This window comes from Caulobacter sp. LARHSG274 (genome assembly GCF_052871235.1).
Map to the genome: position 1 here is coordinate 170,229 of NZ_JBIXJO010000006.1, position 57,671 is coordinate 227,899.

General features: G+C 67.4%; 42 protein-coding genes (2 of these 42 cut by a window edge). 23 read left to right on the forward strand and 19 right to left on the reverse strand.

The window, feature by feature from the left end; genetic code table 11:
* The 8 genes from ACIPQB_RS13330 to ACIPQB_RS13365 all read left to right on the forward strand — a co-directional run.
* A protein-coding gene (locus ACIPQB_RS13330; RefSeq protein ID WP_446485724.1) for a spinster family MFS transporter crosses the window boundary here: on the forward strand, positions 1–858 show its 3' portion. 489 nt of this gene lie to the left of the window's left edge; 858 of the gene's 1,347 nt are visible here — the last part of the coding sequence; its start codon lies off the left edge, out of view; its stop codon occupies positions 856–858.
* Between the two features lie 14 nt (positions 859–872).
* Positions 873–1,175 carry a DUF1330 domain-containing protein gene (locus tag ACIPQB_RS13335; RefSeq protein ID WP_446485725.1) on the forward strand — a complete coding sequence of 101 codons (303 nt, stop codon included), beginning with the start codon at positions 873–875 and terminating at the stop codon, positions 1,173–1,175.
* 54 nt (positions 1,176–1,229) lie between these two features.
* Positions 1,230–1,883: a carboxymuconolactone decarboxylase family protein gene (locus tag ACIPQB_RS13340; protein WP_446485726.1), complete on the forward strand. Its 654-nt coding sequence runs from the start codon at positions 1,230–1,232 to the stop codon at positions 1,881–1,883.
* Positions 1,884–1,995: 112 nt separating this feature from the next.
* On the forward strand, positions 1,996–2,226 hold the full coding sequence (locus tag ACIPQB_RS13345; protein ID WP_446485727.1) for a biotin/lipoyl-containing protein: 231 nt from the start codon (positions 1,996–1,998) through the stop codon (positions 2,224–2,226).
* A gap of 54 nt (positions 2,227–2,280) precedes the next feature.
* Entirely contained in the window at positions 2,281–3,966 is a 1,686-nt protein-coding gene (locus ACIPQB_RS13350) for an FAD-dependent oxidoreductase (RefSeq protein WP_446485728.1), read from the forward strand.
* Positions 3,963–4,415 (forward strand): PaaI family thioesterase, encoded by a 453-nt coding sequence (locus tag ACIPQB_RS13355; RefSeq protein ID WP_446485729.1) that lies wholly within the window; start codon positions 3,963–3,965, stop codon positions 4,413–4,415. The genes ACIPQB_RS13350 and ACIPQB_RS13355 overlap by 4 nt, the downstream gene beginning before the upstream one ends.
* Positions 4,416–4,551: 136 nt before the next feature.
* Positions 4,552–5,547, forward strand: coding sequence for a thiamine pyrophosphate-dependent dehydrogenase E1 component subunit alpha (locus ACIPQB_RS13360; RefSeq protein WP_446485730.1), 996 nt, complete (start codon positions 4,552–4,554; stop codon positions 5,545–5,547).
* A complete protein-coding gene (locus ACIPQB_RS13365; RefSeq protein WP_446485731.1) occupies positions 5,544–6,536 on the forward strand; it encodes an alpha-ketoacid dehydrogenase subunit beta in 993 nt (330 codons plus the stop codon). Before ACIPQB_RS13360 ends, ACIPQB_RS13365 begins: the two co-directional genes overlap by 4 nt.
* Before the next feature lie 58 nt (positions 6,537–6,594).
* Here ACIPQB_RS13365 and ACIPQB_RS13370 read toward each other — a convergent pair whose 3' ends face one another.
* From ACIPQB_RS13370 to ACIPQB_RS13380, 3 genes are all read right to left on the reverse strand, one after another.
* The gene (locus ACIPQB_RS13370) at positions 6,595–7,575 is read right to left on the reverse strand and encodes an acyl-CoA dehydrogenase family protein (RefSeq protein WP_446485732.1); all 981 of its coding nucleotides are present in this window, start codon (positions 7,573–7,575) and stop codon (positions 6,595–6,597) included.
* Positions 7,572–8,765, reverse strand: coding sequence for an acyl-CoA dehydrogenase family protein (locus ACIPQB_RS13375; RefSeq protein WP_446485733.1), 1,194 nt, complete (start codon positions 8,763–8,765; stop codon positions 7,572–7,574). Before ACIPQB_RS13375 ends, ACIPQB_RS13370 begins: the two co-directional genes overlap by 4 nt.
* Positions 8,766–8,851: 86 nt before the next feature.
* Positions 8,852–9,166: a Rieske (2Fe-2S) protein gene (locus tag ACIPQB_RS13380; RefSeq protein ID WP_446485734.1), complete on the reverse strand. Its 315-nt coding sequence runs from the start codon at positions 9,164–9,166 to the stop codon at positions 8,852–8,854.
* Between the two features lie 175 nt (positions 9,167–9,341).
* On the opposite strand from ACIPQB_RS13380, the gene ACIPQB_RS13385 reads away from it, so the two are divergent.
* Both ACIPQB_RS13385 and ACIPQB_RS13390 read left to right on the forward strand, forming a co-directional pair.
* Complete coding sequence (locus ACIPQB_RS13385) at positions 9,342–10,487, forward strand: acyl-CoA dehydrogenase family protein (protein ID WP_446485735.1); 1,146 nt, start codon at positions 9,342–9,344, stop codon at positions 10,485–10,487.
* Positions 10,487–11,401: an acyl-CoA dehydrogenase family protein gene (locus ACIPQB_RS13390; RefSeq protein ID WP_446485736.1), complete on the forward strand. Its 915-nt coding sequence runs from the start codon at positions 10,487–10,489 to the stop codon at positions 11,399–11,401. The genes ACIPQB_RS13385 and ACIPQB_RS13390 overlap by 1 nt, the downstream gene beginning before the upstream one ends.
* A gap of 171 nt (positions 11,402–11,572) precedes the next feature.
* Here the strand turns inward: ACIPQB_RS13390 and ACIPQB_RS13395 are convergent, their stop codons facing one another.
* The 3 genes from ACIPQB_RS13395 to ACIPQB_RS13405 are packed head-to-tail and all read right to left on the reverse strand — an operon-like array spanning position 11,573 to position 14,193.
* Positions 11,573–12,418 (reverse strand): TauD/TfdA dioxygenase family protein, encoded by an 846-nt coding sequence (locus ACIPQB_RS13395; RefSeq protein ID WP_446485737.1) that lies wholly within the window; start codon positions 12,416–12,418, stop codon positions 11,573–11,575.
* Between the two features lie 47 nt (positions 12,419–12,465).
* The gene (locus ACIPQB_RS13400) at positions 12,466–12,819 is read right to left on the reverse strand and encodes an EthD domain-containing protein (protein WP_446485738.1); all 354 of its coding nucleotides are present in this window, start codon (positions 12,817–12,819) and stop codon (positions 12,466–12,468) included.
* A 3-nt stretch (positions 12,820–12,822) separates the two neighbouring features.
* The gene (locus ACIPQB_RS13405) at positions 12,823–14,193 is read right to left on the reverse strand and encodes an aromatic ring-hydroxylating oxygenase subunit alpha (protein ID WP_446485739.1); all 1,371 of its coding nucleotides are present in this window, start codon (positions 14,191–14,193) and stop codon (positions 12,823–12,825) included.
* 210 nt (positions 14,194–14,403) lie between these two features.
* Here ACIPQB_RS13405 and ACIPQB_RS13410 point away from each other — a divergent pair, with 210 nt between their 5' ends.
* Together ACIPQB_RS13410 and ACIPQB_RS13415 are read left to right on the forward strand one after the other, a co-directional pair.
* Positions 14,404–14,931 (forward strand): nuclear transport factor 2 family protein, encoded by a 528-nt coding sequence (locus tag ACIPQB_RS13410; protein ID WP_446485740.1) that lies wholly within the window; start codon positions 14,404–14,406, stop codon positions 14,929–14,931.
* Between the two features lie 276 nt (positions 14,932–15,207).
* Positions 15,208–16,455 (forward strand): MFS transporter, encoded by a 1,248-nt coding sequence (locus ACIPQB_RS13415; protein ID WP_446485741.1) that lies wholly within the window; start codon positions 15,208–15,210, stop codon positions 16,453–16,455.
* Between the two features lie 203 nt (positions 16,456–16,658).
* Here the strand turns inward: ACIPQB_RS13415 and ACIPQB_RS13420 are convergent, their stop codons facing one another.
* The 6 genes from ACIPQB_RS13420 to ACIPQB_RS13445 all read right to left on the reverse strand — a co-directional run bounded on the left by ACIPQB_RS13420 (position 16,659) and on the right by ACIPQB_RS13445 (position 29,889).
* Complete coding sequence (locus ACIPQB_RS13420; protein ID WP_446485742.1) at positions 16,659–19,685, reverse strand: TonB-dependent receptor plug domain-containing protein; 3,027 nt, start codon at positions 19,683–19,685, stop codon at positions 16,659–16,661.
* A 405-nt stretch (positions 19,686–20,090) separates the two neighbouring features.
* Positions 20,091–21,083 (reverse strand): LacI family DNA-binding transcriptional regulator, encoded by a 993-nt coding sequence (locus ACIPQB_RS13425; protein ID WP_446485776.1) that lies wholly within the window; start codon positions 21,081–21,083, stop codon positions 20,091–20,093.
* A 419-nt stretch (positions 21,084–21,502) separates the two neighbouring features.
* Positions 21,503–22,462 (reverse strand): alpha/beta hydrolase, encoded by a 960-nt coding sequence (locus ACIPQB_RS13430; RefSeq protein WP_446485743.1) that lies wholly within the window; start codon positions 22,460–22,462, stop codon positions 21,503–21,505.
* 73 nt (positions 22,463–22,535) lie between these two features.
* The gene (locus ACIPQB_RS13435; RefSeq protein WP_446485744.1) at positions 22,536–25,166 is read right to left on the reverse strand and encodes a glycoside hydrolase family 3 C-terminal domain-containing protein; all 2,631 of its coding nucleotides are present in this window, start codon (positions 25,164–25,166) and stop codon (positions 22,536–22,538) included.
* Between the two features lie 154 nt (positions 25,167–25,320).
* Complete coding sequence (locus ACIPQB_RS13440; protein ID WP_446485745.1) at positions 25,321–26,865, reverse strand: tryptophan halogenase family protein; 1,545 nt, start codon at positions 26,863–26,865, stop codon at positions 25,321–25,323.
* Between the two features lie 63 nt (positions 26,866–26,928).
* On the reverse strand, positions 26,929–29,889 hold the full coding sequence (locus ACIPQB_RS13445; RefSeq protein WP_446485746.1) for a TonB-dependent receptor: 2,961 nt from the start codon (positions 29,887–29,889) through the stop codon (positions 26,929–26,931).
* A 313-nt stretch (positions 29,890–30,202) separates the two neighbouring features.
* Between ACIPQB_RS13445 and ACIPQB_RS13450 the strand changes: the two genes are divergently transcribed.
* Together ACIPQB_RS13450 and ACIPQB_RS13455 are read left to right on the forward strand one after the other, a co-directional pair.
* Entirely contained in the window at positions 30,203–30,883 is a 681-nt protein-coding gene (locus ACIPQB_RS13450) for a SapC family protein (protein ID WP_446485747.1), read from the forward strand.
* Positions 30,880–31,908, forward strand: a complete 1,029-nt coding sequence (locus ACIPQB_RS13455; protein ID WP_446485748.1) for a cupin-like domain-containing protein — start codon at positions 30,880–30,882, stop codon at positions 31,906–31,908. Before ACIPQB_RS13450 ends, ACIPQB_RS13455 begins: the two co-directional genes overlap by 4 nt.
* 31 nt (positions 31,909–31,939) lie before the next feature.
* Here the strand turns inward: ACIPQB_RS13455 and ACIPQB_RS13460 are convergent, their stop codons facing one another.
* Positions 31,940–34,015: an alpha-N-arabinofuranosidase gene (locus ACIPQB_RS13460; protein ID WP_446485749.1), complete on the reverse strand. Its 2,076-nt coding sequence runs from the start codon at positions 34,013–34,015 to the stop codon at positions 31,940–31,942.
* 260 nt (positions 34,016–34,275) lie between these two features.
* Between ACIPQB_RS13460 and ACIPQB_RS13465 the strand changes: the two genes are divergently transcribed.
* The gene (locus ACIPQB_RS13465; protein WP_446485750.1) at positions 34,276–35,382 is read left to right on the forward strand and encodes an alpha/beta hydrolase; all 1,107 of its coding nucleotides are present in this window, start codon (positions 34,276–34,278) and stop codon (positions 35,380–35,382) included.
* A gap of 69 nt (positions 35,383–35,451) precedes the next feature.
* On the opposite strand, the gene ACIPQB_RS13470 is transcribed toward ACIPQB_RS13465, so the two are convergent.
* The 4 genes from ACIPQB_RS13470 to ACIPQB_RS13485 all read right to left on the reverse strand — a co-directional run bounded on the left by ACIPQB_RS13470 (position 35,452) and on the right by ACIPQB_RS13485 (position 40,185).
* Complete coding sequence (locus ACIPQB_RS13470) at positions 35,452–36,216, reverse strand: FadR/GntR family transcriptional regulator (protein WP_446485751.1); 765 nt, start codon at positions 36,214–36,216, stop codon at positions 35,452–35,454.
* Between the two features lie 186 nt (positions 36,217–36,402).
* Complete coding sequence (locus tag ACIPQB_RS13475) at positions 36,403–37,140, reverse strand: FadR/GntR family transcriptional regulator (protein ID WP_446485752.1); 738 nt, start codon at positions 37,138–37,140, stop codon at positions 36,403–36,405.
* A 253-nt stretch (positions 37,141–37,393) separates the two neighbouring features.
* A complete protein-coding gene (locus tag ACIPQB_RS13480; RefSeq protein WP_446485753.1) occupies positions 37,394–39,142 on the reverse strand; it encodes a glycoside hydrolase family 43 protein in 1,749 nt (582 codons plus the stop codon).
* A gap of 290 nt (positions 39,143–39,432) precedes the next feature.
* Entirely contained in the window at positions 39,433–40,185 is a 753-nt protein-coding gene (locus tag ACIPQB_RS13485; RefSeq protein WP_446485754.1) for an IclR family transcriptional regulator, read from the reverse strand.
* Between the two features lie 809 nt (positions 40,186–40,994).
* On the opposite strand from ACIPQB_RS13485, the gene ACIPQB_RS13490 reads away from it, so the two are divergent.
* The 8 genes from ACIPQB_RS13490 to ACIPQB_RS13525 all read left to right on the forward strand — a co-directional run bounded on the left by ACIPQB_RS13490 (position 40,995) and on the right by ACIPQB_RS13525 (position 55,167).
* On the forward strand, positions 40,995–41,861 hold the full coding sequence (locus ACIPQB_RS13490) for a FadR/GntR family transcriptional regulator (RefSeq protein ID WP_446485755.1): 867 nt from the start codon (positions 40,995–40,997) through the stop codon (positions 41,859–41,861).
* Positions 41,862–41,894: 33 nt separating this feature from the next.
* Entirely contained in the window at positions 41,895–44,804 is a 2,910-nt protein-coding gene (galA, locus tag ACIPQB_RS13495; protein WP_446485756.1) for a beta-galactosidase GalA, read from the forward strand.
* 87 nt (positions 44,805–44,891) lie between these two features.
* Complete coding sequence (locus tag ACIPQB_RS13500; protein WP_446485757.1) at positions 44,892–46,568, forward strand: DUF5597 domain-containing protein; 1,677 nt, start codon at positions 44,892–44,894, stop codon at positions 46,566–46,568.
* Positions 46,569–46,658: 90 nt separating this feature from the next.
* Positions 46,659–47,708, forward strand: a complete 1,050-nt coding sequence (locus tag ACIPQB_RS13505) for an alpha/beta hydrolase (RefSeq protein WP_446485758.1) — start codon at positions 46,659–46,661, stop codon at positions 47,706–47,708.
* 130 nt (positions 47,709–47,838) lie between these two features.
* Positions 47,839–49,425: a GH39 family glycosyl hydrolase gene (locus ACIPQB_RS13510; RefSeq protein WP_446485759.1), complete on the forward strand. Its 1,587-nt coding sequence runs from the start codon at positions 47,839–47,841 to the stop codon at positions 49,423–49,425.
* A gap of 113 nt (positions 49,426–49,538) precedes the next feature.
* Positions 49,539–51,110 carry an alpha-L-fucosidase gene (locus tag ACIPQB_RS13515; RefSeq protein ID WP_446485760.1) on the forward strand — a complete coding sequence of 524 codons (1,572 nt, stop codon included), beginning with the start codon at positions 49,539–49,541 and terminating at the stop codon, positions 51,108–51,110.
* A gap of 54 nt (positions 51,111–51,164) precedes the next feature.
* Positions 51,165–53,243 carry a beta-galactosidase gene (locus ACIPQB_RS13520; RefSeq protein ID WP_446485761.1) on the forward strand — a complete coding sequence of 693 codons (2,079 nt, stop codon included), beginning with the start codon at positions 51,165–51,167 and terminating at the stop codon, positions 53,241–53,243.
* 46 nt (positions 53,244–53,289) lie between these two features.
* Positions 53,290–55,167: a glycoside hydrolase family 97 protein gene (locus ACIPQB_RS13525; RefSeq protein WP_446485762.1), complete on the forward strand. Its 1,878-nt coding sequence runs from the start codon at positions 53,290–53,292 to the stop codon at positions 55,165–55,167.
* Between the two features lie 39 nt (positions 55,168–55,206).
* Here ACIPQB_RS13525 and ACIPQB_RS13530 read toward each other — a convergent pair whose 3' ends face one another.
* Both ACIPQB_RS13530 and ACIPQB_RS13535 read right to left on the reverse strand, forming a co-directional pair.
* On the reverse strand, positions 55,207–56,484 hold the full coding sequence (locus ACIPQB_RS13530; protein ID WP_446485763.1) for a DUF1501 domain-containing protein: 1,278 nt from the start codon (positions 56,482–56,484) through the stop codon (positions 55,207–55,209).
* On the reverse strand, positions 56,481–57,671 hold the 3' portion of the coding sequence (locus ACIPQB_RS13535; RefSeq protein ID WP_446485764.1) for a DUF1800 domain-containing protein. The gene runs 261 nt beyond the window's last position; only the last 1,191 of its 1,452 coding nucleotides appear in the window; the start codon falls outside the window, past its right edge — the gene reads right to left on this strand; it ends in the stop codon at positions 56,481–56,483. The genes ACIPQB_RS13530 and ACIPQB_RS13535 overlap by 4 nt, the downstream gene beginning before the upstream one ends.

Here is a 57,671-nt window from a genome sequence, read left to right on the forward strand (position 1 = left end):
GCCTTCGCCGGCCCGGCTCTGGGCGGCTGGGCGGCGCACGAATACGGCTGGCGCAAGGCCTTGCTGCTGGCGAGCCTTCCTGGGCTGATCCTGGCGCCGATCGTCTGGTTCACCCTGCGCGACGTCCGGGCCGGGCTCGCCGATGGAAACACCACCGCGCCGCAGGAACGAAAGCCGTTCCTTGAGGTGGCGCGGGAGCTGATGGCGATCCGGACCTTCCCGCTGCTCGTCGTGGCTTCGGCGCTCAACACCCTGATGACCATGGGGCTGATCAGCTGGGCGCCGGCCTTCATCGAACGGACCCACGGCATGCCCGCCCGCGAAGCCGGCATGCAGATGGGCGGCGCGCTGTTCCTCGGGTCGCTGATCGGCCATCTGCTCGGCGGCCCTCTGGCCGACCTGCTGGGGCGCCGGAACCTGCGCTGGTACCTGTGGCTGCCGATGACCAGCGGCGCCATCGCGATGGTGGTCGGCCTGCTGATCCTGACCGGGCCGGCCGAGCGGGTGTTCCCGCTGTTCGGCCTGCAGTTGCTGGTGGGCGGTCTGGCCGCGGCGCCGCTGATGGCGGTGGTGACCGGCCTGGCCCCGGTGTCGTCCCGCGCCACGGCCGTGGCCATCCTGATGGTGACCATCAATGTGATCGGCCTGGGCGGCGGCCCCGTGCTCGTCGGCTGGCTGAGCGACCTGCTGCACCCGGCCTATGGCGAAGCCTCGCTGGGGATCGCGATGCGCTGGTCGCTGCTGGCCGGCGTTCCGAGCACGATCCTCGCCTATCTGGCCAGCCGTTCCTACAAGGCCGACGCCGGGGCGGCCCGGGCGCGGCTGGACACCGAGGCCGCGCCGTCGTTCGTCCACTGACAGGATCGCCGCCGATGCCCGCCTACATGATCTTCATCCGCGAAGGCGCCGTCACCGACCCGGCGGCGCTGCAGACCTACAGCGCCATGAACCGGCGGAACGCCGGCGCCTTCGTCCAGGCCTATGGGATCAAGCCCCTGTCGGTCTACGGCGCGACCGAGGCGTTCGAGGGCGCGGCGCCCGACGGGATCGTCCTGCTGGAGTTCCCCAGCACCCAGGACGCCCGCGCCTGGTACGACAGCCCCGAATACCAGGCCGCCTTGGCCCATCGGAAGCGGGGCGCGCAATACCGCGCGCTGCTGATCGAAGGCCTCTAGGGCGCGATCGTCCCGCGCCCAAACCTTAGAACCGCACCAGACACCGGAGACATCATGAGCGACATCAAGCCTCGCATCCTGCCGCTGCCGCGCGCGGAATGGACCGACGATGCGCGCGAGGTCTTCGCCTTCTGGGGCGAGCCCAACGCCTGGGAAGAGGGCTCCAAGACCAACGTCATGATGGTGATGGGCAACCATCCGAACCTCGGCAAGGCCTACAACGTCTGGGGCAAGCATCTGCTGATGTCGAACACGCTGCCGGTGCGTTTCCTGGAGCTGATCATCCTGCGCGTCGCCTGGCGGGTGAAGTCGGCCTACGAGTGGCACAACCACGTCGGCTACGGGCTCAACGCCGGCCTGACGCTGGAGGACATCGCGGCCATCCGCGACTATCCCGAGGGCGGCGCCTGGTCGAAGCAGGACGCGATCGTCCTGCACGCGGTCGACGAACTGATCGACAGCGGCACCTTGAGCGACGCGACCTGGGAAACCCTGACCACCTTCTTCGACAAGCGCCAGATGATGGACCTGGTGTTTTCGATCGGCCATTACGTGATGACCAGCTGGGTCCTGTCGGCCATGGGAGTCGAGATCGAGGGCGGCGCCGACCCGATCGGCTTCGATCTCAAGACCGCTTCGGGCAAGACCCCAGGCAAGACCTACAAGCCCGGCGAGGCCGAGGATTGGGTCGATACGCGCGGCTACTAACGGCCGTATCGCCGAGTCGATATCGGCCCGCGGCCGCCGGTTTTGCCATGGTCGGGCTTGGTCCGCGCGCTAGGTAGAAGTCGAAGATCTTCTCCAAAGAAAGACCGCGACCATGGCCACCGATATCCTGCTTCCCAAGCTCGGCTTTTCGATGACCGAGGCCCAGATCGCCGAATGGCTCGTCCAGGACGGCGCGCAGGTCACCGAGGGCCAGCCGCTCTATTCGCTGGAGGCCGACAAGTCGACCAACGAGGTCGAGGCCCCGGCCAGCGGCACGCTGCGGATCCTCGCCCAGGTCGGCGAGATCTACGAAGTCGGCACGGTGCTGGGCACGATCGAATAGGGTCGCCGGATGCCGTCTGACGCTCGCGCCGTTGCACAACAATCCGAGTCGCGCATGGCCGCATTTGACGAGACGTTCGACTGGGTGGTCGTGGGCAACGGCGCCGGGTCGATGAGTTCGGCGCTGGTCATGCGCAAGGCGGGCAAGTCGGTCGTCATCCTCGAAAAGTCGCCCTGGGCCGGCGGCACCACCGCCAAGTCCGGCGGGGTCATGTGGATCCCCAACAACCGCTTCATGCGCGCGGCCGGCGACCCGGACAGCGCCGAGGCGGCGATCGCCTATCTCGACGCCGTCGCGGCCACCGATCCCGGCGAGGCGCCCGGCACGTCGCGCGAGCGCCGCCTGGCCTATGTGCGCGAGGCGCCCAGGATGATCGATTTCCTGGTCGATCAGGGGCTCAAGCTGGAACGCACCACGGACTTCTGGCCGGACTACTACGACGAACTGCCGGGCGGCTGCAAAACCACCCGCTGCGTGTCGGCCCAGCTGTTCGACACCAACGAACTGGGCGCGTGGAAGTCCAAGCTGCGCCCGGGCTTCCTGCCGGTCCCCGTCCGGCTCGACGAGGGCATGAAGCTTCCCTACTACAAGAAGAGCTGGACCGGACGTAAGGCCTTCCTGAAGGTCATTCTGCGCACGATCTGGACCCGGCTGACCGGCAAGGCGGTGGTCTCGGCCGGCGCGGCCCTGCAGGGCCGGATGCTGCTGGCCGGACTGAAGGCCGGCGTCGACCTGCGCCTGGAATCCCCGGTCTCCGAGCTGGTGGTCAAGGACGGCGTCGTGACGGGCGTCGTGACGGTGAAGGACGGCAAGCCCTGGCGCGTCGGCGCACGGCTGGGCGTGCTGGTCAACGCCGGCGGCTTCGCCCGCAACCAGGCCATGCGCGACAAGTACATGCCGGGGACCCGGGCCGAATGGTCCCAGACCAACGAGAGCGACATGGGCGAGATGCATGTCGAGATGGAGCGTATCGGCGGCGTCCTAGCCCAGATGGACCAGATGGTCGGCTACCAGACCTCGCTGGCCCCCGGCTGGGAGACGATGTTCCCGACGCCGCCGATCCAGAGCCTGACGGGCAAGCCGCACGCCATCCTCGTCGACCAGACGGGCGTGCGCTACATGAACGAAGGCGGGTCCTACGAGCTCTATTGCGAGACCATGCTGAAGCGGAACCAGACGGCGCCGGCCATTCCCAGCTGGGCCATCTTCGACGCCACGTGCATCGACCAGTACATGGTCGCCGGCACCATGCCGGGCGCCAACAAGCCCGCCGCCTGGACCGAGCAGGGCTATCTGAAGAAGGCCGACAGCATCGAGGAGCTGGCCCGCCTGATCCGGGTCGATCCGGCGACCCTGAAGGCCACCGTCGAGCGCTGGAACAGCTTCGTCGAGATGGGCGTCGACGAGGACTTCCACCGCGGCGAGCGCGCCTACGACGCCTGGCTCGGCGATCCCTATCACGGTCCCAATAAGGCGCTGGGCGCCATCGAGACGGGGCCGTTCTACGCGATCGACGTGGTGCCGGGCGACGTCAGCACCTATGGCGGGGCGGTGACCGACGCGCATGGCCGGGTGGTCCGGGCGGACGGCTCGCCGATCGAGGGCCTGTACGCCACCGGCGTGTCGACCGCCTCGGTGATGGGCAATGTCTATCCCGGCGCCGGGGCCAGCATCGGTCCGTCCCTGACCTTCGGCTATGTCGCCGCCAAGCACGCGGCGGGCCTGGACAACCAGTTGTGAGCCCTGCCGTCGACGCCGCGCAGCTGGAGGCGGACGGCTGGACCTGCCTGTCCGGCGCCCAGTTCCACGCGGCCGCCGGACCCTATTGGGTTCGCGGCGACGGGGCGGGCCGGATCGTCGGCCTGCTCGGCCAGGACCAGCACGGCAACGGCCATGTCGGCACGATCCATGGCGGGGTGCTGATGACCTTCGCCGACATCGCCCTGGGCCTGGGCGTCGTCGACGCGGCCCAGACCCGGGACTGCGTGACGCTACAGCTGCAGCTGCAGTTCGCGGCCGCCGCGCCGATCGGCAGCTTCCTCACCTGCCGGCCGGAACTGGTTCGCCGGACCTCGCAGATCGTGTTCATGCGCGGACTGATCATGGCCGGCGAGCGGACGATCGCCTCGGCCGACGGCCTGTGGAAACTGCTCGACGCCGACAAGCTGGCGGCGCTCCGGACCGGCTGACACCGCGGCTTGCCTCGGCCCTCGTCGGCGGCGAACGGCCGCCAGGGCAGATATCGCCGGGGCGGGTCGGGGCGCGATTGACCTGGGCGCCCCGAGCGCTGATCGATTGACCCGATCCACATCCCTTGAGGACGTCATGGCAGAGCAGAGCAACAGTCCGGCCCCCAGCACGGAGACGCTGGTCGACATCTACCGGCGGATGATCCGGATCGAGCGCAATGACGACACGATCCGCCGGGCGATGCGGGCGGGCAAGCTGGTCATGCCCTATTATTCGGCGCGGGGTCAGGAGGTCATTCCCTCGGCGATCTCCACGCTGCTCAGCAACGAAGACACGATCTGCACGATCTATCGCGGCATCCACGACATGGTCGCCAAGGACATGCCGCTGCGGCCGCTGTGGGCCGAGATCGCCGGCCGCATCGACGGCACCTGCAAGGGCAAGGGCGGCCCGATGCACCTGACCCACCCGGAGACGGGGGTGATGGTGACCACCGGGATCGTCGGCTCCTCGATGCCGATCGCCAACGGCCTGGGCTGGGCGGCCCAGCTGGACGGCAGCAAGCGCGTCAGCATCGCCTATTTCGGCGACGGCGCGTCGAACATCGGCGCGTTCCACGAGTCGCTGAACCTGGCCTCGCTGTGGAAGCTGCCGGTCATCTTCGTCTGCCAGAACAACGGCTTCGCCGAGCATACCCGCTACGAGAACGGCACCTCGGTCGACTTCATCTCCAAGCGCGCCGTCGGCTACGGCATGCCGGGCTACACGGTGGACGGCAACGACCCCTGGGCCATGTACGCGGCCGCCCACGAGGCGATCAACCGCGCGCGGGACGGGGAGGGGCCGACCCTGTTGGAATGCAAGACCTTCCGCTTCCTCGGCCACGTGCTGGGCGACGACGACAAGTACATGACCAAGGAAGAAAAGGCCGCCGCGATCGCCAAGGATCCGCTGCCCGCCTTCCGCGCCCGCCTGATCGCCGAGGGCCACGCGACCGAAGACCAGCTGACCAAGATGCAGGCCGACATCCAGGCCGAAGTGGACGACGCGATGGCGTTCGGGCTGGCCAGCGCCTTCCCGTCCGTCGACGAAATGCGCCGCGATGTGTTTGCCACGGAGATCCCCGCGTGACCGAGACTGTCAAGATGCACGCCTTCCAGGCGGTCAATTCGGCGCTGCACCAGGCCATGGCGGAGGACCCCAAGGTCCTGGTGTTCGGCGAGGACATCGCCGACCGCGAAGGCGGCGGCGTCACCGGCGCCACCATCGGCCTGTCGACCAAGTTCGGCGACCAGCGGGTCAAGTCGACGCCGATTTCCGAACAGGCGATCATCGGCGCCGCCATCGGCGCGGCGCTGGCCGGCTACAAGCCGGTCGCCGAGATCATGCTGATGAACTTCACCGCCGTCTGCATGGACATGATCTTCAACCATGCGGCCAAGCTTCGCTTCATGTCCGGCGGCCAGAGCACGGTGCCGATCACCATCCGCACCCTGACCGGGGCCGGTTGGCAGACCGCCGGCCAGCACGCCGACCATCTCGAAGGCTGGTTCGCCCACAGCGCCGGGATCAAGGTCGTCGCCCCGTCCAATCCAGCCGACTACAAGGGCTTGCTGCTGTCCTGCATCCAGGACCCCGATCCGTGCATCATCATCGAGTCGGCCGGCACCCTGTTCATCCCCGGCGACGTTCCCGTCGACCAGGGGCCTATCCCGCTGGGCAAGGCCAGTATCGCCGCCGAAGGCAGCGACGTGACCATCGTCTCCTGGTCGTCGATGGTGGTGCGCAGCCTGCAGGCCCTGGCTCCGCTGGCCGAGGCCGGCATCTCGGTCGAGATCGTCGACCTGCGGACGGTGTCGCCGTGGGACAAGGAGGCGGTGCTCAAGTCGGTCGCCAAGACCGGCCGCTGCGTAGTCGTGCACGAGGCGGTTCGCAGCTTCGGCCCCGGCGCCGAGATCGCCGCGACCGTCAATGAAGAGCTGTTCGGACAGTTGAAGGCCCCGGTCCGCCGGCTCGGCGCGCCCTATTCGCCGGTGCCGTTCTCCAAGCCGCTGGAAGACGCCTATCTGGTGTCGGTCGACTCGATCGTCGCGGCGGTCAAGGACGTGATGGGCAAATAGCCGACGGGCCCCATGCCGCCCTCCACGGCGGCATGGGGTCGGGTCTGAGAGCGGACGATCAGGTCGCGGCCTTGGCGAGCGCCTGCTGGCCCGCGTGGGCTTCCCAGCGGTCGACGCCGCCGCCCAGCACGCCATTGAGCGTGGCGCGCTTCAGGAACAGGTGACAGTGGTGCTCCATGGTCAGGCCGATGCCGCCATGCAGCTGGACCGCGTCCTCGGCGATGGCGCGATAGACGCCGGTTGCGTGGGCCTTCAGGGCACCCAGTTCGGCCAGGCCGGCGACGGGATCGGCCGCGCGGCTCCAGAACAGCGCCTGCGCCGCCGAGAGCCAGGTCTTCATGTCGGCGACCCTGTGCTTGAGAGCCTGGAACAGGGCCAGGGGGCGGTCGAACTGGCGGCGCGTGCCGAGATAGTCGATCGTCAGCCCGAGGATCGCGTCCGCGCCCCCCAGGGAGTCGGCGGCGAGGGCGAAGAGCATTTGCGCCTCAAGCCGCTGGCCGAGCGCCGTCGCCGCCTCGCCCTCGGCCAGGACCAGGCCGCCTGCGGTCGGACTCACGTCGAACAACCGGCGGGTCCTGTCCCAGGTCTCGTGGGGCCTGATCTCAGCGCCGTCCAGGGAAACCAGCGCCACGCGCCGGTCCTCGACGACGAGGACATGGCTGGCGCGATCGGCGTCCGGGACGCAGGTCAGGGCTCCCAAGGCGCCGGGGCCCGCCAGCGAGGCGGTCATCACCTCGCCGGCCATAGCGCGGTCGAGCAGGTCCTGGCGTTCGGCCAGGCCGTCGGCGGCGCACAGCGCCTCGATTACCAGCATCTGGGCGATGGCCGGACCGGGCGCCAGGGTGCGGCCCAGTTCGGTGTGGATCACGCCGGTCGCCTCGCGACCCAGGCCCAGGCCGCCCAGGTCCTCGGGCACGGTCATCATCAGCGCGCCCATTTCGGTCACGAGGCCCCAGCTCGCCTCGGGATCGGGGGCGAGGCCGCCGGCGCCAAAGGCCTTGCGGGCGGCGTCCTGCAGTTCGGCTCGGGCCAGGGTCATGTGGCGTCTCCAGCCAGGGTCCAGCTCTTGGGCTCGCGCGGCATGCCCAGCAGGCGCTCGGCGATGATGTTGCGCTGGATCTCGTCGCTGCCGCCGGCGATCGTCCAGGCGTAGCTGTTCATGAAATCGGCCATCCAGTTGCCCGTCTCCATCCCGCCGCCGAAGATGATCGGCGCGTGGTATTGCGCGTCCAGGCCCCCGAGCCGCAGGCCCAGGGCCGTGAACTCGCGCAGGGTCCGCGAATAGGTGAGCTTGACCAGCGAGGCGTCGCCCGCGCGTTCCTGGCCGGCGATGCGGTTGGCCAGGAACTGGTCGGCCAGGGCGCAGGCGGCGTCGACCTTGATCGACAGCCGACCGAAGTCGCGCAGGACGCCCGCATCGTCCTCGCGGCCGGCCTGGCGGATCAGGTCGGCGATGCGCCAGAGGGCGCCGCGCATGCGGGCGCTCAGCTCCAGCAGGGTCAGGCCGCGCTCGGACGACAACGTCGACTGGGCCACGGCCCAGCCCTGGCCCTCCGCGCCCAGCCGGTCCTCCACGGGAATTTCGACGTCGTCGAGGAACAGTTCGGCGAACTCCTCGTCGCCGTGGATCTGATGGATCGGCCGGGCGGTGACGCCCTTGGCCTTAAGGTCGAGCAGCAGGTAGGTCAGGCCGGCCTGCTTGGCGCCCTCGGTGCTGGTGCGCACCAGCAGCAGGCACTTGTCGGCGAACTGGCCCATGGTCGACCAAAGCTTCTGGCCGTTGACGACATAGACGTCGCCGCGCCGCTCGGCCCGGGTGCGCACCGCGGCCAGATCGGAGCCGGCGTTGGGCTCCGAAAAACCCTGGCACCAGATCTCGCCGTCGAGGATGCGGGGAATGTAGCGGGCCTGCTGCTCGGCGCTCCCCCATTCGAACAGGGTGCTGGCGGCGTGATAGGTCGACATGAACGACAGCAGCAGCCGCGGCGTGTCGGCCCGGGCCAGCTCCTCATAGATCACCTTCTGTTCGGCCAGGCCCCGGCCGCCGCCTGGCCATTGGGCCGGCCAGTGCGGCACCGCATAGCCGCCCTCGGCCAGCTTGGCGAACCAGCTGCGCTGGGTGTCGAGGAAGGCCTCGTGGATGGTGCAGGCCGCGCGCCAGTCCTTGGGGGCGTTGGCCGCCAGCCAGGCGCGCACGTCGTGGCGCAAAGTTGCAAGGGCGTCGGTCAAGAACGGGCCTCCGGTCTGCCCACACGCTAGCGCCTATTTGGGGCCAGGACCGCAAGGGGCCGGGGCAGATATCGGGGCGGCGATGGTCAGGCGGCGACCTCGATGACCTCGCCGACCAGCCGCACGGCGAAGGTGGCGATCGGCTCGGTCGCCGGCGGATTCAGCGGCTCGCCCGTCTCCAGATCGAACCGCGCTCCGTGCGCTGGGCAGGATAGCCAGCCGCGTTTCAGCCGCCCGCAGGCCAGCGGCTCCTGGGCGTGCGAGCACTGGTTCTCGACGGCGAAGAAACGGCCGTCGCTATGGCAGACCAGGATCGAGCGGCCGTTGACCTCGACCGCCTTGGCGGTCTCGGGCGCGATCTCGCCGATCGTGGCCACGGCGGTGAAGATGGGTTCGGTCATCCGCGTGACTTGGGCGGCTTTGCCGGCTCTGCGCAAGAGCGGGCCATATCACCCCGGCGGTCTTTGGGGCGGGACCCCGCGCCCCGCACGGCGCGGCCTGCCGGCCTGGTGTATGGGTTGGCTGCGCCCCGTCCCAAGGTCTTGGGCGAAGCTTCCTTGCGAAACGAAGAGTCCCATGAATTTCGAATGGACCGCCGAGGAGTCCGCTTTCCGTAAGCGCCTGCAGGATTTCCTGGCCGCCACCCTGCCCGAGGACTGGGAGCGGTTCTCTCAGCATGGCCCGGCCTCGCCGGCCCTGACCGAATATGCCCGCAGCTTCTGCGGCAAGCTGGCCGAGGAGGGCCTACTGATCCCGCATTGGCCGACGGAGATCGGGGGCGCGGGGGCCGACCCGTGGCGCCAGGCGATCCTCGCCGAGGAGATGTGGATCGCCGGCGAGCCGCGCGGCGGCCAGTACATGAATGTCAACTGGGTCGGGCCAACCCTGATCCGCTACGGCTCGCCCGAACAGCGGGCGCGCTACCTGCCGCCGATCGCGCAGGGCGCAGCGCTGTGGTGCCAGGGCTTTTCCGAGCCCGGAGCCGGTTCGGACCTGGCGTCGCTGCGCACCCGGGCGGTGCTGGAGGGCGACCATTACCGGGTGTCGGGCCAGAAGATCTGGACCAGCTATGCGGGGCTGGCCGACACCTGTTTCCTGGTCTGCCGCACCAGCGAGGACCGCAAGAAGGGCATCTCGATCCTGCTGGTGCCGATGGACACGCCGGGCGTCACGGTTCGGCAGATCCCGTCGCTGATCGGCGAGGGCGACATCCACGAGGTGTTCTTCGACGACTGCCTCGTGCCCATCGGGGCGCGGCTGGGCGAGGAGGGCCAAGCCTGGGAGATCATCGCCTATTCGCTGACCAACGAGCGGCTGGGCATTCCGCGCTATGCCCTGGCCCGCGCAGCCCTCGATCGCGCCGTCCAGGTGCTTCAGGCCCAGGACGAATTCGCCGCCGAGGCCGTCAGGCTTGAGGCCGCCCATTGCGCCGCCCTGTGCGAGGCGGCCCGGATGGCCAGCTATGCGATCATCGACCGGCGCTGCCGGGGCGAGGCGATCGGGGCGGAATCCAGTTCCGCCCGCTTCGCCACCATCATGGCCGAGCGCCGGGTCGCCGAGTTCGCGGTCGAATATCTGCCCGAGGCGTTGGCCGACGCCCACCCCTATCTGAAGATGCACCACCAGCGCGGGATCGTGGCCGGCATCGCCGCCGGCGCGGCCGAGATCCAGCTCAACATCATCGCCACCGACGTGCTCAAGCTGCCCCGGGAGCCGCGCTGATGGACCTCGCCCTGACGACCGACCAGACGGCCATCCTCGACGCCGTGGAGTCCCTGGCCCGGCCCTTCGTCGGCCCGTCGGTCCACGACGCCGGCTTCGCCCTGGTCAGCGACAAGCTCGACCGCGCGCTGGAAGAGGGCGGGTTCCTCGACGTCGCCTTCGATCCCGACCTCGGCGCCGGCTCGGCCGCGCTGGTCGTGGAGCGCCTGGCCAGGCTGCCCTATGCCGTGGAGGCGGCGGCCAGCGCCCTGGTCCGCCCGCTGTTCCCGGATCTGCCGCGCCCGTTCTGCCTGGTGATGGAGGGACGATGGAGGCGCCCGATCCGCTTCCTGAAGGCTGGGGCGACCGTGCTCGTCGTCGGCCAGGACAGCGTTTCCAGCTTCATCGCGACCGAGGACCAGGTCCGGGCTGAGGACACCCTGTTCGGCTATCCCATGGGCGGCCTGCGGGTCGATCCGGCGACGATCGCGACCCCGGCGCAGGACGTGTCGCCGCAGGACGTGACCACCCGCTGGCGGGTCGCCATCGCCGCCGAGGCGGCCGGCCTGCTGGCCGCGGCGCTGGACAGCACCACCACCCATGTCACCGACCGCCAGCAGTTCGGCCGGCCGCTGGCCACCTTCCAGGCGCTGCGCCATCGGCTGGCCGAGGCCCAGGTGCGCGCCAACGGCGTCTACTGGCTGGCGATGAAGGCGGCCGGCACGCTCGACCCCGGCGACGCCGCCCTGGCCGCCCTGCACGCCCAGGAGAGCGCTCGGGCGAGCGTCTACGACTTCCACCAGTTCCTCGGCGCCATGGGCATGACGCTGGAGCACCCGCTGCACCTGTGGACCTACCGCCTCAAGGCGCTGATCGGCGAACTCGGCGGCCGGGGCGGGCAGGGGCTGGCGGCGGCGGAAGCGCTCTGGGGCTGAAGCGTTCGCCGTGCGTCCTTCGAGGCTCGCCTATCGGCTCGCACCTCAGGATGAGGAAAGCCGTGCTGAATTCCTCATCCTGAGGCGCCCGCGCAGCGAGCCTCGAAGGACGCACGGCGGCTTAGCTGGCCAGGATCCGGGGAGTTAGAGGCGTTCTCCGATGGCGCCCTTTCAGACGACCCTCTCGTGCCCCGCCAGGGTCGTGCGGTGCATGGTGCGGCCCGAGTTCTCGTCATAGGGAACGACGCGGTGCATCAGCCCGCAATTGTCCCAGATCACGAAGTCGCCCGGCTGCCATTGGTGAGTGTAGCGGAACTCGGGCTGGCCGGCCCATTCGATCATTCGGGTGATCAGCGCCCGGCCGTGCGGATAGGGCATGTCGACCACATGGTCGGCGTGGCTGCCGACCAGCAGGGACTTGCGCCCGGATTCGTGCGTCCAGACGAAGGGATGCACCACGTCGACCGCCTTGTTGAGCAGGACGACCGTCTCCTCGTTCACCTCGTCCATGAACACCTTCATGCTGGCGGCGATGGTGTGGACGACGCGGAGTTCCTTCAGTTCGGCCTTCTCCGCCGCCGGCAGATGCTCGAACGCCGCGTAGAGATTGGCGAATTCGGTCTGGCCGCCCTTGGCCGACAGCTTGCGGGCCGAGAGCAGGGTCGCCTTGGGCAGGGGCTGGTCGATGGTGACCCCGTCGATGTGCCAGAAGAAGGTGCCCAGGACGTATTCCGGATGGGCGTTGACTGTCTTGTCGAGCGTGACCTTGTAGACGTCCTGCGCCGCCGCATCGCCGCCCGGCGCGTTGCGCGAGAAGTTGACGCGCTCGCCCAGCTTGTCGGTCAGGGCCAGCTGTTCGGCGTCCGTGAGATTGACCTGCGGAAAGACCAGGACGCCGCGGTCCTCCAGCGCCGCCAGGCAGGCCTGGGCGACGTCGTCGTCGAACAGGCAGGCGCGGTCGACCAGCACCCGGGCGCCGATCTGCGGCTTGATCGGTTCGAATTCGACCTTGGCCATCGGATCTCTCCTTCTTCCCTGTCGCGCACCCGGCGCGGGCATTGCATTCAGCCGGCCATGTCCGTCTCGCACTCGATCACGGCGCAGAAGCGGGATTTCGAGCGGTCGAACAGCTTTTCCTCGTCGGCGAGAACGTCAGGCGGGAGCCTGTCCCGGGCGGCGTTGGCCAGCACATAGTCGAGCGCCGCCCGGTCCTTCATCCAGACCTCGGTCACGACGTCGGCTTCCATTTCCGGCATGCCCGGCGCGGGCTCCAGATAGCGCCGGACATAGCGACTGACGCCGGCCATGTATTTCAGGCACAGCGGCGCGTGGACGCCTTCGTAGTAGCGGCGGAAGTCCTCGCGGCTCAGGCCCGGCCGCCGCTTGAGGAAGATCAGCAGCTTGGGCGCGTCGCTCACGGCTCAGAAACCGAGATCGAGGATCTTGCCGTCGAAATTGCCGCCCAGCAGGTTGGTCGCCGCGGCCAGCTTGTCGGGCGCGACGCCCTTCAGGTGGCCGTCGATGATCCGGTTGTAGTTGCTGATCAGGCCCTCGATGTCCTTGGACAGGCGCATGAAGTCGAAGCCCTCGGCGTGCATGCCCTTCTGCTGGATCGGGATGTTGGAATAGTCCTGCCGCGGGATCGGCGGGAAGGCGTCGCTGTCATAGGGCAGGACCGTGGGCTCCATCGGCGTCTGGTGCGCCTGGCCCTCGGCGACATGGGTCAGCGACCACAGCTCGAACAGGCAGCTCTCCGGTCCGAGCGGCCGGATCCGATACGACGACATGCTCGAGAACATCGGCAGCAGGAAATAGTTCGGGAACAGGAATTCGACCGCGTTGATCGGATCGGAGACCGCGACGCCGTTGAGGTCCGGCACCTTCTCGCCCTTGGCCTGCAGTTGGGCGGTGATCTGGGCGTTGAGGATGCCGTACCACATCATCACCGCCTGGGCGGGGTCTTCCGGCAGCTCGACATCGGCGAGTTGCTTGGCGATCTCGACTTCCTTGGCGTGGACCATGCCGGCCATGCCTTCGCTGAGCAGGCCCAGGTGCTTGATCTGCGCCTTGATGTTGTCGCGCACGCTCATGTTCGGGTCGATCGGCACGCCGATGCCGCCGGTGTCCATGCCGTACATCATGTTGTAGAGCATCGGCGCGGCCTGCTGCAGCTGCGGATGGGTGCGCATGACGTGATAGCCTTCCATGAAGGCTTCCATCGCCACCTTCCAGTTGGCCGGCAGGACGGTGGCGTACCACCATTCCGAGCGCAGGTTGCTCATGCCGTGCGCCTCGATCCGGTCGGCCACCGGGCCGATCGTGTCGCGGAACGACGGGGCGTTGTCGTCGAAATTGATGAAGGCGCAGCCGCCCCACAGTTCGACCCGGCAGGGCCGCAGCGCCAGGTCGGCCTGGTCGAGCTGGGCCTGGCTGAACATGTGCTTGCCGTAGACGAAGGTGTTCTCGCCCTCGATGTTCCAGCGCCAGCCGTGGAACGGGCAGATGAAACCGGGGGTCTTGCAGTTCCCGTGGCCGCCTTCCTGGGCGAGCGGCACGCCGCGGTGGCGGCAGGCGTTGTGGAAGGCCTTCACGCCCGCCTTGCCGCGAACGATGATCACCGACTTGCCGAGGATGGAATATTCCACCCAGTCGCCGACATTGGGAATCTGCTCCAGTCGGCAGGCCATCTGCCAGACATGCGGCCACAGGTGCTCGCCCTCAAGGCGGTAGAATTCCTCGTCGTAATAGCGCCGCGACGGGATGCGCTCGGGGTTCTCCACCGAAAACGGCACGGGCCGTTCCGCAGCCATTGCACCGTCCGCCATGGGGGTAACCTCGCCTGTCGTTTTGCCGATAGTGGTAATCGGTGGGGGAGGGCGCGCAAGCGAACCCGGGCCGTCCGCAACCGATATCGCCGCCCCGATACCGGCGCCGGCCGGGGATTGATCTGGCCCGTCCTGACCCTAGGCTTTGGCTCGACAGAGCGAGCGAGGGACCAGGCCGTGGACGACAGCGATGAACTGAACGAACTCCTCGCCCGCGAAAAGATCCGCGATTGCCTGGCCCGGCTGGCCCGTGGCGAGGACCGGCGCGACGCGGCCCTGATTTCCGGATGCTTCTGGCCCGATGCAGCGGTCGAGTTCGGCGTCTTCGCCGGTTCGTTCGCCGACTATCTGGCCTGGGTCACGCCGGGCGCGCCGAGCATCCCGGTAACCCTGCACACCCTGGGCCAAAGCCTGATCCACCTGCGGGGCGACGCCGCAGCGGTCGAGACCCATGTCAGCGCCTACCACCGGATCGACTTCGGCGAGGCCGAGCACGACGTCTTCCTCGGCGGCCGCTATCTGGACCGCATGGAGCGGCGCGACGGCCAATGGCGGATCGCCCGCCGGACCATGCTCTATGACTGGATGCGGGACCTGGGCGTGTCGGTCGACTGGTCGCAGGGCCTGATGGGCATGCCGTTCCTGGGCGGGCAGGCTCAGTCGGTTGGCGCGGCGAAGGGCGATCCTAGCGAGGGGTTCTTCTGATTGCGAAAGGTGGGGCCGACGCCGAGAGCGACGAGCTTATGCAGGCGCGGCGAAGCTCCACAGATTGCAATCTCTGAGCGTGGGCTTGAGCGGCGCTGCTGAGTCGGCGAGCGTCCGGACCGCCATCCAGAAATGCTGCGCGCGCCTTGCGGAAATTTGCGCCGCACAACCCCGGCGATACACCCAGCCCGCTCCTATGTCTGCGGCAGACGGGCGTGATCCTCGCCCGCCGCGCCCCACTTTCGCCCGGCCCACGAGGGCCCGCCGGAGACCGCCATGGATGGCTCAACCATTGTCAAATCGGTGCAAGATGTCGCGACGCCTGATCCGGTTCCCGAAGCACCGGCGGCCTGGGCGGCGATCGGCGCCCTGGCCTTGGGCGTCTTCGCCCTGGTGACCTCGGAATTCCTGCCGGCCAGCGTCCTGACGCCGCTGGCGGCCGACCTGGGCGTCAGCGTCGGCGCGGCCGGCCAGGCGGTCACCGCCACAGCCGTTATCGGCGCCATCGCCGCGCCCCTGACGCCGGTGCTGACCGGACGCTTCGATCGCCGGATCGTGATGTGGACCCTGATGGCGCTGCTCTGCGCCTCGAACCTGCTGACGGTGTTCGCCGTCAACCTGCCGATGCTGCTGGTCGCCCGGATCCTGCTGGGCGCGAGCCTGGGCGGATTCTGGTCGATGGCCGCGGCCCTGGCCATGCGGCTGGTGCCGGCCCACGCCTTGCCGAGGGCGATGTCGATCGTCTTTACCGGGGTTTCGGTGGCGACGGTCTCGGCCGCTCCGGTCGGGGCCTATGTCAGCGACACCCTGGGCTGGCGGGCGGCTTTCATGATCGCGGGCGCGGTCGGCGCCCTGGCCTTGCTGGCCCAGGTGTTGACCTTGCCCAGGTTGGCGCCGACCGCGTCGCCGAAGTTGCGCGGCCTGCTGCAGGTGGCGCGCCGGCCCAGCGTGGCCGTGGCCCTGATCGGCGTGCTGCTCGTGATCTCCGGTCACTTCGCCGGCTTCACCTATGTTCGCCCCGTACTGGAGCAGGTCACCCGGCTCGACGTGGGCGCGATCTCGCTGGTTCTGCTGGCCTTCGGCGTCGCCGGGTTCTTCGGCAACTTCGCCGGCGCCTTCCTGGCCGAACGCGATCCGCGCCTGGCGGTGCTGGGCGGCGCGGGACTGCTGGCCGTGTCGGCCCTGGCGATCGTGACCCTAGGCGCCTCGCCCTGGGTGGTTGCGACCGCCCTGACGGTCTGGGGCTTCGCCTTCGCCATGCTGCCCGTCGGCTTCCAGTCCTGGGTGACGTCCGAAGCGGCCGACCAGGCCGAACTGGCCGGCGGCCTCCTGACCTCGACCTTCCAGGTGGCGATCGCCATGGGAGCGATCTTCGGCGGGGTTCTCGTCGATCGCCTCGACGCAGTCAGCGCCTCGGCCTATGCCGGCGTGGCGGCGGCGTCCGGCCTGGCGTTGGTCCTGGCCGTACGGCGGGGGCGGGCGCCTCGGCTGTCAACTTCCGAACCTTGCCAGGCCTGCTCCTAGAGCGCGTTGGGCGAAAGGGTGAGCGGTTTCGCCCGCCAAACGCGCTCTAAATGTTTGGATCTAGAGCCTGTCGGGATCAGATGATTCCATCTGATCCCGACAGGCTCTAGACGCCCCCCGCCTACGCTTGACGATCCTCGCGAAGGTCGCCGCCGATGTCGCCGCTGTGGAGCAGCGACATCGGCGACGAACTCGAGCCTCGATCAGAACTTGAAACGGACGCCCGCGCGGTAGATGCGGCCGATGATGTCATAGAGCGCCGGGTTGGCGTAGGAGGGCGACTTGGCGGGGTCATGGTCGAAGACGTTGTCGACCTTGAAATAGGCCGTGACGTCCGGGCGAATATTGTAGGTTCCGCCGACGTCCAGGTAGAAGGCGCCCGGCATGAAGTTCTTGTCGATGGTCGGCGCATTGACCGTCGAAACCGGGCAATTTCCGGCGGCGCAGACGACATACTGGTTGCCGTAGTTGCCGTCGCTGAACCAGCGTTCCTGCAGCGTCAGGCTGAAGTTGTCGGCTTCATAGGTCTGGATCGCCAGCCACTTCCAGTTCGGCGTGGCGCCGGTGTTCACGCCCGCCGAGTCGGTCGGCGCGGTGCCGGGAAGGCCCGTGTCGGTGATGAACTCACGGATGTGCGTGGCCAGCGCGCGCAGGGTGAAGTTACCGTCCAGCCCCAGGGGATGCTGCCAGCGATAGCTGGCTTCGATGTCGAAGCCGCTGGTCTTCCACGAAGCCAGATTGAACGACTGCACATTGATGTAGTTGGGGCCGTTGGGGTTGTTGAGATTATAGGTTCCGCAGGTCTCGGGCAGGATGTTGCGGAAGCACAGGTCGACGATCTGGGCCGCGCCCAGGCTGGAAATGACGTCGTCGATCTTGATCTTGTAATAGTCGAACGAGGCGCTGAAGCCGGGCAGCCACGGGGGATTGGCCAAGACCACCCCCAGCTCGGTGTTGCGGGCGATCTCCGGGGTCAGGTTGGGATTGCCGACCGCGTTCTGGATCACCACCACGCTCACATTGCGCGCCGGATCGAGGAAGTTGGGCAGGGTGGTCGTGACCGGCGCGGCGAACAGTTCCGACAGGTTGGGCGCGCGCACGTCACGCGAGGTGACGCCGCGCAGGCGCAGGCCCTTGATCGGCGTGTCCCAGGTGCCCCCGGCCTTCCAGGTCCAGATGGTTCCCGAGGTGCTGTAGTCGGTCACGCGCGCTGCGGCGTTGAAGTTGGCGCGCCCCAGGACCTCGGAATCGACCAGGGGAAGGTCTGCTTCGAGATAGGCTTCCTCGACGTGGTAGGCGCCGTTGCCGTTCTTGTAATTGCCCGCATACCAGTTGTTGCCAATCGTCGACAGCACGGGATCGGCCGGAAACTCAGCGGAGTTGGGGCTGCGGTCGGAAACGCCGGCGCCGTAAGGGTCGGCGTGGACGGTGTAGAACTCCCGGCGATATTCGGCCCCGAACGCCACCGACAGCGGCCCTGCCCACAGCTCGAGCGGGGCGCCCGAGAAGTTCAGGCTGGCCACGTCCTGCGTCATGCGCAGGCGCTGGAACGGACCGTTCTCCGGCTGGACGTAGGCGAGCGTCGCGGCCGATGGCGTCTTGCCGCCGATGACGTTGAGCGGCTGACAGCCATTGGCCCGCGCCACGGGGTCGGCGCAGACGATCGCGCCATTGAGCGTGGTGGCCTGGATCGCCTGATTGAAGCGCGGGTTCAGGATGATGTGATCGACGTCGACCGCCGTCTTGTTCACGCCGTGCTCGTAATAGGCGTCATAGCTCCAATCGGTGTCGAGAAGTGCGAACTTGCCTTTCAATCCGCCGACGACCCGGTATTGGCGGCGGTCGGTGTGGACCTCGGTGTTGGGCAGCAGCGCGTTGCTGGTGCCGAACTGGAAGCTGGTGACGCCCGCACTCGCGCAGGCCGCCTGCACCGACGCCGGCACATACGGGTTGGCGCACTGCAGGGTCAGGCCCGGGCGATTTTCCCCGTTCACCGGCTGGTTGCTGGTCTTGACCTGGCCGAGATTGAACGAGACATAGGCCTCGTTGTTGGCGGCGAAATCGTAGCCGACGCGGCCATAGGCCACCCGGCGCTCGATCGCCGACTGCAGCGTGCGGCCGCTGTCGACATTGCCCGACAGGTCGCCGCCGACGCAGGAGCCCGGGAAGCAGCCGTTGACGGCGCCCGAGGCGTTCTTGGCCGGCACGCCGTTGGAGCCGTACTGGAACTGGAACGGCTGGCCGTTCTGGTCGAAGGCGATGCCTTGCAGGGGACCGGCGGAGATCAGGCCGTACTTGGTGTAACTGTAGGGCTGGACGAAATCGCGCATCACATATTGCGGCGAGCCGTCATTGGTGACGTTGCGGTTGATCATCGTCGTCTGGGTGAACCAGTCGCGGTCGCCGGCCAGGTCCAGGCCGAAGTCGCCGGGGCCCACGCCGTCCTCCTTGGCCCATTCGCCGCTGGCGACCAGGTGCAGGCGATCGTTGAGGAAGCTGCGGCCGCCGGCCAGTTGCACCAGGCCCTGCTCGTCGTCGCCGTAGGTGGTGATCCCGGCCTGGACGTTGCCCTTGAAGCCCGTGAAGCGGGTGTCGGTGATGAAGTTGACGACGCCGCCGACCGCGTCGGATCCGTAGGAGGCCGAGGCGCCGCCGTTCACTACGTCCACGCGCTGGATCAGCAGTTGCGGAAATAGGCTGACGTCGGTAACGCCGGTATAATAGGCCCCGACCACGCGCTGGCCGTCGAGCAGGGTCAGGGTGCGGATCGTGCCCAGGCCCCGCAGCGAGAACGAGCTGAGGCCCTGCTGGCCGCTGGAGGTGCTGAAGGTGTTCGTCGTCGAGCCGCTCGAACCCTGCAGCGACGGCAGCTGGACGATGGTGGCGAAGACGTTGGGCTGGGCGTTGTTCTGGATCTGGGACTCGCCGATCACGGAGGTCGGCGTCGGCGCGGTGAAGCCGGTGGTCTGGATGCGCGTGCCTGTGACGACGATCTCGCTGACCGTGGCGGCGTCCGGCGTGGCCGCGGGCGCGGGAACGACGGTCTGCGCCAGGGCGGGCGCGGCGATCGTGCTGGCGAGCAGGGCGGCCGCGCCGGCCGAGCCGAAAGCTTGACGTCTTATCTGCTGGATCAAGCGGCCCTTTAAGGTCGAGACCGCCGCGGTGTCCTGTTGTGCGCCCCCGGCGTTCCTGGCGCGCGGGCTCGAAGGCGCAAGGCCGTTTGAAAGCATATCCGTCCCTCCCTAAGCACCGTTGATCGGCGCAATTTGACGCTCCCTGCCGGCGTCTGCCGGCGCGATGGTAGCGTTAACGTAAAATTTGGTAAGTCCGCCGCCCTGTCGAGTCAATACTCCGACATAATAACGCTGAAATAGTCCTCAAACTCCATGATTCTTGGGATAATACCCCCAGATATTCGCCAACTAGGCGAGTTTGTCGCGCCATAAACCAACGTTTCGAGATGGTAGCGTTACCGTATCCGCGCGATCTTCGCAGTGGTTTGGGGCCTTCGCCATGTGCTTGGTGCTCGGTGCGTCAGTCACGATCGTGCTGGCGGTCGAGCAAGAACTGCCGCGGCCGATCGTTTGGCTGGGTTCCGATATGGGCGGCGGGAGGACGTCTAAGCGCCAGGACGCCTAAAGGCGTGAAGTCGACAGACGCGTGACGATCTCGTGGTCGAGCACGCGATCGCGTCCGCCGCCCAGCGGCTCGATGCCGGCGATCTGAGCGGCCAGCAGGCCCAGCGCCTCGGCTGCGAGCTTGCGAACAGGCTGATGGACCGTCGTGAGGGGCGGCCACAGGGTGACCGCGGCCGGGGTGTCGTCAAACCCGACAACGGTCAGTTCGCCCGGCACGTCGAGGTGACGGCGATGGGCGACGGACACCACGGCGGCGGCCATGTCGTCATTGCTGGCGAAAATCGCCGTTGGCGGTGAGGCCGCATCAAGCAATTGCTCGGCGGCGGCCAATCCGGAGGAAAAGCTGAAATCGCCTTGGGCGATCGCCGTCACCACGCCTTCGGCCTCGCGCACGGCCGCATAGAAGCCCGCCAACCGTTCGGCGCTCGCCGCCTGGTCCGGATTGCCTAGAATGAACCCCAGGCGGCGATGGCCAAGGTCGATCAATTCGCGGGTCATTTCGTAGGCGGCCCGACGATCGTCAATACGCACGCAGATCGCGCCCTCGACATCATAGGCGCCCACGGCGGCCATCGGCAGGCGCGCCTTGCGCAGCACCTGCAGCACGGCGGGGGATTCGCCCAGCGGCGGCGCCAGGATCACGCCGGAAACGCCGGACGCGATCAGGCTTTTCAGCGCCGCGACGTCGGGCGAGCGCCCGCCTTGCCCGCCCCTGAGCAGGATCAGGTGGGCTCCACGCGCCGAGGCTTCCTCGTAAACGCCGGTCAGGAAATCGCTCATGAAGGCGGCGCTGGGGTTGGAATAGATCACGCCGATCCTGAGCTCGACGGAGGTCACCAGACTGCGCGCGGCGACATTGGGGGTGTAGCCGAGCACCTGGATGGCCTCGGCCACCGCCGCGCGCGCTTCAGATCCAACGCCCGTACGGCCGTTGATCACGCGTGAGACGGTCATCGGCGACACGCCTGCCTGCGCCGCGACGTCGACAATGGTCGGGCGACCGCCCCCTGAGTTCCTTGCCAATCCGTCGCCCCGTCGTCGTCGCTCCAAATGTTACCTAATCCATTGCGCATCGGACGCAATGACCGATCGTCGCGATGCGTCAAGCGCCGCGGCGATCCTGTTGGGCTCCGATAAAATTTTTGCGCGCCGTACTGTGATATTGGTTGGACAAATTCTCGCGAATGAGCCAATGTTAACGCAACCATCGCCGTAAGGTTGCTCGACTCGGAAAATCTGTCTTACAGATTTTCGTCGTGCAGCTTGTTACGGCTGGGTGCCATGACTGCCCGCCTTCCCCCCCAGGGCGGTCTCGCCCGGGTCCGGGATCGGCTTGAGGCCATCCCTGGACCCGGGCGTCTTCTTGTTTGCTGAAGGAAGCCAGGCGCCTCCGGCCGGCTCTTTCGTCGTCAGGGCTTGGGCTTCAGCATGCCGTGCATGCCGATCCAGCGGACATAGGCGTCGAACCAGCCCGTGCTCGTGGTGGGTTTCTGATACATGCCAAACCCATGCCCGCCGCGTTCATACAGGTGGAATTCGACCGGGCGCTTGGCCGCGCGCCAGCTGTCGATCAGGCCAAAGCCGCCATTGCCGAACAACGGATCGTCGGCGGCGAGGGCGACGAACATCGGCGGGGCTTCGGCGGGCACGGTCACCGGCGAGAGCGAACCGTAGATCAGACCGATGAAGGCGGGCTTGGCGTCGTCTCCGGACAAGGTCGTGGCCAGGGTCAGCATGGCGCCGGCGGAAAAGCCGATCATGCCGACGCGGTCGGGGTCAATCCGCCATTCGGCCGCTCGCTGGCGAACCAGCGCGAACGCCGCACGCGAGTCGGCGATCTGCGGGGCCAGGCCCGCCATGGCGGCTTGGGGACTTGGCCGCGGCGGGCGCGCGGCGCCTGAGAACATCTGGCTCATGGAGCGCTCGAAGCCGGGCATGTCGGCCGGCGTCGGGTTCAGCCTGTACTTGAGGACGAAGGCGGCCACGCCCTTGTCGGCGAGCGCCCGCGCCACCTCCCAGCCTTCGTTCTCCATCGACAGGGTGCGAAACCCGCCGCCGGGAGCGACGATGACCGCCGCGCCGGTCGCCTTGGCCGGATCCGGAAGGAACGGCGTCAGCGTCGCGACCGTGACGTTGCGCGCAAACAGGCTGTTGTACTGGCGGTGCCAGGATTCCGGCGCAGTCGCGCCGGGCAGGGCGCCGGTGCCCAGTTCGATCGCGTTCGGCTGAGCGGGGATCGGCGTAGGGACCATCTTGTCGTCCTGCGCGTGGGCCCCGGTGGCCAGGGCGAGCGCGAGGCTGACCGCCGCCAGACCGGCGCGGAGGGATCCGGTTCGACGGCCGGACTTCTCGAAGTCGGGGGATTTCATGGCGTTCCTCCTTTGTAGTTTGTGCCGCGGCCACACCGTGTCGCGAGCTCATGATCGCCGGCGGGCGGGAATGCTACTTGGCCACCGTGACGGCCGCATCGACCGCGAACTCCGCCGAGCGGCTCGCTGCGCCGGTGTCGGGTTGGCCCGAACCGACGCTGACGCGATAATGTCCCGCGCTGACGCGGCGCTCGCCGTCTAGGTCGACGGAGCTGAGATCGCGAGGCGAGAGCGTGAAGACGACATCGCGGGTCTCGCCAGGCTTCAACGCCATCCGCTGGAAGCCGCGCAAGGCCAATCGGGGTGCGCCGGGCGCCTCGGGGAAGTTCAGATAGAGCTGGGCGACTTCTTCGCCGGACCGAGTTCCGGCATTGGTGATCGTCGTGGTCACGCGCACGCCTTGACCCGCCCCCTTGGCCGCGGGCTCGACTTTGAGCGGACCGTAGTCGAAGCGGGTGTAGCTGAGGCCGTAGCCGAACGGATAGACCGGCGTTCCCTCGAAATAGCGGTAGGTCCGGCCCGCCATGGCGTAGTTGTCGAACGAGGGCAGATCCTCAGTCGAGCGATAGAAGGTCAGCGGCAGACGGCCCGCCGGATTGGCCTTGCCGGTCAGGACATTGGCGATCGCCAGGCCGCCGGACTGGCCGGGATACCAGGCCTCCAGCAGGGCCGAGGCGTTGTCCTTGGCCCAGGAGAAGTTCAGGGGACTGCCGTTCATGGCCACGATGATCAGCGGCTTGCCCAGGGCCTTGGCCTGTTCGAGCAGGGCCTGCTGGTCGGCGGGAAGATCGAGCGTGGTCTTGTCGCCGCCCTTGAAGCCGGGGATCTCGACCGGAGATTCCTCGGCCTCCAGGTCGGAGGTCAGGCCCACGACCGCCACCAGCACGTCGGCCTTGGCCGCGGCGGCCTTGAGCTCAGCGGTCGGATCGTCGGCGATGCGTTTCCAGACCAGGCTGACGCCGGACAAGGCGTGCGATTCCGACGTCACCTCGATCGGGTAGCGATGGCCTTTTTCCAGACGCAGGGTCTTCAGGGTCGGCAGGCTCGCCCACCCGGCCTTGCGGAGATCGGCGAACGGCTTGCCGTCGACCTTCAGCTCCCCGTTGAAGCCCGCCAGGCCCAGGCGATAGGTCCCGCTCTCGGGCGGAACCAGGAAACCCGTCCACACCACCCGATGGTGGTCGGAGACGCTGGCCAGGTCCAGGCTGCGGGCCGCGACGTCGGCCTCGACCCGCGTGACCACCGGCTTGTCGGCATAGGTCATCCTGGCGACCGCCTGGCCGAACGTGCCGGGGGCGAACCGGGCCGGCGGGGGCTCGACCGTGTTGAAATAGCGCGCCAGCAGGCCCGGCTTGCCGTCGGGGGTGCGCAAGGCCGCGGTCGGCACGCGGTCGCCGTCGGTGAACGAGGCGCCGAATGGCGCATAGGAGACCTGGGCCGCGGGCAGGGCGCGCCGCAGGCCGTCGACCACCGAGATCGGCGGCGCCGACAGGGCCGAGGAATAGTTGCCGCGCAGCACGCGGGTGGCGTCGCCCAGCGGACCGATCACCGCGATGCGCAGGCCCGGCTTGAGCGGCAGCACCCCGTCGTTCTTCAGGAGCACGAGGCTCTTCTCGCTGGCGGCCAGGGCCAGGGCCGCATGGTCGGGCGTCATCACCGCGGTCGGGGCCGCGCGTCCTTCGCCGCCACCCTTGGCCGGCAGGTCGCCGGTGCTGAACCGGGCCGAGAACAGGCGCACCAAGGCCGTGTCGATCTCCGCCGTGGTGATCAGGCCGCGATCCAGCGCCTCGCGATATCGGCCCGCAAGGCCGTCTGTGTCAGTCAGGGTCGCGCCGTTGCACTCGTTGTCGACCCCGGCCCGCAGCGCGGCGGCCACGGCGCTGGCCGCATCGGGCGCATACTTGTGGTGATCGCTGATGTCCTTGACCGCGTCGCAGTCGGACACGACGTAGCCGTCGAATTTCCAGGCGCCGCGCAGGTGATCCTTAAGCAGGAGATCGCTCGCACAGGCCGGCTGCCCGTCGATGCGATTGTAGGCGCACATGATCGAGCCGGCTCGGCCTTCGACGACAGCCGCCCGGAACGCCGGCAGGTAGGTGTCTTCCAGGTCGTGGCGCGAGACGAAGACATTGGCGCCGTGGCGGGTGGATTCAGGTCCGCTGTGGACGGCGAAATGCTTGGGCGTGGCGATGATGTGCGGACGATCCGGGTCATCGCCCTGGATGCCCTGCACGAAAGCCACGCCCATCCGCGCCGTCAGGTAGGGGTCCTCGCCGTAGGTCTCCTGGCCGCGGCCCCAGCGCGGGTCGCGGAAGATGTTGATGTTGGGCGACCAGGTGTTCAGCCCCGTGCCGATGCGGCCCATGCGGCCGGTGGCGCGCGCCAGGGCGTGCAGGTCCTGCACCTCGGCTCCGATCGCCCCGGCGACATCATGAACCAGCGCAGGATCGAAGGTCGCCGCCAGGCCGATGGGTTCGGGAAAGTTGGTCGTGGGCAGGGCGCCCAGGGCGCCGTGCAGCGACTCCGTCCACCAATTATAGGCCGGGACGCTCAGCCGCGGGATCGCCGGCGCGGTGTTGAGCAGTTGCTCGAGCTTCTCGTCGAGCGTCATCCTGCCCACCAGCTCGGCGGCCAGGCGATCGGCCTCGGCGCGTTCGGCGGAGGTCGGCGGGGCGGGCGCGGCGTGGACGGGCGGCGCGCCCATGGACATCGCCGCGCAAAGCGCGGTCGCCAGGCCGCATCGCCGCCAATTGGAGCTGAACATATGAGCTACCTCGCGGATTGATCTGGTTTTCGGGGAGGGCGGGGCGTCAACGGGACGGAGCCGGCTCGTCCCTGGGCGGACGAGCGGCGCATCGTCATACCGGCTGCAGGCCGTGTTCGACGATCTTGCGGATCAGGTCGCGGTGGCGGGGCAGGCTGGCGCGCAGCCGCTCGGTCTGGGCCGCGGTTTCGCGCAGGGCCCGCTCGGCGATCGCCCGCTCGTCGGCCAGGGATTCGGGCTCGATCTCCGTGCGAAAGCCCATGCCGTAGAGAACGTACTGGTAGCTGGCCGCCGGAAAGACCTCGTCGGCCCGGTCGAACTCGTCGTATTGCCAGGGCGGCTGGTGACGCCACAGCAGGAGCAGGTCGGCCAGCCGATCGGGAATGGTCTCGCGCGCGCGATTATCCCGCCAGAAGGCGGTGTCCGAGCGCTGGCTGAGCACGTAGTGCAGCTTCAGGAAGTCGACGATGCGGCCCCAGCGATAGTGCGTGGTGGCGTTGAAGCGCGCCGCGATGATGTCCATCACCTCGCGGCAGGCGGGCATCTGCTCGGCGATCAGCTTGGCCGACAGCTCGATCAGCACGATGGCCGAGGCTTCCAGCGGCTCGAGGAAGCCCGCCGCCAGACCCACGGCGACGCAGTTGCGCTTCCAGAAGGTCTCGCGATGGCCCGAGCGGATCGCAATCTTTCGAACCGGAAGGTCGCGGCCGGCCGGGCCGATATAGGCCCGCAGCTCGCGCTCGGCGTCTTCGTCGCTGATGTGGGCGCTGGAATAGACGTGACCCGTGCCGCGGCGGGTGGGCAGGCCGATGTCCCAGATCCATCCGGCCGACTGGGCCGTGGAGATCGTATGGCTGGAGATCGGGCTGGTTTCGGTCTCGTAGGGAACCTGGATAGCCAGCGCCGTGTCGCAGAACAGGACGTCGCCGCACTCGCGGAACGGCACGCCGAGCGCGTCGCCCAGCAGCAGGGCGCGAAAGCCGGTGCAGTCGACGAACAGGTCGCCCTGGATTTCGCCGGCCTGTTCGGTGACGACGCCGCGGATGTCGCCGTCCTCGGTCATGGCCACGCTCTGCACGTCGGCCAGGACATGGCGCACGCCGAGCTTGTTGCAGCAGTGGCGCTGCAGGAACGGCGCGAACTTGCCGGCGTCCAGGTGATAGGCGTAGTTGGCCGCCCCCTGATACGGCGCGGCGGTGATGGTCTTGGGCGCCAGGCCGTCGTCGCAGAGACGGCCTTGCGGGCTGACCGTGTCGCAGAAGCTCTGCGCCCCCGAGCCGGCCAGCCAGTGGGCGGCCAGGTTCACCTGCGAGAAGCCCTGCGGCAGCATCAGCGGGTGGTAATAGGCGTCGTCGGCGGCGCCGGTGGTCCAGCGCGCAAACTTGGCGCCCTGCTTGAACGCCGCGTCGCATTCGCGAAAGAAATCGGTCTCGGACACGCCGATCTTGGCCAGGCTGGTGCGCAGGGTCGGCCAGGTGCCTTCCCCGACCCCGATGATCGGCGTGTTGGGCGATTCCACCAGGGTGACGGTGAAGCCCGTCGCCATACGGGCCCGATGCTTGGCGGCGATCAGGCCGGCGGTGAGCCATCCGGCGGTCCCGCCGCCGACGATGACGATGTTTTTGACGGGACGGACCATGGCCTCAGAACAAAAAAAGCGGCCGGGAACGTCGAGCGAGCGACGTTCCCGGCCGAGGGGGACCTAGAAGCGGAAGCGCGCGCCGGCCGTATAGCGACGGCCATAGGCGAACACGTCCAGCAGCTGGTTATCGAACCGTCCGTGCGTGCTCTGCACCTCATTGGTGAGATTCAGGGCTTCGAAGAACAGGTTGATCTGCTTGGTTAGGGCGTAGCTGGTGCTGAAGTCGATCTGCAGGTTCGGATTTTCGAAGGTCGGTTCCGAACCGAAGGCCCCAGTGTTCTGGTTCTGGCCGAAGCCGCGCAGATATTCCTTGCGGTAGTTGACCGCGACCCGCGCCTCCAGGCCGTTCTTGTCATAGAAGGCCACGAGGTTGGCGGAGTCGGCCAGGCCGGTGATCGCAAAGCCGCTCTGGGAGATGTCGGTGCGATCATAGGGCTTGTTGGTGTCGACCAGGGTGACGTTACCGTTGAACCCAAAGCCGCTGTCGCCGAACACGTGCTGCCAGGCCAGTTCGACGCCGCGCACGGTGGCTTCCGGACCGTTCACCTGCTGGGTGACGCTGAAGATCGCCGGTTGGCCCGTGGACGGATCGATCACGCCGTTGATCGTCTGCCGCTGGGTGCCGCCGACGATGAAGTTGCTGACATCCTTCACGAAGAAGTCGATCGAGGCGTAGGAGTTGGGCTGGTAGTACCACTCCAGCGCCGCGTCGAAGTTGTCGGCCAGGTAAGGCTTCAGCGCGGGGCTGCCGCCGCTGGCCGTCAAAGCGCCGACCCGCTGGCCCGTCCCCACGCTGAGAACCGGCGTCAGCAGGTTCAGGCCCGGACGTGTCAGGGTCCGCGAGGCGTCGAAACGCAGCTGGAGACTGTCGGTGAGCTCCAGCTTCATGTCGATGCTGGGCAGCAGGTAGGAATAGTTGCTCTTGGTCGAGACGGCCTGGGGTTGGCTCAGGGTCACCGTCAGCAGCGTCGGATCCCCGGCGCCGCGGGTGATTGCGGTCGGCACCTGGCCAAAGCCGTTGGCCGTGACGTGGGTGTTTTCTTCACGCACGCCGGCGTTGAAGTGGAACGGCATGCCGGCCACGTCGACGTCGAAATTGGCCCGCATGAACAGCGCCCAGGTCTTCTCGGTGATGTCGCGGATGCTGCCGTTGTCGAGCGCCAGGTCGAAGGCGCCGGTAAAGGTGGTCCCGACGGTGCCGCCGCCATAGTTGAAGCCGGGAATGTTCTTGGTCTGCGGATTTCCCAGGCTGGACAGGAACTGCTGGTAGGCGTGGGCGTCGAACTTCAACAGGGTCGGCGGCAGGGCGCCGTCGAAACCGGGGATGAAGTCGTTGGTGCCGACCCGGCCGGTGAACAGGCTGGACGGCACCAGGACGCCGCCGTTGTTTCCCGACGGCGGGCCGTAGCCCGGATAGGCCTGCCAGAAGTTGTTGACGAAGGTGTTGCTCTGCTGGATCTGGTAGTGGTCTTCCATGTAGCTGCCGCCGGCCTTGATGCGGAAGCCTTCCTGTTCCCACGTGCCCGCGAACCGCAGTTGCTTGATGACGTCGGTGTTCTCCTGGGCTTGCCGCACCGTGACGTGAGAGCCGATCACTGAGGTGTCGACCCAGCGCGAGGCGTCGCCATTGGGACCGTAGCCATGCAGCACCGGCAGGGTGTTTTTGCTGTCGCCGCCGATGCTGATGCCCAGGGAGGGGCCGATGCCGAAGCCGTAGCCCACATCGGCGTTGTCGCTGCTGACGCCGCCGTCGGGGTTGAGCCAGCTCTTGGCGTAGCTGGCGTCGGCCTCGAACTTCAGGTTCGTCGACACGTCCCATTTAAGGTTCAGGCCGGTCTGGTTGGTCTGCAGGATGTTGTGGTCGGTCCCGGCCGTGAAGTCAGTCTGCGAACCGGCCTGGGTGAAGTCGATCGTGGTTCCATTCTGGTCCAGCTTGACGTTTCGCAAGTTGTCCTGGTTGAACCAAATCCCGAAGCCGAAGTTGTCGGCGCGGACGTTCTGGCGCGAATAGTTGTCGTCCAGGGTGACCGTCACGCCTTCGGTCGGTCTCCATTGCAGGGCGATGCGGCCGTCGATCCGTTCGTCCTTGGTGTAGACCTGGGTGGCGCCATATTGTTGCTCGAACCAGCCGAGGATGGTCTTGTTCGCAGGGGCCAGCTGTTCGGGCGTGCAGGTGGGCGTCAGTTGGCAGGGCGCGTAGTAGCCGCCCGGCCAGCCGCTGACGAAGACCCGATTGGTCTGGGTGTCGTGGCGCGTGTACATCGCGTCGACTAGCACCCCGAACTTGTCGTCGGCGAAGGTGTCGCTGAACAGGGCGCCGACTGTGGGCACGACCTTGCCGGCGTCGTCCTGCAGCGAGCCGGAGGCGGTGAAGGCCATACGGCGGCCCGGATGATCGAACGGCTTGGGGAAGGCGACGTTGACCGTTGCGCCGATCGAACTGCTCGACAGGGTGACGTCGGGAGTCTTGAGCACCGACAGCCCGCCGACGAAGTCGGCGCCGACCGTGCTGAAGTCCACCGAGCGTCCGCCCGTGGCCGTCGAAATCCGACGCCCGTCATAAAGGGTTTCGTTGAAGTCGCCGCTGAAGCCGCGAACGGTGATGCCCTGCGGTTCGCCGCGGGCGCCGGCGCGCTGAATCGAGACGCCCGGCAGGCGTTGCAGCGAGGCGGCGACGTTGGAATCGGGGAACTTGCCGATATCCTCGGCCGAGATGGCGTCGACGACGCCCTCCGAACTGCGCTTGATGTCGAGGTTGCGCTGCAGCGAGCCGCGCAGCCCGGTGACGACGACCTCTTCGACGACGCTCGCGTCGCTTGACTGAGCGGGAGCGGCCTGCTCGGCCGCCGGCGCGGCGACGGCCGCGGCCGTCGCCATGGGTTCGTCCGCTGCGCGCTCCGCAGCCTGGGCCGCGCCGCAAAGCGCCAGGGCCAATAGGCTGGAAGCGCCGACCAGGACCGCCTTTGAGGCGCGCTGCTGGGCGGACGGATTAGTCTGATAAGTGAGCTCTGATTTTTTCATGTTTCCCCTCCTGGTTCATTGACATGAACGCGTGCGCTATCGCTCGGCCGAACGGATCATTCCGGCCGTAACGTGTTGTCTTTTTGTGGAAAAATGATTCTAGCCGTCGTCCTTGCGGTCCGATCGCATCACAACCTCCCTGCGTGATTTATATTCTTGTTGCCTTGAAGGTAGCGCTAACTGGTAGCGGTATCAAGAGTATTTGTCGGTGCAGTTGTCGCCGGATTGGACGGGTGCGGCGATCGCGGCTATCGATCAATGCAAAGCGCCCCCGGCCCATGATCCGGCGAACGCCCAAGGAGGAAAACGACCCATGGACTTGGAATTGCTGAATGCCCAGCGTCACGCCGATTTGCGCTTGGCGGACCTGAGCGCGGACGGTCCGCATTTCGTCCAGGTCGTCGCGACCGAGTTCGCCGCCGCCGCCGCCACATGCCCGATTTTCCTGACCAAGAACCCGGAGACCGGGCAGTTCTATGCCGGCGCGATGTTCGGCTTCGAGCCGGGCGAGAATCTCCTCCGGAACGATGCGTCTGGTCGGCGGGCCTTCGTGCCGCTGGACCTCGAACGCCAGGGATTCTTCCTCGCGCCCGGCGGCGCGATCGCGATCGATCCAGGCCATCCGCGTTTCGCGGCCGGGCGCGGGACGGCGCTCTTCGAGGCGGACGGTCAGCCGAGTCCGGCGCTACGGCGAATCCAGCATGTGCTGGCGCAACTGAGCGCCGGCGTCCCGGAGACTGACGCCTTCATCCAGGTCCTCGTCGGCCGGGGGCTGGTGGAGATCGTCGACATCGACCTGCGATTCGACGACGGAAAATCCCTGAGCCTCGGCGGTCTCTACACTGTCAGTCTGGATGCGCTGGCCGAGCTGGAGGACGCGGCCGTGCTCGACCTGTTTCGCCGAGGCTACCTGCAACTGATCTACACCATGGCCGGCTCGCTGAAGCAGGTCTCGATCCTGGCCCAACTGAGAAACGAGCGGCTGGCGGCATGACCTCGGGACGCCCGGCGGAGGTTGTCGAGCGCGACCCCGCGCCGGGGTGGGATGCGGCCGGTTTCGCGCGCGACGTGGCCCAGGCCTGCCGACCCGTCGTGCTGCGAGGCCTTGGCCGCGACTGGCCTTCGACCCGCGCCGCCGCGCGCTCCTGGCAGGAACTCGCGGACTATCTCATTGGGTTCGACGCGGGACTGACCGGCCAGGCCTTTGTGGGGGCGCCGGCCATCGCCGGCCGCTATGACTATGGCGACGACTTGGAGGGCTTCAATTTCGACCGCGAGTCCCTGACTTTGCGCCAGACCCTGGAGCGGATCGACCAGGCCGCCGCCGACCCCGGCCGGCCCAGCGTCTATATGGGCTCGCTGCCGGCCGAGGACTATCTGCCGGGCTTCGACGGCGACCATCGGGTCGGCTTTCTGCCGCCCACGGCCCGGCCTCGCGTCTGGCTCGGCAACGCCGGCCGGGTGGCCTGCCATTACGACACCTACGACAACCTGGCGTGCGTCGTCGCCGGCCGCCGGCGCTTCACGCTCTATCCGCCGGACGCCGTCGGCGATCTCTATGTCGGTCCCATCGACCACACCATGGCCGGCCAGCCTGTGGGATTGGCGGCGAGCGCCGAACCAGGCGATCCGCGCTATCCGCGCTTCGAAAAGGTCCGGGATCGCGCCGCCGTGGTCGAGCTGGCGCCCGGAGACGCGCTCTACCTGCCCAAACTCTGGTGGCATCAGGTCGAGGCGCTCGAACCCCGCAACCTTCTCGTCAACTACTGGTGGGACGGATTTTCGGCGGGACTCGATGCGCCGTTCGTCACCCTGATGCTGGCGATGATCGCCATCGCCGAACGCCCGCCGGCCGAACGCCAGGCCTGGAGGGCGTTCTTCGATCACTACGTCTTCCGTCCGGACGGGCACCCGCTGCGCCACCTTCCGCCCGCGCGCCACGGGATTCTCGGGGCGCTGGCGGAGGGCAATTACGGAAAGATCCGCGCCAGCGTCATGCGGATGCTGCGGGGCGGATGAGGCGCCGGCCGAGACCGGCGTCCTGAAAGATCTATCGATTCTCGGCCGCGATCGGGAACTCGAACACTGTCGCCGAGATCGGCGGAACCGTCAGGCGCGCGCCGGGGCGGGGAGCCGAGCCGGCGGTGATCGTCACGCCCGGGGACGCGCCAACCTTGTTCGCCGCCTCAAGAGAGGCGCCGGTGAGAACCCAGCGCCGACCCGCGCCGCGAACCGCCATGGACTTCAGGTCCAGGTTCAGAGGTTGCTGGGCGAAGGTCGCGTTGACGACGCCGATCCGCAAGGTCTTGCCGTCAGGGCTCAGGCCCGCGATCACGTCGAGCGGATAGGTCGGACTGCCGGCGCGCACCTGGGGGTGGCTATAGCCGACCGGATATCGCGGCTCGGGCTGGGGCGAGGTTCCTGAAACGGCGATCGGGACGACCCCGGCGCCGAAGTGCTCGCCATAGAGCTTGAACACGGCGCCGGTCGCGTTGAGCGCCGCGTCGGTCGGGGTGATGTCCATGGTCGAGGCGCCGGTTGTGAAGGCGGCCATGGTGAGGAAGTCGGTGTGGCGCAGCATTTCCTGCAACACCATCGCGTAGGCCAGGGACGACTTCAGATTGACGTCGCCGAAATAGGCGTACTCGTCGATCGACAGGAAGATCTTCTTGTCCTTCATGGCCGGAAAGCGCTGCTCGTAGATCTTCCATTCCTCGGCCTTCATCCGCACCTGATTGGAAGGGGCGCGGGCATATTCGATCAACTCAGCGTCGGCGGGCGCGTCCGGGCGCTTCTCGGGCCGGTCGTACCAGTGCTCGGAAAGCCCGTCGAAATTGCCCCAGGCCTGGGCCAGGAGGCCGCCCGTCCAGTCCTGCTCGGTGCCGAACTTGGGCGCGATGCTCGCAAGCGAAGCGTTTTCCTTGACCTCTCGCGGATGCAGCTGGTCGGGCATGGCGCCGGATCCGATCAGGGTGATCGTCGGATCGACCGCCCGCATGGCCGCCGCGAAGGCGTTGTGCTTGATCATGAAATAGTCGAGCGAGGTCTTGCCGATCTGCCACCAGCCGTAGGGCTCGTTGCCGATGTTCCAGAACTTGACGCCGTAGGGTTCGGGATGGCCGTTGGCCGCTCGGCGCGCGCCCCAGGCGCTTGTCGCCGGCCCATTGAGATATTCGACCTCCTCGGCCGCCGAATTGGCGTCGCCCAGGCCGGCGTCGACGGTGACATAGGGTTCGACGCCGAGGATCCGGGTCAGGTCCATCCATTCGTCGAGGCCGATGTCGTTGGGCTGCATCGCGCTCCAGGCGTGATCGAACATCGGCGCGCGCTTGTCCCGCGGGCCGAGCGCGCCGTGCCAATCCCAGTTCGACAGGAAATTGCCGCCCGGCAGGCGCCACATGCCCGAATTGAGCGAGCGCGCGATCGCCGTGCTGTCCGCGCGCCAGCCGCGGATGTTGTCGGCGGGCATCAGCGAGACCGCGCCGACCCGGAACGCGCCCGAGCCGAGGCCGGTGATCTCCAGGCGCGCGTCGGCGGCGTCAGCGGCGGGGGTGAAGCTGAAGGCGGCGCGCTTCCAATCGCCGTCGGGTGAGGGAAGAGCGATGGTCTGGCGGTCGTCAGGCCCCGGTCCCCAGACCAGGGCGACCTCGACCCGGGCGGTCGCATCGCCCGACAGCATGAGGTAGCCGTCGTAGCGCCGGCCCTTGGCCACCCCGACGCCCGATTGCGAAAAACCCTTGCGGAGGGTCCCATCGACGACGACGCGGGGGCTCTGGGCGCCGACATAGGCCGCTTTGGAATCCATGATCACGGCGTTGTCGCCGCCGATGGGCCGCCACTTGCGATAGCTGACGCCGGGGCGTCCCTCGGCGTTCAGCGGCGGCGGGGCGTCGAGGGCCGCCGGCACGATCGGGTAGTAAAACTTGCGGTCGTCGAGCATTTCCGCCCAGAGGGTGCGGGCCACCAGGCCGCCGATCGGCTCGATGAACATGCCGTACTCGTACTTGGTGACCGGCGCGGCGCGGCTGGCGCCGTCGATGGTCACCTTCACGGGTTCGGCGCCGGCTCCCGCCGACGCGGCCATCGCCCAGCCCAGGCAGGCGGCCATCATCCATCCATACCGCATGAAAAACGCTCCCTAATTCCTCGGTCGTTCTTATGGGCCCGCCCCTTATGGCGAGGCGGGTGCTCTTGTCAGTCATTCGCGCGCGCGACGACGCCTCGCGGTCTTCATGACGCCGGCGGTGTTTGCGCCGGTGGCGCCGGTTCCGGAAAGGCGGCTCGGACCTCTCTGGCCTGCCTTGACATGGTCGTCCTTAAGCCGACAGATGGTAGCGCTAACAAGTCGCCGCATGCAATGTCAAGATGTGCGACGGGGAGGATGGAATGATCGTTTGTGACATCCGGGGCGGGCGGGCCCGCGGTCTTCGCGCCTGTGCTCGCCTGGCGGCGATCGTGGCGTTCGGCCTGGCCGTTCCGGCGGCGGCGGACGCCCAGGTGACGACGAACGCGCCGCCGCCGGTCGCCGGCGCCAAGCCTGTGACAATCGAACGGATCAAGGTCCATTCCGTCGCCATCGAGGGCAATCTGGAAGGCGAGAGCGCCGATCGCGACGTACTCGTCGTCCTGCCGCCAGGCTACAGAAGTCATCCCGATCGGCGCTATCCGGTCGTCTACGCCTTGCATGGCTATTCGATCGGCGCCGAGCAATGGATCGGCGAGATTCGCGTTCCCCAGACTATCGAAGGCGCCTTCGCGCGCGGGGCGGGCGAGATGATCGTGGTGCTGCCCGACAGCAAGACGGTCCACAATGGATCGATGTACTCCAGCTCGCAGACGACGGGCGATTTCGAGACTTTCATCGCCAGGGACCTGGTCAGCTATATCGACGGCCACTATCGCACCGTGCCCAGGCGTGAGAGCCGGGGTCTTGTGGGCCATTCGATGGGCGGCTACGGCGCCAGCCGCATCGGCATGCGTCATGCCGACGTGTTCGGCGCGCTCTACATCATGAGCCCCTGCTGCCTGTCGCCGCGCGATCCTGGCCAGTTCAACGCCGAGGCGGCGACGGCCCTCGCCCAGGTCAAGACGCTCGACGACGCGCAGAAGCTTTCCTGGGGCCAGCGCGCTCAACTGGCGACAGCGGCGGCCTGGTCGCCCAATCCCGACAAGCCGCCGCTCTATCTGGACCTTCCCGTGGAGAACGGCCAGGTCCGACCTGACGTGCTGGCCAAGTGGGCGGCCAATGCTCCGCTGGCGTTCGTCGATCAGTATGTGGGGGCCCTGCGCCGCTACAAGGCGATCGCCATCGACGTCGGCGACCGCGACGGCCTGAAGGTCGACGCGGCCAAGCTGCATGAGGCCATGGACCGCTATGGCGTCGCCAACAGCTTCGAGATCTATCCCGGCGACCACACCAGCGACGTGGCGCGGCGGTTCCAGGATCATGTGCTGCCCTTCTTCAGCAAGAACCTGGCGTTTCAGGGACGGTAGAAGCCGCGGACAGTTAGGCGTTAGCATGGTGGGCGCCGCCCTCGTCTTTCGACAGGCTCAGGATGAAGGCTACCGGTTCGGCGCCATCCGCCGCCGGCCATCGATTGTCGGCGGCTTTGCGGGCGCTGCGATGGGATGCTCCCGTTCCTCGAAGTCGAGGATGGCGGCGAGATAGCCGGCGAACAGCGCATCGACAGCCTGGCGGGCCGCGGCGGGCGAGCGCGTCGCGACAGCTTCAACCACCCGGCGCTGCAATAGGCGAAGGCCGCGGTCGGCGCGGGTGAGCGCAGCATTGAAAGGGCCGCAAAAGGCCGGCCTCGTCGCGGCAAGGTCCCAGAGGTTACGGATCGAGGCCCAAATCGCCGGGTTGCCGGTCGCTTGCGCGAGGGCGACGTGGAAATCGCGACAGAGGGCGACGGTCATCGGGCCCGATGCGCCAGGGCGGGGCGGGGCGGGCGAGATCCCGTCCGCCTCACTGAGACCGGCGGCGAGGCTGGCGGCCTCGATCTCGAAGGCGCGGCAGGCTTCCAGCAGCGCGATGATATCCACCGAGACGGGGCCCAAGCGGCTTTTAGGCTCGCGACCGATCACCTGGCTGCCGGCGCCATGGTGCGACTCGATGAGGCCCAGGCACTCCAGGATGATCAAGGCTTCGCGCAGGACCGTCCGGCTGACCGGAAATTCGCGGCGCAACTCCCGCTCGGTCGGCAGCCATTCCCCAGGACGAAGGGCTCCGGTCTTGATGCGGCCCATCAATGCATAGGCCAGCCGATGCGGCGCTCGCCGCCCGAGCGGACTGTTCTGGGCGGCCCGCAGAGGAGCGAACGACGGCATCAAGGTTCCGAAACGACTCTGACAAAAATGCGCGGCGCGGCCGAGCTTGGTCTGAGTGACTTTTTATTAGTGAGAATAATCTTGCAAGAGAAAATCCCCACAGTGGCGCCGGGGCCAACGTGACGATGGAGGGGCCTGCATCGGTTTCGGCGGGCCTGAGCCGGGCCTCTCGACGCCGTTGCGCGCCTACATGGCTGAACGGGTGTCGTCGAGCGCGAGGTCGACCAGCGCTCGCATCGCCGCGCCGGCGGCGTCGGGATCGCCAGCCGCGATCGCGTCGCAGACCTTGACGTGATCCGGCACCGGATCGCGGGGCAGGGCGCGCGAGCGCTGCTTGAATTCGGTGGTCCAGCTCACTGCGGCGCTGATGCTGGCGCTCAACGCCATCATCGCGCTGTTGTGCGTGGCGCGCAGAAGCGCGTCGTGAAACGCGCGGTCGGCCGCCCGGCCGGCTTCGGTCGCCAAGGTGTGGCGCCTCATCTTCGCCAAGGCCTCTTTCATCGCCTTGATGTCGTCCTTGTCACGCCGTTCGGCCGCGAAGCGGGCGGCGGCCGGTTCGACGACGGCGCGCAGCTCGAAAAGGTCGCGAACGAAGGCCAGGTCTGGCTCGGCGGCGAACGCCCAGGCCAGGACCGTAGGATCCAGAATGTTCCAGCGGCTGCGCGGCAGCACGTGTGTGCCCGCCTTGGGGCGACTCTCCACCAGCCCCTTGGCCGTGAGCACCTGGACCGCCTCGCGATAGGCGCCCCGCGAGACGTCGAGCGCTTCGGCGTTGGCGATTTCGCCAGTCAGCTTCTCTCCCGGCGCGATCTGGCCCGAAACGATCGCCGTGCCGAGATAGTGGGCGATGGCGCCGCGCAGGCGGCGGCCGGACCCTCTCGCCGATCGCTTGATCGACTTGTCGTCCGACTCGTCCAACGGCATGGGCGTGAGGCTCCTGGGATTCGAAGCGATCTATAAGCGTAACCCAGTGAGGCTTGGCAAGTTGTCAGGCAATTTGGCGGCCAGGGCGTCGTCTCCTCTGGAGCACAGCACCTTAGAATATTGGGGTTATGGCTCTCCGGCCTCGTTGCTGAGGAAGCTCCTGAACCATCTCGCCCTCAAAGGTCAGACTTCAGGCGTGCTTGTCGAACGAGCGGGAAAGTCGGGCGGACGCAGACGTGTGCAGGATTCCCTTTCATTGACCTTGGGCCACGCCCGGCTCCGCGCTGTGGGCGTAGACCCCCAGCAACGCGCCGACGAAGCCTCCCGCCGTCTTCGTCGAAAGGATCGTTCCGTCCTCGCCGGCCTTCAGGGTCTTCCACTGGCCGGGCGTGAGCGCGTAGGAGAAATCGTAGAGGCCGCCGCGGGCGGTGATCTTCAGCCGGATCGGGGCGCCGGGCTTCAGGGCGACGGGAGCGCTCGCGACCTCTACCCCGTCGATGGAATCTTTCGCGCCGGCGCGGCGCTCAAGCACGATCCTGTCCCGACCGCCGGCATCTCGGATCAGACCTAGGAAAAAGAAATGGTCGTCGTTCTGAACGGCGACCATGCCGGCCCTGTCGCCAACCTTGGTCGGACGAAACCGCATCAGGGTCGAGGCGCTGGCGTTGATATGTTGCTGACGACGTCCCCAGAACGAAGGCTGGGTCATGCCGCCGATCGTTTCGGGGCGCGCGGTCAGTATCAGCTTGCCGCCGTCGAGCCGCCACCAGCGCTGCTGCGGAATCCGCATGGTGACCCAGCTGAGCGGCAGGGCCTTGCCGTTGAATTCCTCGCGAGCCGTGAAGGCGCCGGCGGTTGGCGGCGGGGTCGGCGTCGTCGCGGGCAGGTCCGGCTTGGTCTGGACGTAGGGGATGGTCTTGCCGTTCTCCAGGATGACGGGCCAGCCGTCCTTCCATGTGACGGGCAGCAGGAAGGTCTCGCGGCCGGTGTTGTAGAGGTCGTCGCCATAGGGCCGCACCGCCAGGAACGTCGCCCACCACTTGCCGTCCGGGGTGTCGACGAGCGTGGCGTGGCCGGCCGAGGTGATCGGAAGCGGACGGTCCTTGGGAAGGCCCCTTTGGGTCAGGATCGGATTGTTCGCATAGGGAACGTACGGTCCCCAGGGGCTCTTTGACCGCAGGACCACCTGGCTGTGGCCCTCGGCGGTGCCGCCCTCGGCGGCGACCAGATAGTACCAGCCGTCCTTCTTGAGGATGTGCGGTCCCTCGGGCCAGATGGGCTTGGCCGCGGGGTTGACGCCCTTGTCGAGCAACAGCTTGGGCTCGCCGACGGTCTTCTGGGTCTTGACGTCGTAGCCGATCGCCCAGATCGCCCGATGGCCCTTATATTCGGGTGGCCCCGGAGGCGCGCCGTTGAAGACGATCAGGGCGCTGCCGTCGTCGTCGAAGAAGAGATACGGATCGATGCCCTCGACCGCCGGCAGCCACACCGGATCCGACCAGGGACCCTTGGGATCCTTCGTCGTGATCAGGTAGTTGCCGCCGCAGTCGACGCAGGTGTTCAGAATATAGAAGACGCCGTCGCGATGGCTCAGGGTCGGCGCGAAGACCGCTCGTGACAGGCCCAGGCGCTTGAAGTCGAGCATGCCCGGGCGATCGATCGCGTTGCCGATCTGGTTCCAGTGCACCAAGTCGGTGGAGTGGAAGACCGGCAGCCCCGGGAACCAGGCGAAGGTCGAGCTGACGAAATAGAAGTCCTTGCCGACGCGCATGACGGCCGGATCAGGGTAGGTCCCCTTAAGGATCGGGTTGGCGTACTGGGTCGGGGCTGGCTTGAACGCGGCGTCCGAAGGATCGGCGCCCGTGTACTCGAACCAGTCGAAGCTCGCCTCCAGGCCGGTCGGTCGAACATCGACCGGCCGCTCGCCCACCTCGATCGGGGCGCGAGCCTCGGCGGCGCCGGCGGCCAGCAGGGAAAGGGCGAAGAGACTTTGTCGGATCATCTGGCGTTTCCCTCCTCACGCCGCGATTGAAATCGCAGCTGTTCTTACGTCCGGCGAACAGCCGGACGGGGCGTCGGTCTCAAGCCAAACCCGCGGTGATCCTAATCGGCGAGGCGATAAATGGTAGCGCTAACTTTCGGGAAAGCGCCGCAGTCGGCCGAAGTTCAACGGCGGTCGCCAACGGCTGTGGCCGCCATGACGAGGCGGGAAAAGGATCCGGTTCGTGGTGGAGGGACGGGTCGCCGATAGATTGATTCACGAGTAAAAGTTGGCGAGGGCGGGACCGGCGCTCAGGTGACGCCTTGGATTTCGCGCGAAATCGCCGCGGCCGTGGCCTTCACCTCGACGATGGTCTCGTCGACCGATCGTACGCCGCGCTTGTAGAGGTAGGGCATGGTCAGGGCCGCCACGGCGGTCCCGTCGGCCACGATCGGCGACGAGATGTCGATGACGTTCGGCGCCAGGTCGCTTTCGGCTCGCCAATAGCCCTGCTGGGCCACGCGTTCGGCATGGGCCAGGAACGCAGCTTGCTCGGCTTCCGGGACGCCGTCGAAGATCACCTCCCGCCACCGGGCCTGCACGGGCGGGGGTTGGAACGCGTACAGCACCATGCCCGAGGTGGCTTGCACGATGTCGCGGCGGTGGCCGGTGCGGACCGAGTAGCCATAATATCCGGGGTTCTCGATCCGGGCGACGACGACGATCTGCTCGCGCGAGGCCTGGGCCAGATGGCAGGATTGCTCGACCCGCGCGGCCAGTTCGCGCATCAGCGGAAGCGCCGCCTCCAGCAAGGTCGTGACCGGAGCGCGCGCCATGCCGAGCCGGAACAGACGGTTGGTCAGTGCATAGCCCTCTCCGCCAGGGACCGTCTCGATGAAACCCTTGAACTCCAGCACGTGGATCATCCGGAAGATCTCGCCGACCGATTTTCCCAGCGCCACGGAGATCTGGGAAAGGGTCATGGCCTGACCATGGCTCGCCAGCAGGTCGAGGATATCCAGCCCCTTTTCCAGGGCGGGCGCGGTGTACTTGCGATCCGGCATGGCGAGACCTTCGAAGCCAGGGGCTTCAGGCTCTAGCTTTCGCGACGCGCGCGGGCAAGCCAGACGCTTGCAGGACGCATGTATTCCGAGGCCCGCCCCTGGGCCTCAATCGGGCACGGACCTTGGTCCAGGAGTCTTGGAGCATTGTTTTTCTGGGTTCAGGAAATGCGTGGGCGAAAAACTTTGCGCAAATAAAATGCCATGGTAACATTCAACTCGGTTCGCCTAGGTGATGGCCCTGCCCATCTTATTGCGGCCATTGACGGGACGACCCATTGACGGGGGCGTCGACCTCATCACCTCCAGGCCGATACAAATCTCGCATATATGTATCAGGAAGCAGTTCGGCGCATAATTGTCTGACCAATACGATCCTGCGACGTCGGCGAGATATGACCACTTTCAATCTCGCTGTCAGGCCGTTTTATAGAACTAAATTTATAAATCATTCAATAAGGTAGGTGGTCCGCAACCGCTTGCGGTTCGCCCAGCCGTATCGTCAGCTGGCCTGAGATTTGCCACCGGTGTCAGCGTCTATGTGTCGCATCGGCGCCACATTTCGCTAATTGTATGAGGATTTGTCTTGCCAATTTCGGGCAATCCGGTAGGCCCATAAGGGCGATGACAACGTTGCCATTCGGCAGCGGGTCGACGCGGGTCTAGTTGACGCATCGAGAGCGTCACGACCCTGCAAGCAACCGGGGAGGGCAAATGCTTCGCGAGCAGAGCATTTTAGGGCTGACCGCCGCGTCCGCCCCGGCCAGCAAAATCATGGCGCGGTCGGGCGCGACAGCGCAGGCGGGCGGCGGATGAGCGGCGCGGGAGGCGAACCGCTGCGCCGGCAAGAGGCGGGTGTGAACGGCGCCTGGGATCACCGACCGGCGGTGTTTCCCGCCGGCGAGCCTGGTGGTGTCGAGGCCCGTGGCGGCGGCAACCGAGCCCCGCCGGCCGACGAGGCGCTCCTGGGCGCGGTTTGGCGGGAGGAGCGCCCGGGGGATGGGGCGGCGTCCGCCTGGCCGGGTCTGGGCCTGGAGCGTCCGCGTTCGGCCCACGACCAGATGCTGCGCGTCCTGGCCCTGGAGATCATGGACGGCGCCTATGACGTGAGCGGCTTTCCGAGCGAGATGGTGCTGCTGCGCCGTTTCCAGGTCTCGCGGCCGTTCCTGCGCGAGGTCATCCGCGGCCTGACCGCGAAGGGCTTCCTGAGCGTCAAGACGCGGGTCGGGGCCACGGTCCGCAGGGCCGAGCACTGGAGCCACTTCGATCGCGACGTGCTGCGCTGGCGCCTCGGGGCTGGCGAGAACCCGGTGTTCGGCGAAGACGTGCGGGCGATGTGCCTGGGGCTCGAATGCGAAGCGGCGCGCCGGGCGGCCAAGCGGCGCTCGCTCGACGACCTGGAGGCCCTGCGGCAATGCCTGTCGGACCTTGCGGCCGATCCATCCGACACGGCGGCCCGGGTCATCCAGCGGGTCTTCCGGTTGACCGTCTGCGCGGCGTCGGACCGGCCCGTGATGCGCTCCCTGTCGGGCCTCATCGAGGCTCACCTGCTGCTGGACGCCCGCCGGAGCCGGGGATCGACGGCGTCCCGCGCCAAGGCGATGCGTCGGGTCTTCTGCGCAATCCGCGACGGCGACGAGGCGGGCGCCGCCGCGGCCATGCGCGACGTCATCGGCTGAGCGGTCCGGCGGCAGAGACAAAGATTAAGAAGCGTGAGTGAGACCAGCAACATGAACCTGGACCGTCGTCGTTTCCTGTGGACGAGTTCAGCGGTCGCGCTGGCCAGCGCCGGCGTCGGACCTGGCGTGAGCTGGGCGGGTGCGGGGAGCGTCGCCGCCGGAGCCGATCGGTCCTATCCGCGGCCGCAGCTCAAGGCGCCCGGCGAGCGATCGTCGCTGGACCAGGGCTGGCGTTTCCACCTGGGCGACGTGCCGTTTCCGAAGATCCGGGGCCATGGCTGGTCCTACGCCAACGCCAAGGCCGGCAACGCCCAGGGCGCGGCCTCGTCCGAATACGACGACAGCGACTGGCGCGAACTCGACCTGCCGCACGACTGGGTGGTGGAGGGACCGTTCGACAAGGACGAGAACCTGGCGCAGGGCTATCGTCCACGCGGCAAGGCCTGGTATCGCCGCGCCCTGCGGCTGGACCCCGCCGATCGCGGCAAGCAACTTTCCATTGAGTTCGGGGGCATCGCCACCCAGGCGACGGTCTGGTTCAACGGCAGCGTCGTGGCCCACAACTGGAGCGGCTACAACGCTCTGCAGATCGACATCACCCCGTTCGCCCGCTACGGCGACGAACTCAACAGCATCGCCGTGCGGGTCGACGCCGACCTCATGGAGGGTTGGTGGTACGAGGGCGGCGGCATCTATCGCCACGTCTGGCTGACCAAGCGCGCGGCCGTGCACATCGCCGACGACGGCGTCCATGCCGTCCCGCGGCGGGACGGGGCGGGGCGCTGGACCCTGCCGGTCGTCGCCACCCTGGGCAATATCGGGCCCAAGGCCGAGGCGGTCGAGGTCGAGGCCCAGCTGGTCGACCCCTGGGGCAAGGTTGTGGGCGCGGGGCGCGTCGCCGCCGAGGTCCCGTCGCTGGACCAGGCCGAGGCCCGGCTGGTGCTGGAGGTCGCGACTCCCCGCCTGTGGTCGGTCGACGATCCGGCGCTCTACACGGTGCGCAGCCGCGTCATGCAGGCCGGCAAGGTGGTCGACGAGGCGATCACCTCGACGGGCTTCCGCGCGCTGCGGTTCGACCCTGACCAGGGCTTCTTCCTCAACGACCGGTCGCTGAAGATTCAGGGCGTCTGCCTGCACCAGGACCATGCCGGGGTCGGCGTGGCCGTGCCCGACAGCTTGTGGGATTTCCGGTTGCGCCGGGTCAAGGCCATGGGCGCCAACGCCGTCCGCTGCGCCCACAACGCCCCGGCTCCGGAAATGCTGGAGGCGGCTGACCGGCTCGGCGTGCTGATCCTCGACGAGAACCGCAACTTCAATCCCAGTCCCGACTATATGCGGCAGCTGGAATGGCTGATCCGCCGCGACCGCAACCATCCCAGCGTCTTCCTGTGGTCGGTGTTCAACGAAGAGCCGATGCAGGGCACCGAGGCGGGCTACCAGATGGTTCGGCGCATGGTCGCCGCCGTCAAGCGGCTGGACGACAGCCGCCTGGTCACCGCCGCGATGAACGACGGCATGTTCAACCCGATCAACGTCTCCCAGGCCGTCGACGTGGTCGGCTTCAACTATCAGTCCGACAATTACGACCGGTTCCACGCCGAGCATCCGAACCTGCCGATGATGAGTTCGGAGGACACCTCGGCGTTCATGACCCGGGGCGAATGGTTCACCGACCGCGCGCGCAACATCCTGGCCGAGAACGACGAGGAGCCGTCGTCTTGGGGCACCACCCATCGCAAGGGCTGGGAGGCGATCGCCAAGCGTCCGTTCGTGGCGGGGGCGTTCCTGTGGTCGGGCATCGACTATCGCGGCGAACCCACCCCGTTCGAATGGCCCTCGGCCAGCTCGTTCTTCGGGGCCATGGACCTGTGCGGCTTCCCGAAGATGGCGTTCTTCCTGCACCGGGCCCAGTGGATCAAGGACCGGCCGCTGCTCGACCTGGCCCCGCACTGGACCTGGCCCGGCAAGGAGGGCCAGCCGATCAAGGTGATGGCGTTGACCAACGCGGAAGAGGTCGAGCTGCGCCTCAATGGCCGGCTGATCTCGCGCCAGGCGGTGGACCCCTTCGTCATGCCGTCCTGGACCGTGCCCTATGCGCCCGGACGCCTGGAGGCGATCGGCTATGTCGGCGGCAAGCCGGTGTCGAAGGCGGTCGTCGAGACCGCCGGTCCGCCCGTCGCCCTGCGCCTGACGCCGGATCGGACCGTCCTGACCGGAGACGGCGCCGACGCCGCGCCGGTCACCGTCGAGGCCCTGGACAAGGCGGGAAGGGTGGTTCCCACGGCCAACCTGCCGGTGACCTTCGAGATCGCCAACGGCCGGATCATCGGCCTGGGCAATGGCGATCCCAACTGCCACGAACCAGAGAAGGGCGACGCCCGCAGCCTGTTCAACGGCCTGGCCCAGGTGATCGTGCAGAGCGACCGCGGATCCAGCGGCGTTCTGCGCCTGACGGCCTCGGCGCCGGGGTTGCGCGCGGCGCAGACGCAGCTGTCGCTCCAGCCCGGAGCCCGGCTGATGGAGCCGCGGACCTCGCCCATCTCCACCCTGTCGGATTGGCGCGTCTCGCCGGTGACACGCGCTCGTCCCGACCCGTCGACCCGGCCGGCCGACAACGACATGAACTCCTGGACCTGGGTAAGGCCAGGACTGCTGCAGGGCGCCGATCCCGAGGGCGGCTTCGTCCTCTATCGCGCGACCTTCACGCCCCGGGCGACGGTGCGGCGGGCTGGCGGAAGGCTGCTGTTCGGCCGCCTGAACGGACCGGCCGAGATCTATGTCGACGGCGTCAAGGTCGCGGCCAGGGCGGACGCGACGCCCGGAGCCCTGACCGCGCCGCTGCCGGCGAAGGAGGGCCAGCGGACCGTGGCGGTGCTGATGGCCGTCGCCCCCGGCCAACCGTTCGGCATGAGCGCGGAGGTGATCGTCGCCGAGCGCGAGTGAACGCGGCAGATTGACCGGGAGGCCGGTCAAACCCTCGTCCAGCAGATCGACCCCGCCGTTCGTGCGGGGTCTTGGAGTTTTCTGAGCATGTGGACTTCGATTCAAGGTGACCGGTCGCCGCGCATCGCCAGCAGCCTGGCGGCCCTCGTCCTGGCTTTCGCCGGCGGTTCGGCGATGGCGGCTGACGCGCCGCAGGCCAACCCGGTCCCGCGCATCGTGACCCGCGACGGCCGCCATGCCCTGTTCGTCGACGGCGCGCCGTTCCTGATGCTGGGCGCCCAGGTCAACAACAGCAGCAACTACCCGGACGTGCTGCCCGAGGTCTGGCCCACGATCAAGCGCATCCACGCCAACACCGTCGAGGTGCCGGTGGCCTGGGAGCAGATCGAGCCCGTCGAAGGTCAGTTCGACTTCTCGTTCGTGGACACGCTGGTCGAGCAGGCCCGGGCCAACAAGGTGCGGCTGGTGCTGCTGTGGTTCGGCACCTGGAAGAACACCGGGCCGGCCTATACGCCGGAATGGGTCAAGCTCGACACCAAGCGGTTCCCGCGGATGATGACCGCCAGCGGCCAGCCGCACTATGTCCCGTCGCCGCACAGCCGGAACACCCTCGAGGCCGACAAGCGCGCCTTCGTCAAGCTGATGGAGCACATCCGGCAGATCGACCCGCAGAACACGATCATCATGATCCAGCCGGAGAACGAGGTCGGCTCCTACGGCAGCGTCCGGGACTTCTCGCCCGCGGCCCAGAAGCTGTTCGACGGGCCGGTTCCCGCCCCCTTGCTCAAGCGCCTTGGCAAGTCGCCGGGCAGTTGGAAGGCGGTGTTCGGGACCGACGCCGACGAATATTTCAACGCCTGGTCGTTCGCCGCCTATGTCGAGGAGATCGCCAAGGCCGGCAAGGCGGTCAAGCCGCTGCCGATGTACATGAACGCGGCCCTGGCCTCGGCCTTCGGCCGGCAGCCGGCGGCGACCTACGCCAGCGGCGGTCCGGTGCATCACGTGATCGACGTCTACAAGGCCGCCGCGCCGTCGATCGACCTGGTGGCGCCGGACATCTATGTCCGCGACCACGCGGCCTACACGGCCTATCTGGACTATTACGCCCGGCCCGACAACGCGCTCTTCGTGCCTGAAACCGGCAACGACACCGAGTTCGCGCGCTATTTCTTCGCGGCCATCGGCAAGGGCGCGATCGGCTTCTCGCCGTTCGGCATGGATGATACCGGCTATTACAACTACCCCCTCGGGGCCAAGGACTTCGACGCGGCCAAGCAGGAACTGTTCGCCCGCAACTATACCCTGTTCGAGCCGATGGCGCGCGAGTGGGCGGCCCTGGCGTTCGCGGGCAAGACCTGGGGCGTTTCCGAGCCGACCGATCCCAAGGCCAACCACACCCAGATCATGGAGCTCGGCCCGTACCGCGCCGTCGCCACCTTCGGCCAATGGCAGTTCGGGACGGACAAGCCGACCGGCAATCCCCAGCCTGTGGGCGGCGCGGCGATCGCCGAGCTTGGTCCGGGCGACTACCTGCTGACCGGCTTCAACACCCGCGTGAAGTTCGAGCCGTCCAAGCCCGACAGCGGCCAGATGCTGCGGGTCGAGGAGGGCCGGTTCGAGAACGGAAAATGGATCTTCCGGCGGGTCTGGAACGGCGACCAGACCGACTACGGCCTCAACCTGGTCGATCGCCAGCAGGTCCTGCGGATCAAGTTCGGATCGGCCCAGGGCGCGGCGATCATTCCAGTCGGCAATCCGAACTGACCATCGGCCAAGCCCCGGAACAGGGGCGTGAGAAAGCACAGGCGGTGGAGCGATTTTGGGCTTTCACCCAAGAAGGAGGCGGGGAGGCAGATGAAACCGGTTTGGGCTTCCATGGCGATGGCCATTGTATTGGCGGCGTCGAGCACGGACGTGCAGGCGGCCTCGCCGGCGCCCGCGGCCAGCGCCAAGGCCGTGACCGTCGAGCGCATCAAGGTCCACGGCGCGACCCTGGAGGGCAATCTCGAAGGCGAGTCGCCCGACCGGGACGTCGTGATCTATCTCCCGCCCGGCTATGCCGCCGACAAGACGCGCCGCTATCCGGTCGTCTATGCGCTGCACGGCTATGGCCTGACCGCCGACGGCTTCGCGGGATTGCTCCAGGCCCCGCAGACGGTCGAGGGCGCCTTCGCCGCGGGCGCGCCCGGCATGATCGTCGTCCTGCCCGACACCCAGACCCTGCACAACGGCTCCATGTATTCGAGCTCGGTGACGATCGGCGACTGGGAGGGTTTCATCACCCGTGACCTGGTCGCCTATGTCGACGCCCATTACCGCACGCTTCCGGACCGCCTGAGCCGCGGCCTGGCCGGGCACTCGATGGGCGGCTACGGCGTCGCGCGCCTGGGCATGAAGCACCCCGAGACCTTCGGCGCGCTCTACATCATGAGCCCGTGCTGCCTCTCGGCCCGCGACGTCCCGCCGCCGGAAGCCGCCGCCGCCGTCGAAGCCGTCAAGACCCCGGAAGAGGCGACCAAGCTCGGCTTCCTGCCGCGCGCGACCTTCGCCGTCGCCGCGGCCTGGTCGCCCAACCCGAAGAAGCCGCCCTTCTATGTCGATCTGCCGACGTCGAACGGCGTCGTCGACCGGTCGGTGCTGGCGCGATGGGCCGCCAATGCGCCCCTGAGCATGCTTGACCAGTACGTCTTCAATCTGCGGCGATATCAGGCGATCGCCATCGACGTGGGCGACCAGGACGGGCTGAAGGTCGACGCGGCTGAATTGCACGATCGCCTGGACGCCTCCCGCGTGGCGAACACCTTCGAGATCTACAGCGGCGATCACGGCAGCGCCGTCGCCAGTCGTTTCCAGAATAACGTTCTGCCGTTCTTTGGACGTGTACTTCGTTCGAGCGGCGAATAGAGCATGAAAGCTCCGCACGGGCTCTTTCGGTCGACTTTCTTAGACCAAACGGCGGCTTCCTGCCTTGTTTGGTCTCGTTCAGGTCAATCGATAATTTCAAAGAACACCAACGCAAAGCGGGTTTAAAGACATGAGAAACCAGATTTCGCGGCGTAATGCCCTAGCTTCGTTCCTGACCCTTGCAGCGGCGGCTCCGGCCAGCGGCGTGCTGGCGCAGTCGATCAACCAGCGGCGCGTCACCCTCGATGTTCGGCAAGCCTCCAAACCCATCGATAGATTCTTCGATCTGTCGGTCGGAGCGGACTATCCCGGCACAACGATCCGTGACGCCAATCTGGCGCAATTGAAGATCGCCACCAAGGAACTCGGCTTCCGCTACATCCGGTTCCACGACATCTTCCACGATGACATGGGCGTCGTGAAGATGGTCGACAACAAGCTGGTCTATGACTGGACGAAGATTGACTACCTCTACGACAGCTTCCTGAAGATGGGCATCAGGCCGTTCGTCGAACTCGGTTTCACGCCTGGCGCCATGAAGTCGTCGGACCAGACGGTCTTCTACTGGAAGGGCAACACCTCGCATCCACGCCTGGACCTGTGGAAGCAACTGATCGACACCTTCGTCCGTCACCTGGTCGCCCGCTACGGCCTAGCTGAGGTCCGTACCTGGTATTTCGAGGTGTGGAACGAGCCCAATCTCGATGGTTTCTGGCAGTATGGTGACCAAGAGGCCTATTTCGCCCTGTATGGCGTCACCGCCCGCGCAATCAAGGCCATCGATCCGCAGCTTCGGGTCGGCGGGCCTTCAACGGCCGGCGCCGCCTGGGTGAGCGAACTGTTGGCCTGGGCGAAGACCACGAACACGCCAGTCGATTTCGCCACCACCCATACCTATGGCGTCGACTACGGCTATCTCGACGAGGAGGGCAAGATGGACCTCCAACTCTCCAAGAACCCCGACGCCATTGTCGGCGACGTCCGCAAGGTTCGCAAAGAGATCGAAGCCTCGCACCGGCCCGGCTTGCCGCTGTTCTTCACCGAGTGGAGCACCAGCTACAATCCTCATGACCTCAGCCACGACTCCTACATCGCCGCGCCTTACATCCTTGGCAAGTTGAGGGCCACTCAGGGCCTCGTCCAGGGCATGAGCTATTGGGTCTATTCCGATCTGTTCGAAGAGCCCGGTGCGCCCCCGAGCGCTTTTCACGGCGGGTTCGGCCTGATGACCCGCGACGGCGTTCGCAAGGCGTCGTGGTTCGCCTACAAGTACCTGCGCGCCCTGCAAGGTGCGGAAATTCCGTCTACGGATCATCAGGTGTGGGCGTCCTGGGACGGCCGCACCCTGGCGGCGGTCATCTGGGACTATCAACAACCCGACCAGGGGGGGCGCAGCAACGGCGTCTTCTTCAGCAAGCTGGTCCCGAACGCCAAGTCTGCCCCTGTGAGGCTGAATCTGACCGGACTCAAGCCTGGTCGGTACGAGCTGAAGATTCAGCGTACCGGCTACAAGGTCAACGACGCCCACAGCCACTACCTTGAGATGGGCGCCCCCAAGGACCTGACGCCGAAGCAGCTTCAGACGCTGCAAGATCTTACGCGCGATATTCCTGAAACGGCTCAAACGCTTACGGTGAGCGACAAGGGTACGGCCGTGGTTATGGTGCCGATGCGCAGCAATGACATCGGCCTGGTCACCTTGACGCCGGTTTCATAAGATTTTCGAACATTTTCCCGAGAACAAGTACTCAAGAATGTCACGAGCAATCGCGCCCGGAGAACTGTTTACCGTCGCTTGCTCAAGACTAAGAAATTTGGAGAATATACATCATGAAGGTGAGCAAGCGGCAGTTCCTGGGTGTTCCGGCTCTCGCGGCGTTGGGCCTGGCCGGAGCCGCGCAGGCCAGGGACGAGCCGTCCGCGGACGCCTGCGCCAAGCTGCCGGCGCCGGACTACCGGCTACCCATGACCCAGGGCCCGTTCCGCCAGGAGCCCGAGTCCCTGAAGACCTACCAGGCGCCCGATTGGTTCCGCGACGCCAAGTTCGGGATCTGGGCTCACTGGGGCCCGCAGGCCGTGCCGCGCCAGGGCGACTGGTACGCCCGCTACATGTACGTTCCGGGCCACCCGCATTACGACCACCATCTGAAGACCTACGGCCAGCCTTCCAAGGTCGGCTACAAGGACATCATTCCCCTGTGGACGGCGGAAAAGTTCGACCCCGAAGTCCTGATGGACAAGTACGCCGCCGCCGGCGCCAAGTACTTCGTCAGCATGGGCGTGCACCACGACAATTTCGACCTGTGGAACTCCAAGCACCACCGGTGGAACGCCGTGGCCATGGGGCCCAAGCGCGACATCGTCGGCGCCTGGAAGGCGGCCGCGCGCAAGCGCAAGCTGCGCTTCGGCGTGTCGGAGCACCTGGGGGCCAGCCACAACTGGTATCATCCCAGCCATCTCTATAACCAGACCTGGCCCGAAAACGGCGTGGCCTATGACGGCGCGGACCCCAGATACGCCGACCTCTACCATCCGCCGCACAACGAGCCTTACCGCGGCTCCGCCGACACCTGGTACTCGCGTGATCCCAGATTCCATCAGATTTGGTTCGACCGCATCCGCGACCTGCTCGACACCTACGAGCCGGACCTCCTCTACTCGGACGGCGGGCTGCCCTTCGGCGTGGTCGGGCGCAGCCTAGTCGCGCACATGTACAACAGCAGCATCGCGCGCAGCGGCAAGCTCGAGGCCGTGTACAATTGCAAGGACTTGGGCTCGGGCGAATTCCACAAGGAATGGGCGGTCCAGGATGTCGAGCGCGGGGTGCTGAACGGCATCAACCCGCTGCCGTGGCAGACCGACACCTCCAACGGCGACTGGTTCTACAGCGACGGCTTCAAGTACAAGACCACGTCGGAAGTCATCGCCATGCTGGCGGATATCGTCAGCAAGAACGGCAACCTGCTGCTGAACGTCGTGCTGTATCCGGACGGCAGCCTGCCGCCGGAGTCGCAGCTTCTGCTGGACGAGCTGGCGCCTTGGATGGCGGTGAACGCCGAGGCCATCCACGGAACCCGGCCATGGAAGCTGTTCGGCGAAGGGCCGACCGAAGCCGCGGTCGGGGCGTTCCAAGAGAGCGGAGCCTATACGGCTCGGGACATCCGCTTCACGACCAAGGGCGGCGCCCTTTACGCGACCGCGCTCGGAGAGCCGTCTGGCACGACCGAGATCGCCGCGCTCGCCGCCGGCAATCCCCATGAGCGCCGGCGCGTAGCGCGGGTCGAGATGCTGGGGGTGCGCGGACCGCTCAAGTTCCGCCAGGGGGCAAGCGCGCTGTCGATCGAGGTCCCGCCGCGCCTGCCGACGCGCCATGCCAGCGTCTTCAAGATCAGCTTCGCCTGAGGCGCCGAACGGCGCGTCACGGCAACTCCACAACCCAATTAGGACTTGAGATTCATGGGACATCGTTCCGCCCGCCTGGCCGGCACCACCTTGGCGCTGATGCTGGCGACCGGCCTTCCGCCGATCGTCCAGCCGTCGCCCGCCCAGGCGCAAAGCGCGGCGGGACATCCCGACTGGCCGGGCAAGGGCGAGCTGTTCGTCGGCGCCTGCTACCAGCCCATCGACCGGTCGCCCGAGCAGATCCGCCAGGACATCGCGATCATGAAGGCCGCCGGGTTCAACCTGGTTCGCATGGGCGACCTGTCCTGGGACTCCTTCGAGCCGGAGGAAGGCCGCTTCACCTTCGAATGGTTCGACCAGGTGGTCGCCCAGATGCACGCCGCGGGGATCAAGGTGATCGTCGACATTCCGGGCCAGCCCGCCCCGATCTGGCTGCACAAGCGCTATCCCGGCGTCGACATCGTCAACCAGGACGGCGCCCGGCTGAACGCGGCGACGCGTTACTGGGACAATATCAGCGACCCGGACTATCGCCGGCTGGCCAAGCGGCTCGGGCAGAAGATGATGGAGCGCTACGCCCACAATCCGGCGGTGATCGCGGTCGGCTACGACAACGAGATCGGCAACGGCCAAGTCTCCTATTCGCCCGCCGACCGCGAGCGCTTCGTCACCTGGCTGCAGAAGAAGTACGGGACGATCGAGGCGCTCAACAAGGCCTGGGCGACGCAGCGCTGGTCGCGCCGGGTCAACAGCTGGGACGAGGTCGACCTGCCCTATATCCGCGGCCCTGGTCCCAACGAGCGCTATCTCGACCTGCGCCGGTACTGGTCCGACGACGCGATCGGCGCGCTCAAGGACCTGGAGGGGATTCGCAAGCAGTACGCGCCCAACCTCCCGGTCGCGTCGAACTTCTGGCCCACCGCCCCGACCAAGGGGTTCGACCATCTGCGCTCATGGGACGAAGTTTCGACCTATGGCGCCCAGGGCTTCTATCCCGGCGACGCCTTGGGCGCGGGCTTCGAGGTCATGATGAACAAGGCCGCGCACGAGACGCCGGTCTGGTTCAACGAATTCACGGCCGGCGGCGGCGGCTTCTATGGCGATCCCGGACGATCGCGCATGTGGGCCTATTTCGGCCTGCTCTACTATGGGCAGACCTTCCTGGCCTGGACGTTCAACACCCATATCGGCGGCGAGGAACAGGCGCTGTTCGGCCTGGTCGATCATGACGGCCGCCCGTCCTGGAAGGTCGACGAGTTCGGGCGGATCGCCAGCGAGTTCCAGACCCTCAAGACCATGGGCTTTCCGCGCGACCGCCAGCCCCAGGTCGCGGTCAGCTACTCGTTCGACACGATGTGGCTGACCAATCCGCCCCCGGGTCCGAACACGATGCAGGAGTACTTCAAGGGCAACTACACCGAGCAGGTGAAGGCGGCCTATCGGCCGTTGTTCGAGGACAACATCGACGCGGCGGTGATCGACTTTGGGCACGACCGGCTCGACAAGTACAAGCTGATCGTGCTGTCGAGCGCCTATGTGATGGACGCCCAGACCGCCGCGGCGGTGCGCAAATACGTCGCCGACGGCGGCACGGTCGTGATGACGGGCTATTCCGCCAAGGTCGACGAAACCGGCAAATGGTTCGAGACGCCGTTGCCGGGACGTCTGACCGACGTATTCGGCCTGCGCACCAACGCCTTCTATCGCCACTGGGAGCCGCTGAAGGTTCAGTTCAACGGCGAAACCTTGACCGGGGGCGACACCTACTACGAAGTGCTCGAGCTCGGCGCCGCCAAGCCCCTGGCGACCTTCGAGAACACGCCGGAAAAGAGCGCGGCCGTTTCGATCAATCACTTCGGCAAGGGGCAGGCGATCTATCTGGCCACCGCCGCCCAGCCCGGCCTGATCGGTCCCCTGCTGCGGTCGCTCTATCCCAAGCTCGGGATCGAGCGCGGCCCGGAGACGCCGAAGGGCGTCGTGGCGCGCGTGGTCGAAGGGCGGACGATGTATGTGAACACCAACAACGCCCCGGCGACCGTGACCTTCTCAGGCTCCAAATCGAGCGCGCTCACGCACCAGACCTATGCCGGAAAGATCGACCTCAAGCCCTACGGCGTCGAGTTGTTGCAGTAGCAGCACCGTCGCATCTTTCGATTTCGCCCTCCAAGGGAGTCCTCTGTTGTTCAACATCGTGATGGCGCTCGCCGCGTCGCAAATCATCGTGGCTTCGCCCGACAAGAGCGCCGAGATCAGGATCACCGCCGACGGAGCGAGCTACTCGGTCTACCGCAAGGGCGAGCCGATCGTATCGGCGTCTCCGATTGGCCTGGAGCTTTCGAACGCGGCCGACTTCTCGGATCTGGAGGTCGTCGACGTCAAAAAGCAGAGACAGCGGCGCGACATTCCGCTGACGGCGACGAAGGCGAGGACGGCGCGCGACTGGTACAACGGCGTCGTCGTCATCTTCCGCGAAAAGGCCGGCGCCCACCGTACGCTGTCGGTGGAAGCGCGAGCCGCCAACGAAGGGGTCGCGTTCCGCTACCTGTTGCCGAAAGACGCGCCGGTCGTGCTCAAGGGAGAAAAGACGGCGTACCGCCTTCCGAACGATCCCGCCTGCGAGGTCAGCGAATATGGGGGGTCCCATGAGAACACATGGGCCCTGAAGAAGATCTCCGAATTGGACCGGGCCAAGCTCTATGACGTTCCGGTGGTCTGTTCGTCAGCTTCCGGCCGCACGCACTATGCGATCGCGCAGTCGGGCATAGACGCCTATGCGAGCTCAAGCCTAGTCCCGGTCGACGGCGGGCTGAAGGTCAGGGTGACGCCGCTCCCCAACCGCAAGGATGTCGCCGTCGACTCCGCCGCCGGCCTGACCAGCACCTGGCGGGTGATCATGATGGGCGACCGGGCCGGCGACCTGATCGAGTCGCCCCTGATCGGAAACCTGGCGACGCAGGCGAGCGGCGACTTTTCGTGGGTGAAGCCTGGAAAGGCGGCCTGGGACTGGTGGTCGGGACCGACCGCGGGCGAGAAGCCGACCATCGAGCGATTCCGCCGCTTCATCGATTTCGCGGCCGAGTCCGGCTTTCCCTATTTTCTCATTGACGCGGGATGGCCCCTCAACGCCACGCCGTGCTGCGACGCGGACCCGAAGACGGACATCACCCAGAGCAATCCGGCGATCGATATGCCGGCCCTCGTGAAATATGCGGACTCAAAGGGCGTGGGGCTCATTCTGTGGGCCCACTGGAAGCATGTCGAACCCAGGATGGCGGAGGTCCTCGACACCTACCAGCGCTGGGGGATCAAGGGCGTGAAGGTCGACTTCATGGAACGGGACGACCAGGAGATGGTCCAGTTCTACGTCCGCCTGGCCCAGGAGACCGCCAAGCGCCATCTGCTGTTGGACATGCACGGCGCCTTTCCGCCGGCCGGCCTGGCGCGCACCTATCCCAACTACATCACCCAGGAAGGCGTGCTGGGGCTGGAATACAACAAGTTCGTCGGGGGACCGGTCACGCCCGGCCACAACGTCAAGCTGGCCTATACCCGCATGCTGCTGGGTCCCATGGACTACACGCCGGGCGGCTTCCGCAACAGCACGCCGCAGACCTATGTCGCCCGGGAAGTCATGCCGATGACCCGCACGACGCGCGGCCAAGCCTTGGCCCAGTACGTAGTGTTCGACAGCCCGCTGCAGATGGTCTCCGACGATCCCGCGGCCTATGCGAACGCGCCGGGATTCGATTTTCTCAAGGCGGTCCCGACCGCCTGGGACGAAACGCGGTTCGTCGACGGCGACCCGGAAAGCCATGTCGTGGTGGCGCGCCGCAGCGGCCGGACCTGGTACGTCGGCGCCATGACGAACGAACAGTCCCGCACGGTGGCCATACCGCTCGCCTTCTTGGGGGCAGGGACGTTCACGGCCGAGATCTGGCAGGACGGCGCCGGCCCCAACGATGTCGACCATGTCGCCAAGCCGGTCTCCAACGGCGACGTTCTTCAGGTTCCCCTGAGCGCGGGCGGCGGCGCGGCGATCGCCATCAGGCCTCAATAGCCCGTCGCCTGACTTTCATGCCGCGCGACGGGCTTGCCCTCACACCAAGCCCGCCACCGCCTTGGCCGCGGCGCTGTCGGGGAACACCGTGGTCTCCAAGGCGGCGCGGTCGACGCCCATGTGCTCGGCCAGCACGCCCTTGAACAGGCCGCGCAGGTCGAGGGCGGGACGGACGTCGCGGTTCTCGAACAGGGCGTCCGGTTTCAGGGTCGGCCAGTCGCCGATGACGCCGCCCGGCTTCAGCCCGCCGCCCAGCACCAGGGCGGTCGAGCCGGTGCCGTGGTCGGTGCCGCCGGTGCCATTGACCCGGGCGGTGCGGCCGAACTCGGTGGCGACCACCACCACGGTGTCGGACCAGGCGGGACCGAGGCCGGTGTTGAGGCCGTCGAGCACGGCGTCGAGATAGGCCAGCCGGGTGTTGAGCTGGCCGACCTGGCCGGCGTGGGTGTCCCAGCCGTCCAGCGAGATCGCCGCGATGCGCGGGCCGCTGTCCTGGACCATGAAGCCGGCCAGGGTCGCGCCCAGGCCGCGGGCCGCCTCGCGACCCTGGCGCTGGTTGGCGATGGCCGGGGCGGGAGCGGCCATGGCGGCCGGCGTCGCCATGCCGGGGGGCGTCGCGGCATCGGCGGCGACCGGAGTCGGGGCGGGGGCCAGGGCGGTCATCGCCGCCTGGGCCATGGCCTCGGTCTCCAGGCCGCGGGCGAAGGCCGGGCCCATCAGCGGGTCGGTCTTGTAGAGGTCCTGCAGCAGGGTGGGCAGGCGGGCGGTCTCGTCGACGCCCTTGCCCGGCGACCAGCTGGCGGCCTGGACCTTGCCGCGCAGGATCAGCGGCGCGGTGGCGCCGACCGACAGGCCCTCGATCCTCTGGGGCCCCATCACCGCCAGGGTGCGGTTCAGCCAGCCGGAATTGACGCCATAGACCTGGGCCGCGCCGGTCTCCAGCACGTCCTGGGCCTCGAAGTGCGAACGGGCCCGGTCGGGACTGGCCGCGGCCGGGGCGATGCGGGCCTGGCCCTTCAGGGCCAGGGCGTGGACCGAGGTCAGGGCCGGGTGCAGGCCGAAGTTGGAGTCCAGCTTCAGCGCCTGGTCGGCGGGCACGGCGACGTCGCCGCGCAGGGCCGCATAGTCGGGATCGCCGACCGGCGGGCTGACGGTCAGGCCGTCCATGCCGCCGCGGCAGATCACCACCACCAGCTTGCGCCGGGCCAGCGGGCCGTCGGTCGCGGCGAAGGCCTGGCCGCCGAGGAAGCTGACCGACAGGCCAAGGCCGGCCAGCAGCGACCGGCGAGAGAGGAAGGGCAGGCGGGGGGCGGTCATCGGCGTTGGAACTCCGGACTCATCAGCAGCAGGGCCATGGCCTCGCGGCGGGTCTCGGCCCGGGCCACAGCCTTGGCGGTCGGCGCCGTCAGGCGGGCGCCCAGGGCCGACTGGGCCAGGGCGACCGGGTCAAGGCGGTCGGCGGTGACCGCCGCGAAGGCCTCGCTGAACCGCAGCCGCTTGATCAGGGCGTCGGGGGCGCACCAGACCTGGGCCTCCTCGGGCCAGCCCTTGGGCGAGGGGGCGGAGAACGGCTTCTGGCCCAGGCTCGACAGCACCGGCGCCAGCTTGCCGATGGCGCTGGGCTCGGCCCCGATCGCCCGCCAGGTCGAGATCGTGAACTCGTAGGGGGTCTTGAACTTGGCCGGGGCCGGGTCCCAGGCCTCGGGCGCGGCCACCAGGGTCCGGGCCAGCGCGTCGAGCCGGCCGCCGCTGGCCATGAAGCTCTTCTCCAGCCGGGCGACCAGCGCCGGGGGCGGATCGTCGCTGACGAAATGGGCGGCCAGCTTGGCGGAGACATGGCGGGCGGTGTGCGGGCTGGCGGCCAGGTCGCGCATCACCGCCAGGGCCTGGGCCTGGCTGTCCTGGTCGTAGCGGCGGCCCATCACCGTGCGCGGCCCCGGTTCGTGGGCGTTGTCGCGGAACAGGAACTGGAAGGCGCCTTCCTCCTGCGGCCGACCGATGCTGAAGCCGGTCATGGCGCGGGCGAACTCGGTGACGTCGGCCTGGCTGTAGCCGGCCCCGACGCCCACCGTGTGCAACTCCAGAATCTCGCGGGCCAGGTTCTCGTTGAGGCCTCCGGCCTTCTTGGCGCGCGTACGCTGGTAGGCGGCCGCCTTGCTGTCGGGACCCACCGACTGGGCCTGGTCCAGATAGAGCAGCATGGCCGGGTGGGTGGACGAGGCGACCAGCAGGTCCTCGAAGCGGCCGAACACATGCGGGCGGATGGCCTCCTGCTCGAACGGGCCGGCCACGACGCCGGTGATCGCCTTGGTCGCCGACACCGTGAAGTGGTTGGCCCAGAACAGCGTCCAGCGCTCGCGGAACGCCGCTTCGGTGTTGGTCGCCAGCCGGGCGCGGGCCAGGAAGTCGGTCTCGGCCTGGTCGCGCAGGCCTTTCTGCAGGGCCTTGAGGGCGTCGGCCTGGGCGGCGGCGTCGCTCGTCCCCGGGCCGGCCTTGATCTCGCG

What these genes read in the sequence shown, in the direction of transcription:
- ACIPQB_RS13385 (WP_446485735.1), top strand. Translation starts at nt 9,342, where the DNA reads ATGAATTTCGAATGGACCGCCGAGGAGTCCGCTTTCCGTAAGCGCCTG.
- ACIPQB_RS13520 (WP_446485761.1), top strand. Translation starts at nt 51,165, where the DNA reads ATGGGACATCGTTCCGCCCGCCTGGCCGGCACCACCTTGGCGCTGATG.
- ACIPQB_RS13435 (WP_446485744.1), bottom strand. Translation starts at nt 25,166, where the DNA reads ATGGGCGCGCCGCCCGTCCACGCCGCGCCCGCCCCGCCGACCTCCGCC.
- ACIPQB_RS13415 (WP_446485741.1), top strand. Translation starts at nt 15,208, where the DNA reads ATGGATGGCTCAACCATTGTCAAATCGGTGCAAGATGTCGCGACGCCT.
- ACIPQB_RS13395 (WP_446485737.1), bottom strand. Translation starts at nt 12,418, where the DNA reads ATGGCCAAGGTCGAATTCGAACCGATCAAGCCGCAGATCGGCGCCCGG.
- ACIPQB_RS13370 (WP_446485732.1), bottom strand. Translation starts at nt 7,575, where the DNA reads ATGACCCTGGCCCGAGCCGAACTGCAGGACGCCGCCCGCAAGGCCTTT.
- ACIPQB_RS13485 (WP_446485754.1), bottom strand. Translation starts at nt 40,185, where the DNA reads ATGCCGGATCGCAAGTACACCGCGCCCGCCCTGGAAAAGGGGCTGGAT.
- ACIPQB_RS13445 (WP_446485746.1), bottom strand. Translation starts at nt 29,889, where the DNA reads ATGAAAAAATCAGAGCTCACTTATCAGACTAATCCGTCCGCCCAGCAG.
- ACIPQB_RS13465 (WP_446485750.1), top strand. Translation starts at nt 34,276, where the DNA reads ATGATCGTTTGTGACATCCGGGGCGGGCGGGCCCGCGGTCTTCGCGCC.
- ACIPQB_RS13480 (WP_446485753.1), bottom strand. Translation starts at nt 39,142, where the DNA reads ATGATCCGACAAAGTCTCTTCGCCCTTTCCCTGCTGGCCGCCGGCGCC.
- ACIPQB_RS13450 (WP_446485747.1), top strand. Translation starts at nt 30,203, where the DNA reads ATGGACTTGGAATTGCTGAATGCCCAGCGTCACGCCGATTTGCGCTTG.
- ACIPQB_RS13530 (WP_446485763.1), bottom strand. Translation starts at nt 56,484, where the DNA reads ATGACCGCCCCCCGCCTGCCCTTCCTCTCTCGCCGGTCGCTGCTGGCC.
- ACIPQB_RS13500 (WP_446485757.1), top strand. Translation starts at nt 44,892, where the DNA reads ATGTGGACTTCGATTCAAGGTGACCGGTCGCCGCGCATCGCCAGCAGC.
- ACIPQB_RS13470 (WP_446485751.1), bottom strand. Translation starts at nt 36,216, where the DNA reads ATGCCGTCGTTCGCTCCTCTGCGGGCCGCCCAGAACAGTCCGCTCGGG.
- ACIPQB_RS13380 (WP_446485734.1), bottom strand. Translation starts at nt 9,166, where the DNA reads ATGACCGAACCCATCTTCACCGCCGTGGCCACGATCGGCGAGATCGCG.
- ACIPQB_RS13345 (WP_446485727.1), top strand. Translation starts at nt 1,996, where the DNA reads ATGGCCACCGATATCCTGCTTCCCAAGCTCGGCTTTTCGATGACCGAG.
- ACIPQB_RS13390 (WP_446485736.1), top strand. Translation starts at nt 10,487, where the DNA reads ATGGACCTCGCCCTGACGACCGACCAGACGGCCATCCTCGACGCCGTG.
- ACIPQB_RS13455 (WP_446485748.1), top strand. Translation starts at nt 30,880, where the DNA reads ATGACCTCGGGACGCCCGGCGGAGGTTGTCGAGCGCGACCCCGCGCCG.
- ACIPQB_RS13335 (WP_446485725.1), top strand. Translation starts at nt 873, where the DNA reads ATGCCCGCCTACATGATCTTCATCCGCGAAGGCGCCGTCACCGACCCG.
- ACIPQB_RS13350 (WP_446485728.1), top strand. Translation starts at nt 2,281, where the DNA reads ATGGCCGCATTTGACGAGACGTTCGACTGGGTGGTCGTGGGCAACGGC.
- ACIPQB_RS13340 (WP_446485726.1), top strand. Translation starts at nt 1,230, where the DNA reads ATGAGCGACATCAAGCCTCGCATCCTGCCGCTGCCGCGCGCGGAATGG.
- ACIPQB_RS13440 (WP_446485745.1), bottom strand. Translation starts at nt 26,865, where the DNA reads ATGGTCCGTCCCGTCAAAAACATCGTCATCGTCGGCGGCGGGACCGCC.
- ACIPQB_RS13420 (WP_446485742.1), bottom strand. Translation starts at nt 19,685, where the DNA reads ATGCTTTCAAACGGCCTTGCGCCTTCGAGCCCGCGCGCCAGGAACGCC.
- ACIPQB_RS13505 (WP_446485758.1), top strand. Translation starts at nt 46,659, where the DNA reads ATGAAACCGGTTTGGGCTTCCATGGCGATGGCCATTGTATTGGCGGCG.
- ACIPQB_RS13430 (WP_446485743.1), bottom strand. Translation starts at nt 22,462, where the DNA reads ATGAAATCCCCCGACTTCGAGAAGTCCGGCCGTCGAACCGGATCCCTC.
- ACIPQB_RS13490 (WP_446485755.1), top strand. Translation starts at nt 40,995, where the DNA reads ATGAGCGGCGCGGGAGGCGAACCGCTGCGCCGGCAAGAGGCGGGTGTG.
- ACIPQB_RS13475 (WP_446485752.1), bottom strand. Translation starts at nt 37,140, where the DNA reads ATGCCGTTGGACGAGTCGGACGACAAGTCGATCAAGCGATCGGCGAGA.
- ACIPQB_RS13515 (WP_446485760.1), top strand. Translation starts at nt 49,539, where the DNA reads ATGAAGGTGAGCAAGCGGCAGTTCCTGGGTGTTCCGGCTCTCGCGGCG.
- ACIPQB_RS13360 (WP_446485730.1), top strand. Translation starts at nt 4,552, where the DNA reads ATGGCAGAGCAGAGCAACAGTCCGGCCCCCAGCACGGAGACGCTGGTC.
- ACIPQB_RS13460 (WP_446485749.1), bottom strand. Translation starts at nt 34,015, where the DNA reads ATGCGGTATGGATGGATGATGGCCGCCTGCCTGGGCTGGGCGATGGCC.
- ACIPQB_RS13510 (WP_446485759.1), top strand. Translation starts at nt 47,839, where the DNA reads ATGAGAAACCAGATTTCGCGGCGTAATGCCCTAGCTTCGTTCCTGACC.